Below are 45,466 nucleotides of genomic sequence, written 5' to 3' on the forward strand. Positions count from 1 at the left end.
GGGCGATCCGGGCGTGGCGATATCGGCGGCCATGGTCTGGAAGAAACGCAGGCTGATCCGGTCGCCCGGTTCGAGGCGCGGCAGGTCGCGGGCGTCGCGTGGAATAGTGAGCGTGATCAGACCGCCTTTCCGGTCGCGAAGCAGGACCATGCGTGTCTGGGCATCGACGGTCTCCACCGTGGCGGTGGTGGTCTGGTTGCCCGTGATGACGGCCTGCGCGAAAGCGGGAGAGGAAGGGATCGCACCGCCTGCAACCGCCAGGGAAAGGGCGGCCAGTGCGGGGCGCAGGAAGGGGCCGGTCCAGCGTCCGGCCTTGCGCTGTGTGCTCGAAACCATGGGAGCGTTCTCGTCCTTCTGGGATGGTTGTTCGATCGGAGGCAGGGAAATCCCTCTGCCCTGGGCGTCTCTGCGGCCCCGCCGACAGGCTGCCTCATGTCCGGCCTCATGAAAAGAGCCTCGCTGTACGGCCCCTCCCTGTGATCCTGCTTCCTGCGATACCTCGCCCCCCCCCTTGTCTCGCCCCCCTGATCTCGCCCCCCTGCCGTGCCGTGCCGTGCCCTGGCGGGCGCCCGGATCTCGACAGGAGAGTTGTTTCGGTTCAGGGATGAATTATGAGACGTCTTATCCGGATGCGGGGCGTGCCGCACACGCTTTCAGTCCTTTTTCCGCTCGGTGGCTGCGTCTTTGCCTTGTCAGCCCCCCTGATGGCACAACCGCGTCCCGGTCCCGGGGCGATCGTCCCGGCCGGACAACCGGTGGCGCCCGGTCGGGGCGAGAGAAGGGCGGGTGTCGAGCGTCTGACGGTCCGGGCCTATCCGCAGGGGGGCGCCCATTATGCGGTGAAGGATGCAACACTCGGCCCTCTGGGAAGACGCGACATTCTCGATACGCCGTTTTCCGTCATGACCGTCCCGCACGATGCGATCGTGAACCAGCAGGCGCGCAATGCGAACGATCTGATCGGGTATCTTCCGTCCGCGCAGCTCGAAATGCGTGGCGATCCCAATACCAGCCGCCCCCAGTCCAGGGGGTTCGAGGCGGATGTGATCGCCAATTCCCGCATCGATGGCCTGAACATGGTGATCACCACCCCTTATCCGGCCGAGATGTTCGACTCCCTCCAGGTGCTGAACGGTCTGTCCGGGGCTCTCTACGGCCCGCAGAACCCTGCCGGCACGTTCGATTACAGGCTGCGTCGGCCGGATACGCACCGGCAGGAGCGTCTCGTGGTCGGTGTGGATTCCTCCGGGGCACCGCTCGAATCGCTCGATGCGACCGGCAGGCAAGGAGGGCTGGGCTATCGGGTCACGATGCTCAACCAGTCCGGTCATACGGTCGTGCCGGGTGCCCGTCTGCGTCGCGCTTTGATTTCCGGCGCATTCGACATCGCCCTGACGCGCCGGACCACGCTCCAGATCGATGCGAGCCAGTACAGCTATGCCCAGAAGGGATATCCGGGCGCCTTCTCCTTCGGACCGGGCCTCCATCTGCCCGGGCCGCCGGATCTGAGCGTACGCGGCTACGGGCAGCCTTATGCAGGATTTTCCATGTCGACCGATACCGTGCTCGCGAAGCTTGTGCATCGTTTCGACGAGTCATGGAGCCTGACACTGGGGGGACTCTATCAGAACGCGGCGCGCAACGTTTTTTCGGTCACCAACATCCTGACAGACGATTCGGGAGATTATCGTGCCAGCATCGCGGCGGCCACGACGGCCGATGTGTTTCGCGTGTGGTCCGATCTCGCCTATCTGCGCGGCCGGATCCGCACGGGTCGGTTTCGTCATCGTCTCGTTCTCGGGAGCACCGGCTATACGCTCGATACGTTCAATCCCGTCTCGGGACAGAGTGCCGTGCTCGGCATGGCCCGGATCGGCGCACCGCGCGTTTTCGAAGGCACCCAGCCCTATCATTCCGGGCAATACCAGTCCGCGGCCTATGGAACGCATGCCCTGCTCGCGGGCGATACCGTCGCGCTCACGCGGCGCTGGTCTCTCATGGGGATGGTCGCCTGGAGCTGGATCGACACGACCAGTCGCGCCCGCACGGGCGAGATCACGGCCGATCACGCCTCCGGTCCGACCTTCACGCCGACGGTAAGTCTGCTCTATCGCCCGACCGCACAAGCGAGCCTTTACGCGACATGGGGGCAGGGCATTCAGGCGGGACCGGTCGCACCGGCCTCAAGCCGGAACGCCAATGTCGTTCTCGGGCCGTTGCGCTCGGAGATGTACGAGATCGGAGCGAAATACCGTTTCGGATCGGGTCTGACGCTCGGCATCGCCGGTTTTCGCATGAGCAGGACATTCGCATTTACCGATCCCGTCACGTCCCTTTTCCGCGAGGCGGGCAAACAGCGCAATTACGGTGTGGAGCTGCAGGGAACAGGCGCGCTCCTGCCGGAACTGAGCGTTTTCGGCGGTCTCACCTGGCTCGATGCGCAGATCGGCGAGACGGGATCGGCTCTGACGGCGCACAAGCAGGTCGTGGGCGTTGCGCCCCTGCAGGCCAGTGCGCTGATCGACTATCATCCGCGCTGGTTTCCGCATGGAGCGATGACTGCGCACCTGCATTATGTGGGACGTCGTGCGGCCGATCTGCGCAATGCGAGCTTTGCCGATGGCTTCGTCACGCTCGATCTCGGGCTGCGCTACGGCGTTTCTCTCGGCACGTTTCCGGTCACATTGCGCTTCGGTGCGACCAATGTGACCGATGCGCGATACTGGGCTTCGGTTTACCCGTCTTCGGTCAATGGCAGTGTGTCCGCCTCGGGTTCAGCCGTGGCCGGGTTGCCCCGGAGCTATCACGCGACCGCCGAAATCGCGTTCTGACCGGAGTCTTCGGGGGGCGCCCCGGAGGCCGTCCCGTGTTCGACCCCATGATCAGCCCCGTGAGCTGCCCCGTGAGCGGCTCGGGGGAGCGCGCCGGCTTCCTCGCGTCGTGTCCGGGTTTTCGGCGCTGCGCGCGCGCCGGATCGGGGGGATGCAGCCCCTTCATGCCCCTGCCAGCCATCCACCCGGTCGCTGTTCTGCCTCAGGGCAGCGGCGCCGGTAGCGACGGCGCGCCAGGCGGCATTGGCCAGCGCCTTGCGACTGGGGAAATCTTCCGGGGCGAGGGGGGGATGAAGCAGGATGGTCGCGCGCTTGTTGCGCTGCTTGAGGAACTGCCAGACATGCGGCCCGAGATCCATATCGCCATACCAGGCAAAGACCGGGCGACGCGCACGCGTGACGGGCAGGCCCTCGAGGCGGTCATAGACGAGCGAGATCGGCTGGATGAGCGGGGTCAGACCGGGCGGATAGCGCGGCATATCCTCTTCGGGCAGAGGTCTGTTTTTCGGCAGGCGAGGGAGCTTGGCAATGGCGAAGAAGGTCGACATGAACGGCAGAACCCGCGACCCGTCGGAAGACGTGCCCTCGGGGAAGAGGATGAGATTATCCCCTTCGGCCAGACGGGTGATCATTTCGTCGCGTTCGCGCCCCGTCGTGCTCTTGTTGCGACTGACGAAAATGGTGCGCCCGATTTTCGAGACCAGCCCCATGATGGGCCAGCGCTCGATATCCCCCTTGGCGACGAACACGGAATAGATCTTGGTACCGAGAACCGGAATATCCAGCCAGGACGTATGGTTGGCGATATAGATGACCGGTCTTTCTCCGCGCGCACGGCCCTTCTTCCCACCGACCGTCCCGGCGGCCTTGCCCAGAACCCGGATGTCGAGCGACAGCAGCCGACACAGAACGCCCCAGATCACGCGTGTCCAGCGGATCTTGAGAACGCCCGGGATGGGAAGGAGGAGCGCCTCGAAACCGACGGAGAGAGGAACCCAGACCGTCACGCCGATCAGTCTGAGGGAAGCCATGCCCGCCTCGGCCAGCCGTCCCGCTGCACCCCGACGGATGCGCCTGTCTTCCTCCTCGAGAAGGAGGGGGCGCCCTGTCTCCGCCTTCGGGGAGAGGGAGTGTCGTCGTGAGAGCAGTCCGGTGATCCGGTTGCGGAGGGAAGCGGCACGCATAGGCGATCAATACTGTCATGTGCGGAATGAGACAATCGTCATGACGAATATACGCAAGGACGCACATATCCGTCCCCGGGGTGAGGGTCGCATTGTTCCACGTGGAACACGGCATCCGGGCCGGGCGATCGGGGGCGTACGCAGGAGCGGGACGGATAACGCATTCTTCACGTCGGATTCGTGCATTCGGGATGAGGCGCCGTGCGTAATAGAAAGAACGAGCGCGATTGCGCCCGCAAGAAAAGGAGACAGACATGTCGGACCGGAACGGTTTTCCCAACCTTTCATCAATGCCCTCAGGGCTCAAGCCGAACTGGTTTATCGGAATCGGCGCCGTGCTTGTTCTGCTCGGTATCTTCGCGTTCTTCGATGCGGTTCTTACGACACTGGCTAGTGTGGTCTTCATAGGCTTTTTGCTGATCATGACCGGCATCGCCTATTTTGCGCAGGCCTTTGCCCATCGCTCCGTGCCCGGTGCCCGGTTCTGGATCATGGCACTCATGGGCTTCTGTTACGTCCTTGGCGGGTTTCTTCTCATTCAGGAGCCTGCAACGGGGTCCTTGTTCCTCACGGCCTTTCTGGCAGGCAGTCTCATCGCCTCTGGCATCATGCGCGCGCTATGGGCGTTCGGTCAGCGGGATACGCCGAACTGGTGGACCCTGGTGCTCAGCGCCGTCGTGGCGCTGCTTACAGGAATCTTCATCTTCGTGACACTGCCATGGTCCGGATTGTGGCTTATCGGAACGTTCATCGCGATCGAACTGATCTTCGGCGGTATGTCTGTCTTCTCCTTCGGACTTGCGCTGAAGAACAAGGGAAAATGAGCCGAACGATCCCGGCTGGCCGGTTTCCCCGGATACACCCTCGATCGAGGGGGTATCCGACCGGTTTTGCGGCCGCAAGCGCGTCCTTTATGTGTCGGGCCCGGGACTGCGCCTGAAGCCGGGGCGCGGGGAAGAAGCGAATGCCGGGCTCAGCCCGCGCGCACGGCGCTGGCAAATGCCGAGAGCTGGGCAAGGACTGCAGGCAGGGTCGCTTCGGTCGCCCTGTCCTCCACCAGCGTGTCCGAAAGGGTCGCGATCAGGGCCGAAGCGACCACGGCTGCATCGCCCACGCGCGCCGCGGCTGCGGCCTGCTCGGGTGTGCGAATGCCGAAGCCGATCGCGACAGGAAGCGCGCTGACGGCGCGAATGCGCGGCAAGGCGCGGCCGAGTTCCTCGGTGCTTGCCGTGCGCGTGCCGGTGATGCCGGTGATGCTCACATAATAGATGAAGCCGGAGGCGCCTTGCAGAACGTAGGGCAGGCGTGCGTCGGGCGCATTGGGCGCGACCAGACGGATGATGTCCAGCCCGTTCGCGGTCGCATCCGGTTCGAGGAGATCCGCCTCCTCCTTGGGGAGATCGACGATGATCAGCCCATCCACCCCCGAAGCCGCGGCATCCTTGCAGAACTGCGCCGGCCCGTAGCTGTCGATCGGGTTGAGATAACCCATGAGAATGACCGGCGTTTCCCGATCCTTCTCGCGAAACCGGCGCACCATGCCGAGAACGCCGCAAAGGGTCGCCCCGGCTTTCAGGCCGCGTCGTGCCGCGGCCTGGATGGTGGGGCCGTCTGCCGAGGGATCGGAAAAGGGAACGCCGATCTCGATCAGATCCGCTCCCGCACCCGGCATGGAATCGAGCAGACGCTGCGACGTTTCCAGGTCAGGATCATAAGCCTGGAGATAGGGGATGAGTGCGCCGCGTCCCTCGGCTTTAAGCGCATCGAAACGGGCCTTGATACGACTCACAGGGCAACTCCCAGACGATCGGCAACGGTGAAGATATCCTTGTCTCCCCGGCCCGAGAGATTGAGAATGACAATCTGGTCCGGTGTCATTCCCGGTGCGATCTTCATGACATGAGCGAGGCCGTGGGCGCATTCGAGCGCCGGGATGATGCCTTCGGTGCGTGTCAGAAGCTGGAATGCCTCGAGCGCTTCCGTATCGGTGACACCGACATACTCGGCGCGTCCGATATCGTTGAGCCAGGAATGCTCGGGGCCGATCCCGGGATAGTCGAGCCCTGCGCTGATCGAATGGGCCTCGGCAATCTGTCCGTCTCCGTCCTGCAGGAGATAGGTCCGGTTGCCATGCAGGACGCCGGAGCGACCGCGCGAGATCGAGGCTGCCGTAAAGCCGGAATCCAGCCCGTGTCCGGCCGCCTCGACACCGATCAGCCTGACGGTCGGATCGTCGAGAAAGGGATGGAACAGCCCCATGGCGTTCGACCCGCCGCCGATCGCCGCGACCAGAACGTCGGGGAGGCGCCCTTCTGCCTGCATGATCTGCTCGCGCGTCTCTATGCCGATGACCGACTGGAAGTCGCGCACCATCTCGGGATAGGGATGAGGCCCTGCGACCGTACCGACGAGAAAATAGGTATCGTGCACATTCGCGACCCAGTCGCGCATGGCCTCGTTCATGGCATCCTTGAGCGTGCCCGAGCCTGCGGTGACGGGTCTGACCTCAGCGCCCAGAAGATGCATGCGAAACACGTTGGGCTTCTGCCGCTCGACATCCACGGCACCCATGTAGATGGTGCATTTCAGGCCGAACAAAGCGCAGACCGTGGCTGTCGCGACCCCGTGCTGTCCTGCACCGGTCTCGGCCACGATGCGCGTCTTGCCCATGCGTCTGGCAAGCAGGATCTGGCCCATCACGTTGTTGAGCTTGTGCGATCCGGTGTGATTGAGTTCCTCGCGTTTGAGGTAGATGCGCGCCCCCCCGAGCGTTTCGCTCAGACGTCTCGCATGCCAGAGCGGGCTGGGTCGGCCCACATAATCGCGGAAGTAATAGTCCAGTTCCTCCCTGAATGCGGGATCCGCTTTCGCAGCCTGATAGGCTGCTGTCAGGTCCTGAACCAGCGGCATAAGGGTTTCCGCGACGAACTGGCCGCCGAACGTGCCGAAACGGCCGCGTTCGTCCGGGCCGCTGCGCAGGCTGTTGGGGCGGGAAGGGGCTTCGGAACTCATCTTGATCGTCCTGTCAGGGGCAAGTATCGACACGGCAAGCAGGTTCCTGCGATACCAGAGGGCCGACATGACGTCTATTCCTCTCCCCCGTCCCCATTCCCGGAGGAGAGGGTAAAGATCTGAAAAAAGGATGGGAGTCGATGTTTCTTGCCCACCCGGTAGGGCGACCGGTGTACGAGGTTCTCGCAGCCGAGGATGCGAAAGCGGTCTCCTGGCTCGATCTGGTCGATCCGACCGAAGAGGAAATCAGGCTGGCGGAAGCCGTAACGGGGCTCGTTCTGCCCCGGCGCGACGCGCTGGAGGAGATCGAGAGCTCGTCGAGACATTACCGGCGGGGGGATGTGATCTATCTCTCGACCCCGCTGGTGCGCATGATCGACGGAAGTCTGACGACCTATCCGGTCGGTATCGTGATCGCGCCGAACTGGCTCATCACCCTGCGTTATGCCGCCTATACGGCCATCGAAAGCATGAGCCGCGATCTGGCGGCCAATGACGAGGATTTCGCGCTTTCGGACGTTCAGGAGCTGACGATCCATCTCCTCGAGACGATGGTGAACCGTCTTGCCGATATTCTCGAAAATGCCGGACACACCCTCGATTCGATCTCGCGCGAGGTCTTTGCGCCCAGAGGCTCGCGGGAGCGCGGGCGCACAGCCAATTTGCTGAGACGTATCCTGCGGCGACTGGGCGAAAGCGGGGATCTGGCCTCCTCCATTCGCGAGAGCCTCCTCGGGGTGGACCGGATCGGGATCTATCTCGGCGATGCGTGCTATTTCGAATCCCGTGACGCCCTGCAGACGCGTCTGCGTATTCTGGGGCGCGATGTGGCATCCCTCAACGATTTCGTCGCGCAGATGACGGTGAAGGTACAGTTCCTGCTCGATGCGACGCTCGGTTTTATCAGCATCGACCAGAATGACGGGATGAAACTCCTGACCGTTGTCAGTTTCGTCGGCATTACGCCGACCCTGATTGCCGGGGTCTACGGCATGAATTTCCGAAACATGCCGGAACTCGGATGGCGATACGGCTATTATTATGGACTTGCCCTGATGGGTGCCTCGGTGCTGCTACCCCTTCTCGTTTTCTGGCGCCGCGGCTGGTTTGGAGACCGTTCGACGTGACCCGGCATATCGGCTTGACCTGTCTTGCTTCCCTCGCGCTGGCGGCGCTCACCGTTGCGCCGGTTCCTGCTTGCGCTTCTTCCGCAGCCCCGGGGCCGGGTGAGGCACATGCCCCGATTGCAGGAAACCCTTCCGCCTCGTCCCCGCAGCAGATCGTCGACCGGCTCGTGAAGGAGCCGCTCCGCTTCGAGGGAAGCAGCGTTTTTCCCGTGACGCTGGGGCAGGAAAACGGCTATCGCGGCGAACAGCCCTCCCGCGTGCTCGTCGGATATCATCTCGAGGGTGCGCGTATCGAAGGCGAGTTCGTGGCGCTCGACCGCGATAACAGACCCATCGGCGCGACCACGCTGAGCGGCAGGCTGATCGAGAAGGGAAGCGAACGCAGCATCACCGTGCCGTGCAGGATCGATGTCGCCCTTCCGCATCCGCTTCATCTCGCCGGCGCCTGCGGAGCGAAGAGCCTGTCCGGTCACTACGCGCAACCGATGCCCTCTTTTCCGCTCATGTTCATTCTGCCGGGTCTGAACGGCCGTACGGAGACGGCGGGAGATTACTGGCTCCTTCCCTGGCGGGGGTGATCCCTGCCGCTTGACAGGATGAGCGAGGGATCGCTAGAGTTCCCTCCAAAAGCTGCCGACATCCCTGTTCGGCGGCCTTTCCTCAAAGACTTTCCTGTCTTCGCTCATCGTCGGGTCCGAACGAGACCGCTATCGACCGAGCGTACCCCTGCGACCGATCAGTTGTCACGGGGTCCTTGTGGCCACCGGACCAAGTGATATTACAGCCCATCTAAGGCGCTCTTCATGCATCTTGCTGAACTCAAGAAAAAAACCCCTGCCGATCTGCTGGCCTATGCTGAAGAGCTGCAGATCGAAAACGCGTCCTCGATGCGCAAGCAGGACATCATGTTCGCCATTCTCAAGACCCTGGCGGATAATGAGCAGGCCATCTACGGCGAAGGTACCCTCGAGATCCTGCCCGACGGTTTCGGCTTCCTTCGTTCTCCCGAAGCCAATTATCTCCCCGGCCCTGACGATATCTACATCTCGCCCGCTCAGGTGCGCCGTTTCAGCCTGCGCCCGGGCGATACGGTCGAAGGCCAGATCCGCGCGCCGCGCGACGGCGAGCGGTATTTTTCCCTGCTCAAGGTCAACTCGATCAATTTCGAAGAGCCTGACTCCGTTCGTCAGCGCATCAATTTCGATAATCTGACGCCGCTTTATCCCGAGCGTCGGCTGCGTATGGAAGTCGAGCAGACAGGCGCTCCCGAGCCGCAGCCCACGGGCAAGGGCAAGAAGGACCAGCGCGACTACACTCCGCGCGTGATCGATCTTGTCGCCCCCATCGGCATGGGCCAGCGCGCCCTGATCGTGGCACCGCCCCGCACAGGCAAGACCGTGATGCTCCAGAGCATCGCCTCGTCGATCTCGGCCAATCATCCCGACGTGTTCCTGATCGTTCTGCTGATCGACGAGCGCCCCGAGGAAGTGACCGACATGGCTCGCTCCGTGCGCGGCGAAGTCGTGTCCTCCACCTTCGATGAGCCCGCTACCCGCCACGTGCAGGTAACCGAAATGGTGCTCGAGAAGGCCAAGCGTCTGGTCGAGCACAAGCGTGACGTCGTGATCCTGCTCGACTCGATCACCCGACTGGCCCGCGCCTACAACACCGTCGTTCCTTCGTCCGGCAAGGTGCTGACCGGCGGTGTGGACGCCAATGCCCTGCAGCGCCCCAAGCGCTTCTTCGGCGCGGCGCGCAATATCGAGGAGGGCGGCTCGCTCACCATCATCGCTACGGCCCTCATCGATACGGGCAGCCGTATGGACGAGGTGATCTTCGAAGAGTTCAAGGGTACGGGCAATTCCGAACTCATCCTCGATCGCAAGCTCGCCGACAAGCGCACCTTCCCCGCCATCGATATCACCAAGTCGGGCACACGCAAGGAAGAGCTTCTCGTGGATCGTGCATCCCTCTCGAAGATGTGGGTGCTGCGTCGTATCCTCGCGCCCATGGGTACGATGGATGCCATGGACTTCCTGCTCGACAAGCTGAAATACAGCAAAACGAATCAGGATTTTTTCGACGCCATGAACAACTGATCCGCGCTTCGGATCACGAAAAACCGCCGGAGGCACGAGCTTCCGGCGGTTTTTTTATGAGGATCGCCTCGCAACGGGCGCGTTATCATGGGGCTCTGCCCCAGACCCCGCCAAAGGACGGTCGTCCTCTGGGAACCTGTTTTCCGGATAAAGAGGGATGAAAGGGACGTGCCCCTTTCCGGGGGACGGGGCGGAGCCCCGTAGACCCTGTGCATGCCCTGCTAGAACGTGACCCCTTCGAGGCCGAGAAGATAGCGTTTGTCGTCCAGACCGCCTTCGCCCGAATAGCCGCCCAGATGGGTTTTGCCGAGAACGCGGTGGCAGGGGATCAGGATGGGAATGGGATTATGGGCCATGGCACCACCGATGGAGCGGGCCGAGCCACCGGCTTTTGCGGCGAGGTCTGCATAGCTGATCGTCTGGCCGTAGGGCACGTCGCGCAATGCGGCCCAGACAGCCTTGCGATAGGCTGTGCCCCAGGGGGCGAGGGGCAGGTCGAAACTTTCCGCCTCGCCGTCGAAATAGCGTTCCAGCATGGTATGGGCGCGGGTAAGAAGAGGCGTCTTTTCCTGATCGCGGCCCCATCCCCAGTCGAGAGCGACGATCGCACCTTCGTCTTCGCTGAGGGTCAGGGGACCGAGGGGAGAGTGAAAAGAAAGCTGGGGCATGGAAGGGGTTCACATGGTTGACGCGACGGAAAGCCGGGCGGGACGCAAGGGCGAGGTGATCTTCGCTCTGGCGACGGGTGCCGGGCGGGCGGCGATCGCCATCATGCGCGCAAGTGGCCCCGGTGCTCAAGAGGTGCTTTCTGCCCTGTGCGACGGACGGGTTCCGCCACCGCGCCATGCGGGGCTTCGCGCCTTGCATCACGAGGGCGAGCATCTGGACGACGCGATGGTGCTGTGGTTGCCGGGGCCGCGCTCCTATACGGGGGAGGATGGGTTCGAGCTGCATCTTCATGCGGGACCTGCGGTGATCGATCGCGTGGCCATGGCGCTGACATCTCTCGGCGCGCGTCCGGCTGAGGCGGGCGAGTTCACCCGGCGTGCCGTGCAGGCCGGAAGGCTCGATCTGCTTCAGGCCGAGGCGATTGCCGATCTGGTCGAGGCCGAAAGCGACAGCCAGCGCCAGCAGGCGCTCGCCCAGGCAGATGGCGCGTTGAGCCGCGTTTATGAGGGGTGGAGCGAGTCGCTCAAGACCCTGCTCGCCCATCAGGAAGCTCTGATCGATTTCCCCGATGAGGATCTGCCGGATGAGGTCGAGCAGGCCCTGACGCGCAGGCTCGATATGTTGCGCGATGCCCTGCAGGCGCATCTGTCGGACAGGCGCGGCGAGATCGTGCGCCGCGGGCTGACAGTGGTGATTGCTGGCGCGCCCAATGTGGGGAAGTCGAGCCTGTTGAACCATCTTGCCGGATATGACGCGGCGATCGTGACGCATCGCGCCGGGACGACGCGCGACGTGATCGCCATCGACTGGCTGTTTCAGGGCGTGCGATTGCGTCTGGTCGATACGGCGGGACTGCGGGAGACCGAGGATGAGATCGAGGCCGAGGGTATCAGGCGTGCATTGTTCCACGTGGAACATGCCGATCTTGTGGTGCATGTCATGGCAGGAGAGGGAGAGCCGCCCCTTCGGGCAGACGCCCTGCTGATCGGCAACAAGATCGATGTGAGCCCGCCTCCAGAGGGAACGCTCGGGCTCAGCGTGCATACGGGTGAGGGGATGTCGGCTTTCGAGGCGGCTCTGGCCGGGCGCATCGAGGCGCTCGTTTCCGGAGCCGGGGCGCCCCTCACGCGCGCGCGCCACCGTGCGGGGATCGAGGAGGCCCTTCATCATCTCGACCAGGCACGGACGGCTCCCTGGCCGGAGGTCAGGGGTGAGGCGCTGCGTCTCGCCATGCGGGCGCTGGGGCGCCTGACCGGACAAGTTGATGTCGAGTCGCTTCTGGATGTGATATTCGGACAGTTCTGTATCGGAAAATGAGGCGTGTGTGAGCGAGTTTGATGTTGTCGTCATAGGCGGAGGGCATGCAGGAAGCGAGGCGGCAGCCGCCTCGGCACGCTTTGGCGCGCGTACGCTGCTTCTGACCCAGAAGCCCGGAATGATCGGTGCCATGTCGTGCAACCCGGCCATCGGGGGGATCGGCAAAGGGCATCTGGTGCGCGAGATCGATGCGCTCGACGGGTTGATGGGACGTGCCGCCGATCGGGCGGGGATTCACTTCAAGCTTCTGAATCGCTCGAAAGGCCCGGCCGTGCATGGACCGCGCGTCCAGGCAGACCGGTTTCTCTATCGCAAGGCCATTCAGGCGCTTCTGGCCGAAACGCCGAATCTCTCCATCGAGGCAGGCGAGGCGGCGGATCTCGTGGTGGAGGACAAGCGGGTTGCAGGCGTGGTCTGCGCCGATGGACGCGTGATCCGATGCGGGGCGGTGGTCGTCACCAGCGGCACATTCCTGCGCGGCGTGATCCATATCGGGCACACGCAGGAACAGGCCGGGCGCATCGGCGAGCGACCGGCGGCCCTTCTCGGTGCGCGTCTGGAGGCGCTCGGGCTGCGTATGGGGCGTCTCAAGACGGGGACCCCGGCCCGACTGGCGCGCGCGAGCATCGACTGGGAGTCGCTGCCCGAGGATAAGGGGGATGCGCTCCCCGAGCCTTTCAGCCGCCTCACACAGGGCATCACCACCGAGCAGGTCTCATGTCGGATCACGAGCACCACGCCCGAGACCCATCGGATCATCCGTGACAATCTGGCGCTGTCGGCGCTTTACGGCGGTGCGATTGCCGGAAAGGGGCCACGCTATTGCCCCTCGATCGAAGACAAGATCGTGCGTTTCGCCGAAAAGGACGGGCATCAGATCTTTCTCGAGCCCGAAGGTCTGGCGGGCAATCCTGGCGGGGATCTCGTTTATCCGAACGGGATTTCGACAAGTCTTCCTGCCGATATCCAGGCTCTGATGATTGCCTCGATTCCGGGTCTCGAAAAGGCGCGCATCGTCACGCCGGGTTATGCGGTCGAATATGACTATGTCGATCCCCGCGAGCTTTCGCCGAGCCTTGCGCTGAATGCTCTCGCCGGGTTGTATCTGGCCGGTCAGATCAACGGCACGACCGGTTATGAAGAGGCAGGTGCGCAAGGGCTGCTGGCAGGGTTGAACGCGGCACGTTTCACGGCAGGGAACGCGCCGCTCGTGCTCGGGCGCGATCAGGCCTATCTCGGTGTGATGCTGGACGATCTGACCCTTCAGGGCGTCTCCGAGCCCTATCGCATGTTCACTTCGCGTGCCGAATACCGCCTGAGCCTGCGCGCCGATAATGCCGATCTGCGTCTCACCGGGATCGGTATGGCGATGGGCTGCGTCGGTGCCGAGCGTGCCGCAAGGCTCGATCAGGATCAGGCGGCGATCGCACGCGCCATGGATCGGGCGCGCGAGGCGCTTCATGCGCCGCAGGATCTGGCAGCGCAGGGGGTCGCGGTGTCGCAGGACGGGCGGCGTCGTTCGCTGCTGGATGTGCTGGCGGGTCAGGCCGACGACACTGTCGCGGCGAGGCTGGCGCCCTGGTTCGGGGCCTTGCCTCTGCGTATCCGGCGTCATGTCGAGACGGAGGCGCGCTATGGCGGTTATCTCCAGCGTCAGGAGCGTGAGATCAGACAACTGGCCAATGAGGCGCAGATCGCGCTTCCGCCGGATCTCGATTATGCCCGTATCGGAGGGCTGAGCAGCGAGATGAAGGAGCGTCTGTCTCTCGCAAGGCCGGAGAATTTCGCGGCGGCCCAGCGTGTGCCGGGCGTGACGCCTGCCGCCATGATCGCCTTGCTGGCGCATGTGAGGGCCGCAGCATGAAAGCGGTTTCACGTGAAACACGCGAGCGGCTCGAGATTTTTGCGGCACTTCTCGAAAAATGGAACGCGCGCATCAATCTGGTCAGTCCGCGTGACATGCCGCATCTGTGGGAGCGTCATATCGGGGATTCGTTGCGTCTCGTGCCGTTCATCCCCAGAGGGGCGAGGGTGATCGATCTCGGCTCCGGCGGCGGGTTCCCTGCACTCATGATCGGCATTGCCTGCGATGCCGAGATGGTGATGGTCGAGTCCGACCAGCGCAAATGTGCGTTTCTGCGTGAAGCGGCGCGTGCCTGTGGCGTCAGGGCGCAGGTGGTGCCCAAACGCATCGAGCAGGCCGGGGTACCGCCTGCGGCCTTCGTGACAGCGCGTGCTCTGGCATCGCTCCCGCAATTGCTCGAATGGAGTGCGCCTTTTCTGCTGCCGGAGGGAAAAGCCCTGTTTCTCAAGGGAAAAAATCTGTCCGACGAGTTGACCGAAACCGAGCGGTGCTGGCACATGCAGCACAGAATTCTGGACAATCGCGCCGCCTCGGGGGGCGCCATCATCGAGATAAGCGATATCAAACGTGTCGAATAACGACACGGGCAAGAAGGCCCGTATCCTCGCCGTCACCAACCAGAAGGGGGGTGTCGGCAAAACCACCACAGCGATCAATCTGGCAGCCGCGCTGGCCATTACGCAGCGCGTTCTGCTGGTCGATCTCGATCCTCAGGGCAATGCATCGACCGGTCTCGGTGTCGATTACAATGCCCGCCAGATCGGCAGCTATGCCGCCCTGATGCAGGAGGCGCCGCCCGAAAAACTTCCGCGTCCGACCGGAACATCGAATCTCGATATCATCGTGGCGAATACCGATCTGGCCGGGGCGGAACTCGAGCTGATCGGCAGCGACCGGCGCGAATTCCGCATCCGGGACGCGCTCGAGGCGCTTTCGGGGCGCTACGATGTCATTCTCATCGATTGTCCGCCGAGTCTGGGGCTGCTGACCCTCAACGCGCTTGTGGCGGCGGATGGCGTTCTCATCCCGCTTCAATGCGAGTTCTTTGCGCTCGAGGGAATCAGCCAGATCGTTCGCACCGTCGATCGCGTTCGTCGTGCGTTCAACGCCGATCTTCATGTGGAGGGGATCATCCTCACCATGTACGATCGTCGGAACAATCTCTCGGAGCTCGTTGCGGCCGATGCGAGAAGCTTTTTCGGAGATCAGGTTCTCGAGACGCTGATCCCGCGCAATATCAAGATTTCCGAAGCGCAAAGCCACGGCTACTCGGTTCTGGACTACGACCGCCGGAGCAGCGGCGCGCAGGCTTACATGGCCCTCGCGCAGGAAATTGCCGCAAGGCTCGGTATCGTGCAGCAGCAGAAGGCATCGTCATGAGCAAGAAACCGACGGCGCGTCTCGGGCGCGGACTCGCCGCTCTTCTGGGAGACCAGGCCGTCGAGTTGCCGCGCGCTGGCGGTCAGTCGCCGGAACCGGCCCATCTTCCGGCAACGCTGGGTGTCGATCTTCTGGCGCCCGGGCCGTTCCAGCCGCGCGTGGATATGGATGAGGGACGGCTTTCGGAACTGGCCGATTCCATAAGAAGCCGCGGTGTCCTGCAACCCATTCTCGTGCGCCCCGACCCGGCGGAGCCGGGAAGATATCAGATCATCGCCGGTGAGCGGCGCTGGCGTGCGGCCCAGCGAGCCGGGCTGCACGAAGTGCCGGTGCATGTCCGTCTGCTGGACGATGCGGATGCGATGGCTGCAGCGCTCGTCGAGAACCTGCAGCGCGCCGATCTGAATGCGATCGAAGAGGCAGAGGGCCTGCAGCGCCTGCTGACCGATTATGCGCTGACGCAGGAGGAGCTGGCCGGGGCAGTCGGGAAATCCCGCCCGCATGTCGGCAATATCCTGCGCCTGCTCAATCTTCCCGAGGCGGTCAGGCAGAAGGTGCGCGACGGTCTTCTGAGCGCCGGTCATGCGAGGGCGCTTCTCGCCCATCCCGATCCGGCCTCTGCGGCCGATATCGTGATCGCGCGCGGTCTGAACGTGCGTCAGACCGAGGCCCTTGCCCGACAGGTTCCGGCCGGAAAACAGGAAGAGACCAAACCCCCGCGCGATAATGAACTCGTGCGGCTCGAGCGCGATCTGGCGTCGCGGCTGGGTCTGCGGGTCAAGATCGAGTTCAACGGGAAAGGGGGCTCGCTGCGTCTCGACTACAGAAGTCTGGACCAGTTCGATGCCCTGATGCGCCTTCTGTCTCCCGAGAATCCCGACTGATGATTGCTTATGCGGAACGATGCATTTTTTCTCTTGATGCGTCTTCCGCCCCCTGTTAGAAGCCCACTCACCGGAGCGGGGCTATGGGCACATAGCTCAGTTGGTAGAGCAGCTGACTCTTAATCAGCGGGTCCAAGGTTCGAGCCCTTGTGTGCCCACCATTGCCCCGCCGGTACTTCCCCTGTGATCTGGATCCGCTCCTTTCCCATGTTGCGATGGGGGATGAGAGTATTGTAACGCTCAGGATACGTTCCTGGCCTTTATTTTGACACCGATCCGGCTATTTATCTGTCGCACGGTTGTTCCATCCCTGATGGCGTTCTGTTTCAGGGCTCTTCACACAGGTATTCAGCCTCCTGGAATGGTGATAGGGAGAGCCGATCGATTTTGTCTGGATGGATATGAATGCTGCGGCCTGGTTCGAGTTTCAGTCGACGGTGCAAGATTATTGTGTCTTGCCTGAATCTTTCCGTGCTTTGCGCGTGCAGTGCCCTTCCCGATAGCGGTCCGACCGAGCGACAGTTCCAGAAGGGACAGAAGGACGCGCAGGCCAGGGGATTCGATTTTGCGATTCTGCCGCTGCATCTCCCGATGGTCGACCGGATCAACGATACGGTTGCCGCACAGACGGCCCTGCCTCCCATCGTCGCGAGCCGGAGAGAGAACGATCTCATCGGGCCGGGCGATGTCCTTCAGGTCACGGTTTATGAGATCGGCAATGCCCTGTTCTCGGGTGCCTCGGCGAATGCGAGCGGGTCCACCTCGATCGGCATGATGGCCGGTGGCATGAGCGGCAGCGCCGGAAGCGCGGCGAGCACGCTCATGTCGGGCAACGCGATGGACAGCAAGCTCTCCTCGAGTGGCGGGGCTGCGACGCCGACCTCCCTGCCGCCCGTGACGGTCGATTCGAGCGGCTCGATCTATCTGCCTTTCATCGGCAAGGTTCATGTGGCGGGGCGGAATCGCGAGCAGGTCGGCGCGCTCATCAAGTCGCTTCTGGCGCGGAAATCGCAGTTCCCCGATGTCGTGGTGCATGTCGTGCAGGACAACAGCAATTTTGCCGTCATCTATGGTGACGTCAAAATGACCGGGAAATTCCCGCTGACATCGCATCATGAGCGTATTCTCGATGCGGTCGCCACCGCTCAGGGGACGATGCATCCGCCCAATGACGAGATCGTGACGCTGACGCGCGCTGGCACGAACTACACTTTCCCGATGCGCGATATCGACGGCGATAACCGGCGCAATATCGTGCTCCAGCCGGACGATACGCTGAAGCTCGTCTATAATCCCCTGACGTTCACCGTTTTCGGAGCGGCGAACAAGGTGTCGGAGATCCCGTTCGAGCAGCCGACGCTGACGCTCGCCCAGGCGCTGTCGCGGGCGGCGGGTCTTGCCGATTATCGTGCCGATCCGAACGCAGTCTATCTCATGCGCTACGAGAACAACGAAGTCCTCCGCCGCCTCGGCGTGAAGACCTCTCCGGTGCGGATGACGACGCCTGTGGTCTACAAGATCGACATGATGGATCCGGCGAGCTATTTCGTGGCCCAGCGCTTCGAGATGAAGAACAAGGATCTCATCTATGTCGCGAATTCGCGCAGCAACAAGTTCTACAAGTTCTTCGGGCTGATCAGCACCATCATCCAGCCGGGCATCACTGCCGGCTACATGGCGAAGTAGTGGCGCATACCATGTCCTTCCTGCAGCGGTTATATCCTCGTACGACCAAGGCGAAGCTCTTTTACGGCACGGTGATCGCACCGACATTCGTCACGGCGCTCTATCTCTATCTGGTGGCGAGCCCGCAATATATCTCCGAGACGCATTTCCTCGTGCGCGGCTCCCAGAATCACAGCCTGCCTTCCCTCGCCAACGTGATGGAAGGGAGTCTGGGAGGCGGCGCATCCGAAAACACCTATGCCGTGCAGGATTACATGGTGTCGCGCGACGCGATGGATCTCCTGCGCCGCGAACTGCATCTCGAGCAGATCTACAACCGGAAAGGGGCCGACTTCATCGCCCGGTATCCGGCCTTCTTCCTCCACAAGACGATGGAGAGCTTCTACTGGTACTACAAGCGCCACATAAAGGTGGTGCTCGATGCCGATACGTCGCTTTCGGTCCTTCGTGTCAGGTCCTTCTCGGCCGAGGATTCGCAGAAGATCGCGAATGCCCTGCTCCAGGCCTCCGAAAAGCTGGTCAACGAGATGAACGCGCGCCAGCGTGAAAATCTGATCGGCGCGGCGCAGAAGGAAGTCAACGACACGCTGCACAAGATACAGGAACTGCAGAAGCAGCTGGCTGCCTATCAGAACCGGAACAGCCTGATCGATCCGCAGAAGCAGTCTGTTTCCCTGATCTCGACCGAATATGCCCTGCAGACCATGCTGTCTTCCACGCAGATGCATCTGCAGCAGGTGCAGAAGACCTCTCCAGACAGCCCTTCGACCGGTGTGCTCAAAAACCAGATCGACATTCTGAAGGAGCAGCTCGCGGCAGTGCGCTCGCAGATCACGGGCGCCAGTAATTCGCTCGTGCCCAAGCTCATGGATTTCGACACGCTGACGATCCGCCGTCAGCTTCTCGAGAAGATCCTCGCATCCGAGGTCGCGTCGCTGGAATCCGCGAAGGCCCAGGCGGACAGGCAGATGATCTTCCTTGAGGAAGTCACGCAGCCCAATCTGCCGGATTACGCCGAATATCCGCCGAATATCGAGGTTCTGCTCATCGTTTTCGCGACGCTGGGCATGGTGTTTCTCATGATCAGCCTTCTGGTATCCGGTGCCAGAGAGCATTCAGCGAACTGACGCGATTCCATGTTGCGATGTATCGATCTCGTCAAGGACTATCACCTCGAACGCGGTGGTAGTCGCCGGATTCTGGACCATGTCAATCTGACGGTCCAGAGGGGCGAGAAACTCGGGATACTGGGGCATAACGGTGCCGGTAAATCCACGCTTCTGAGACTGATCGGCGGCGTCGAGCTGCCGACCGGCGGCAGGATCGAGCGCGACATGTCCATTTCCTGGCCGCTGGGTTTTTCAGGAGCGTTCCAGGGCAGTCTGAGCGGTCTCGACAATCTCCGTTTCATCTGCCGCATCTATGACAAGGATTATGCCTCGACCCGCGCCTATGTGGACGAATTCGCCGCGCTCGGCGATCAGCTGCGCGATCCGGTCAAGACCTACTCATCCGGTATGCGCGCCCGTCTGGCTTTCGCGCTCTCTCTCGTCATCGACTTCGATTGCTATCTCATCGACGAGGTGATCATGGTGGGCGATGCGCGCTTCATCGACAAATGCAATTACGAGCTCATGGAGAAGAAATCCTCGCGTGGCCTCATCCTTGTGTCGCACAGCATGGACTATATCCGTCAGGTCTGCGATCGCTGCGTCATCATCCAGAACGGACGCGTGATCGATACGGAGAGCGTCGAGCAGGGGATCGAGCTGTACCGGAACGATTGTCTCGCCTAGAGCAAGACGTCTGCACTCGTGACCGGTCGGCTTTGCGCAGACGCGCCATGCGGGCGTGACGTGTGTCCCGGGCACCAGGGATCTTCTGTTTTTCGGGAGAATGTGGCTGGGGTGGGAGGGATCGAACCTCCGCATGGCGGAATCAAAATCCGCTGCCTTACCGCTTGGCTACACCCCATTGCGCTGAAGGGCTTTTAGTCTGCCTCCCCGCGCGCGTAAAGCCATTATGTTTCGAGTTCGAGGGGCTGATCGGCGATGCCCGCATGACGGGTCGCCTCCTCCATGATGCGCTCGGCCGAAGGCTTGAGCACACCGAAGCGTTCCGCCCGGTCCAGCGCCTGATCGAGCGCGGCCATGGTCTGGGCGAGATCGGCGCTTTCGTCCTTTTCCCAGGCCCGCAGGGCGAAGCCCCACACGCCGACGAGCCCGTGCAGGCGCATGGCGCCCCCGAAACCGGAACAGGACACCCCGGCGATCTGTGCCATCCATCGCATCGTATCGAGCGTGGCGGCGCCGAGAATGACCGCAAGTGCGGGTTCGCCCGGCAATGCGGCCAGAACGGCCCGGATCCCGTCCCGATATTGCTGGAAGACGTCGAAGCGGCGCATGAACAGGTCGAAGATGCGATCGCGCACCGATCCTCCCAGACCGTCATCGCGGAATGCGGATTCGTCTGCGAGACGGCCCAGCCGGAACAGGAGCGAATGACGGAACGGATACCGGCTGCGGACTTCATCGACGGGCAGGCCGGCGCGATGCGCCGCCTCCACCAGAGAGAGCTGGGGCCAGCCTTTCTCCGCGGCCAGGGCGAAACCCGCCTCGAGAAGGGCCAGATCGAAATCTTCCCGGTCGTATTCCGTCATGAATGTGTCCCTGCCTTTCCTCGCGGGATAATAACGAAGAGGCGGCATGTGACAATCGCAAGACCGAGTTTTCCGGTCAGGAGGCCATCTCCCGGGCGCGCGCCATGGCCTGGTTCACGGCCTTTTCGAGCAATGCGGGAAGCCCGTCGGGCGCCATGAGCACATCCAGCGCCTTCGCCGTGACGCCGTTCGGGCTCGTGACGTTGCGTCTGAGCGTCTCGCTGCTCTCTTCCGAGGCAGCGAGCAGCGCGCCCGATCCCGATACCGTACCCCGCGCCAGAAGGCGCGCGGTTTCCGGAGGCAACCCGACCCGGAGCGCTTCCTTCTCCAGAAGCTCGGCCAGAAGAAACACATAGGCCGGGCCGCAGCCGGAGATGGGCGTCAGCGCCTCGAGCTGTTCTTCGGTCTCGACCCAGGCGACTGCGCCCACGGTCGAGAGCAGCGTCGTGCATACGGCACGGGCCTCGGCATCCAGCCCTTCGCCGCACAGACCCGTGACGCCCTGACCGATCGCCGCCGGGGTGTTGGGCATGGCGCGGACCAGATGCGTGCGTGCGCCGCCGCAGGCCGCACGGAGGCTTTCCATGGTGCGTGCGGCCAGCATCGAGATCAGGATCGTATCGTCCAGCCAGGGGCGCAGGGAGGAAAGCGCGTCTTCCATCCCGGCGGGTTTGACGGCCAGAATGACGATATCCGGACGAAAATCATGCGGGATGTCTCTTGCATCGCGCACGACCCGATGGGGGGCAGGAGGAGCGTCGCAGCGACGATCGAGGATGATGGACGGGGCCAGACCGTGTTCCAGCCAGCCCTGCCAGAGGGCGCCGCCCATCTTGCCGCATCCGACGAGGAGCAGGGAAGGGAGGGTCATGCTTCCCCCATGCAGTCGAGCATGGCGGCCTCGAGCGATTCCGTCGGGGATTTGCCGCTCCAGAGCGTGAACTGGAAGGCCGGATAGAAGCGTTCGCATTCCGTGATGGCGATATCGATCATGTCTTCCATGCTTTCTGCGGCCAGGGTCGTGGCGCCGCGCAACAGGACGGAATGCCGGAAAACCGGCGTCCCGGTTTCGAGGTCGAGGCTGAAATGGCCGATCCAGAGACGCTCATTGGCCAGCGCGATCAGCTCGTACAGGGCCTTGCGCCGTGCGGCGGGCGCGCGGAGGTCGAAGGTGCAGGTGAAATTCATGGCCGCGATCTCGCGTGACCACGAAAAATAGAGCCCGTAATCGCACCATTTCCCGGGTGCCTCGGCCGCCATCTCGCAATCTGTGCGACGATCGAATGCCCAGTCATGGCCGCAGACGATCTGCTCCATGACATCGAGCGGATTGGTATCCTGCGAAGAGGAGGAGGAGAGGGATAGAGCAGGCATTCGGGACTCCCTAGGCCGGTGACGGATGTCGCACAGGGATCATCCGTCGTGATGTCTGCAGGGATAGGGAGAGTCTGGGCCCGAAGTCCGCGACTCGTCCTATCACGGTCACGTTAGGGATGCCCGGCTTCCGTTGCAAGAAGTCCGGGCCCCTCAGGGGATCACCCTTCGGTGGAGGGTGTCGTCAGCGCCTTTTCCAGATCGGACAGCCGCTCCTCCATGGCGCGGAGTCGCTGGTCGGCGTCCTCCTGGGCCGAACGGGCACGGGCGGCCAGTTCGCGGGCCACATCGAGTTCGTCCCGGCGGACGAGATCGAGCGAGGCCAGAACCTCGTCGATCCGGGTGCGCACCATGGCATGCAGTTCCTCGCGCAGACCGGTCAGTGCGGAGAAGGCTCCGCCGGCAACGCCAGCAAGATCATCGAAGAAACGGGGCCGGTCTGACATGGCAAGGTCCTTAAAGTTCTGTCCTGGGCGCCCGGCCGGAGAGGGTCGGGCAGGTTGCATCGCCTCCGTGCCGTCAGCCCGGAGGGAGATCCCCAGACTGATGCCCGCGCCTGAAAGCTGCAACGCCGTAACCGGAGAGCGGATGCCGGGTCGGGCTTCCGGTCGCGCTTTTCTCCGGTCGGTGTGGCTTGGAGGTTGCGATTGGCCGTCTTATACAGGTTCCATGATGATCGTCACCGGCGGAGCCGGATTTATTGGTTCGTGTCTGGTCTCCGCGCTCAAGGCGCGCGGCGAGACCGTGGTCGTGGTCGATCGCCTGCGCGACCAGGGCAAGTGGCGCAATCTTGCCAGGCACCCTCCCGATCGCCTGATCGCGCCCGATCAGCTTCCCGGCTTTCTGGCGACGATGCCCCCGGTCCGGGCGATCTTCCACATGGGCGCGATCAGCAGCACGACGGCCAGGGATGGCGATCATGTCTGGCGCACCAATGTGGATCTCTCAGAAACCCTGCTGGACTGGTGCGCCGATCACGGCGTGCCGTTTTTCTATGCATCCTCGGCTGCGACCTATGGAGGGGCCGATCGTCCGGAACTCTTCTCGGACGCGCCCGAGCTCCTCCCCGATCTGAGGCCGCTCAATCTGTACGGCTGGTCGAAGCATGTCTTCGATCAGCATCTTCTGGCGCGGGAGAAGGCGGGCCGTCCGATGCCGCCTCACTGGGCCGGTCTCAAGTTCTTCAACGTCTACGGTCCCAACGAATATCACAAGGGCGGCATGATCTCGGTCGTCAAGGTGAAATATGACGAGGTCATGAGCGGCGCGCCCGCGCGACTCTTCCGCTCCGATCGCCCCGGTCTTGCCGACGGCGCCCAGGCGCGCGATTTCATCTGGGTGGGCGATCTGATCGGGATCATGCTCTGGCTGCTCGAGCATCCGGAGGTCAGCGGGATCTTCAATTGCGGCACGGGGGCCGCGCGCAGCTATCTCGATCTGGCCCATGCGGTATGCGATGCCGCAGGCGTGCCGCGTCGCGTGAGTTTCGTCGACATGCCCGAGGCTTTGCGCGGTCAGTACCAGTCCTATACCTGTGCCGATATGAGCCGCCTGCGTGCCGCGGGATACGATCGGCCTTTCACCACGCTGGAAGACGGCATCGCACGGTATGTGCATGACTATCTCTCGACGCCGGATCCCTATCTGTAAAAGGTCCCCATGGACGCCCATCCGATCATCCTGCCCCGGTTCGACCCGATTGCCGTCCAGATCGGACCGCTCGCGATCCACTGGTATGCGCTCGCCTATATCCTCTCGATCCTGATCGGCTGGAAGATCGCCATCCGCCTCTGTGCGCTCCGGCCCCAGGCCGCCACGCGCGTGCAGGTCGACGATTTCGCCTTCTGGGCCATGCTTGGCGTCGTGCTCGGCGGGCGGCTCGGTTATATCCTTTTCTACAAGCCCGGCTTCTATCTGACCCATCCTCTCGCCATCGTGGAAGTCTGGCAGGGCGGGATGTCGTTTCATGGCGGGGCGCTGGGCGTCATCCTCGCTCTGGCCTTTTTCTCCTGGCGCAACCGGCTCAGCTTCCTTGCCTTTTCCGATCGCATCACGGTGATCGTACCGCTCGGACTCGGTCTGGGCCGGTGCGCCAATTTCATCAATGGAGAACTCTGGGGGCGACCGGCACCGGAAGGGCTGCCCTGGGCCATGGTCTTTCCGACAGGGGGGCCTGTGGCGCGTCATCCGTCGCAACTCTACGAAGCCCTGACCGAGGGGCTGCTTCTGCTCACCGTCATGCTTGTCGCGGCCAGTCGCCAATGGGTGCGGGAGCGCTACGGCTTTCTCGCCGGGCTGTTCCTGTTCGGCTATGCGCTGGCGCGCAGTTTCTGCGAGCTGTTCCGCGAACCCGATTCCTTCATCGGCTTTCTGCCTCTCGGCCTGACCATGGGGCAGGTTCTGTGCATGCCGATGGCGCTGGCCGGGATCTGGCTGATGGCATTCGGAATGAAGCATCCTCATCCCGCAGCGAAGGAGGTGCCGCATGTCTGACACGCCGCCCCGGGGCTGGGTGCTCGGCGCCGAGTCGCTCTCTTTCGTGCCTCATGGCTTTTTCACACGAAGGGGAGGCGTTTCTCCTGCGCCGTTCGATTCACTCAACTGCTCGCTTGCCTCGCCGGACAGGGCGGAGAACGTGGCGGAGAATCGCGGTCGGGTCGCAGCCTGTCTCGGCGTCGCGTCCGAACGCCTCATGGGGCTGACCCAGACCCATTCCGCCACGGTGATATCCCTCACGCATGACACGCATCCCTGGCGTCCCGGGCAGGGGCCGCAGGCCGATGCCCTCGTAACCGACCGGGACGATCTGGCGCTGGGCGTGATCACCGCCGATTGCGGACCCGTCCTGTTCGCGAGCCCCGACGGGCGTATCGTCGGGGCGGCTCATGCCGGATGGCGCGGTGCGGCGGGGGGCGTTCTCGAGGCGACGGTCACGGCGATGGCGGATCTGGGCGCATCCGATCTCGTCGCCTGCGTCGGGCCGTGCATCCGTCAGCCGCGCTACGAGGTCGGAGCGGAGATGCGCGCCGAAGTGCTGGACCGCACGCCCGGGGCGGAGGGATATTTCCTGCGGGCCCCGCGCATGGGGCATTATCTGTTCGATCTTCCGGGGTACTGCCTCTACAGGCTGCGTCGCGCCGGACTGCGCCGGGTTTCTGCGCTCGGCCTCGACACCTGCGCCGATCCGCAGCGCTTCTTCAGTCACAGGCGGCGGGTACTGGCCGGAGGCGGAATGATCGGTCATCAGATTTCCGCCATTCGCGCCCGCCCGACCCGCTGAGCGATCGTTTTGAGTCGTCGATTCATGAAACACTCTGCCCCGTCGAACATTCCCCGGACCCGCTTGCGGCACCGCCTGCCTGTCCTGGCGATCGGCGCGCTTCTTCTTTCGGGCTGCGTCGACATGCCGCACCCGTTCGGCGATCCCGGACCCGAGGGGCGGCGTCTTGCGCTGAACACGCCCCCGCCGCGTATGGATGTGCCGACCCCGCCGGATTCACTGCTCGAAAATGAAGCCTCGGCGCTCTGGGCGCGGCATATCGTTCATGCGCTCGTGACCGAATCGGTGCCGGCCGTGGCGCAGCCCGTACGCAAGGGCGACTGGTGGCTGCGCCTCTCTGCAACGATGGAAGGCGAGCAGGTCATTCCGCATTATGTCGTCATGACTCCGTCGGGCGAGGCGCGCGGTCACTGGGATGCCCCCCCGGTTCCGGCCCAGGTCTGGGCCGCGGGCAGGGACGAGGTCCTGGCGACCCAGGCGTCGGAAGCCGCGCCGAAGATCAGCTCCGTCCTGACGGGGATACAGGCCGCCATGATGCAGGCCGATCCGCAGAGTCTGAAACGCCGTCCGGCGAAAGTGTATTTCAAGGGAGTCAGAGGGGCACCCGGAGACGGAAACGTCACGCTGGCCCGTGCCTTCGCCGCGGCCTTTCCCGACGCGCATGACAAGATCCAGGAACAGGCCGAAGGGGCGGATTACCGGGTGGAGGGAGTCGTGACACTGACCGATGGCCCGGCCGGAACCACGGGCCACCCCATGCAGCATATCGAAATCGTCTGGCACACCCTGACCGCCGGAGGGAAGGAGGCGGGGGCGGCAACACAGCTCCATGACATTCCCGCGCATTCGCTCGATGGCGCATGGGGAGACGTCGCCATGGCCGCCGCTTCCGAAGCAGCGGGCGCCGTGCATCAGATCATCACCAATTATTCGGGGCGCGCGCACAAGCCGCTGCCGCCGGAGGCGGGGGGCGACGGCGCAAAAGGCGGGGCTGCGGCCCGGCAGGGCTGAGGCGTCGGGCATCTTTCGGTGTCGGACGCCCGTATGTTCCTTCAGCCTATGGTCACGACCTTGGTCAGGTGGCGAGGCGCCAGCGTGTCGAGATTCCTGCTGCGCGCGACATATTCGCCCAGCAATTGCAGAACGGGCAGGCAGACCAGAGGCCCGGTACCCGGCTCTCCCCCGACAGGGAGGCTGATCGTGCCGGGACCACCCAGACCGAGCACTTTCGCACCCTTGGCCAGCAGATCGTGCGCCAGCAGGCTTTCCTCTTCCAGCGTGTCCTGATGATACATCATGATCACCAGAGAGCGCTCGTCGATCAGGCTGATCGGCCCGTGACGATATTCCAGAGGATGATGCGCCTCGCTCTGGCTCAGGCTCATTTCCTGCATTTTCAGCGCGCCTTCCCGCGCCACACCGTAGAATGCCCCCCCCCCGAGGAACACGAAATGCGTGCGGCCCTCAATCAGCCCGGCGAGATGGGGATCGGCCCGGTCGAGCAGGGTCCGGGCCGCCGCCGTCGTGGGCTGCCCGACCGTCATGCCCGCATAGCGCATTCCCAGAAGCAGCATGAGACTGGCAGAAGCCGTCATGACGATACCCTCTTCGGGATGGGTATCGGTCTCGATCAGCCTGTCCGCTGCGGCACATAGCGCGCTTTGCGGTGCGCAGGTGATGGCGACAACCGGATGTCCCGCCTCGCGGCTCGTCCGCGCGGCCGCGACCGTTTCAGTCGACTCGCCGCTGCGGGAGAGGGCGACGATCTCGACGGGCAGCCCGGCAGGGACGTAGTCGTGCGGGCGGCGGGTCCACTCGTTACCCGGAACCGGGCGGCTGGCCCTGCCATGGGCATTGAGAAAGACCGCGATCGAATCGGCGATATGAACCGAGGTTCCGCAGCCGACCACCACCTGAACGTGGTCGGGCCGGGGGGCAATCCTGCAATCGGGCGCCCGATCCCATAGCGGAAACTGTTCGCGTATGCCGCGCTCCGTAGCGTTCATGGGGTTCGTTTTCCTTTCAGTCGAACTCTGTCCTGCCTCCGGGGCATCTCCGCTATCCGGCTCCCGGCCCTGCGTTTGCGATGCAGGCTGGCGCGGTTCACGGAAGCGTTGGCGCCGGGGCATGGCCTGTGACGATCGTACGATGAAGTCCTGCACGCTCGAGACGTTCGTACCAGGGCTCGATAATGCCTTCATCGGTGATCACATGGGTCAGCTCGGAGAGGGCGGCGACACGATAGGTCGCATGTCTGCCGAACTTGCTGCTGTCGATCAGCAAATGGCGTTCACCGGCATGGCGGATCATGGCTGCATTCATGCTGGCTTCCTCGCAATCCTGTGTTGCGAGGCTCGCATCGTCCTGAACTGCACTCGTGCCCAGAAAAAGCTGGTCGAACCAGAGACCTTCGATCGCACGTTCGGCGAGCGGACCGACGACGCTCCTGTTTTCGGCCCTGACGCGCCCGGCAATCTGGGAAAGCTGGATGGAAGGAGTGTTCATCAGGGCCTGAACGATGGCGATGCTGTTGGTAAAGACGCTGAGCGGAAGAGGATCCAGACTCAGGCGAAGCGCCAGTTGCAGCACGGTGGTTCCGGAATCGAGGAAGATCGCGCAATGCGGACGAAGCGCGGCATAAGCGGCATCCGCGATGGCCCGTTTGACCGCCAGCCCCTGCGTTTCGCGTGCCTCGAAGCCGATTTCCAGCGCGCCTGCATGGGCGATTTCCGCGCCCCCATGGGTGCGACGGATATAGCCGAGCTCCTCGAGCTTCTGCAGATCCCGTCTCATGGTCACCACCGAGGTGTCGACCAGTTTCGCGAGATCGTTCACCCCGGTCAGACCGTGGCGGTAGAGATGATGGCGGATCCGGGTCAGGCGGTCGGGCTGCATGGTCTCTCCGTCACGGAATGCGACGAACAGGATGGCACCGATCCGTCACATCCTCAATACGATCACATACGATCATAAAACAAGAGCGCTCCTGTCCGGGGGTGAAGGATTTCTCTCCCGGAAATCGCTCCCGGGCTTCTGAAGATAGGGGCGTAATATGCGAAAGACTGTGGGATAGAAAGGCAGATCCGGGGAATAAGGCAGCTTTCCGGGCTATCGATCGTTTATGATCGTTTTGTTGTTGCAATGTAAAAGCGATGATGACTTAATCGCCACGCAACCTCATGCCGAGTGACAGACATGCGTCAGCCTCTCTCCCGTTACCGGTCTTCCCGTATTCGTCTTGCTCCTCTGGCAGGCATCCTGATGGGAGCGGCCCTGCATGACGGCATCGGATTGGCACTGGCGGAGCGCGTCGGGCCGAAGCCCCGTATCGCGCAGGACAAGCCGTCCGCCCCGGGCAGGACGGTCAGGACGGGCGAGATGATGCCCCGGGAAAAACGGGCGCGGGGGATCTCTCCCGGAGTCGAGCGTATCCGTGTGAAGGGCGGCACGGGCACGGCCACCGGCGTTACCAACACCACGCCGGGCGGGGGGCTGCTGGCCCGGGAAACGGCACCACAGGCCGTCCAGACCGTGACCCGCGATTTCATTGCGAAGCAATCCCCGACGAGCAACGCGCTCTCGCTCATCCAGTATGTGCCCGGCGTGACCCTCTCCAGTGCCGATGCGTTCGGCCAGTCGAACCAGAGCAGTTTCTATATGAGGGGGATGAGCCAGACTTCGGTCGGCTATACGCTCAACGGTATTCCGGCCGCCGACACGTCGAATTACGTTCCCTATACCTCCCAGGCCACGGATACGGAAAATATCCAGAAACTCTCGGTCGAGCAGGGCGTCGCCGATATTGCCTTGCCGGTCTATAATGCGGTGGCCGGTTCCATCCGTCAGACCATGACCGATCCGACCCCTCATCGGGGCGGTCTGGTCTCGCTGACTTATGGCAATCATCAGGCGGCGCGGGAATTCGTGAGACTCGATAGCGGCGAAATCGGCCATAGCGGCATCCGGAGTTTTGCGTCCTACTCCTACGGGACGCATGCCATGTGGCTCGGGCCGGGGCGGGCGCGTCGCTCGCATATCGACTCGATGGCGCTCAGGACATGGGGTCAGGGCAGCTCGGCCCGGGTCTTTCTGACCTATAATCAGGCCAGCGAGCCCTATCTGAAAAGCATCACCATGCGGAGCTGGAAGACGCTCGGCCGTTCCGCTGCGTATTACGACCCGACCTACACACCGGGGAATTACAATTACTACCGCGTGAACGCGCAGGAGACGCATTCCCTTCTCATGGGGGCGCCTCTCGTTTTCGCACTGGGGCGCACTCTGACTCTCACGACGTCGCCTTATTACACGCACATCCAGGGGGCCTTCAATAACGGCCAGACCCAGGCGGTCGATGGCTATAACGGGACCGCGCCCGTGGGGCCTCTCGCCCTGCGGGGCGTCGAGAATGGGGAAGGGGCCGTCATGGCGGTCGATTACTCGAACCAGCAGGCGGGCGGCGTGAATTCCGTTCTGAGCTGGACATCGGGACATAACGAATTGCGTGCGGGCTATTGGTATAATTATTACGACCAGACCGAAATCGCGCCTCTGAGTGCCATCGGCCCTACCGGCGAGGGCGAGAATTTCTGGGGGAAATACCCGATACGGGGAATCGACGGCTCGGTTCTGATGCAGTTCAATGTCCATCTGATCCAGCAGCTGAACGCATTGTTCCTGTCCGACACGTACAGGCTGTTTCACGACAGGGTCACGCTCAATGCCGGCTTCAAATACGTCATGCTGTCCTACAGCTCGACCAATCTGATTCCCGGCGACCGGTATCGTTACGGGCGCAGCGATACGCAGCCTTTGCCCCAGATTTCGGCCTCATGGCAGATAACGCCCGACGACCAGATCTATCTGGACGGGGCAACGGCGTTCAAGGAGCCGCAGGGCATTCTGGTCTATGCCACCTACTGGGACGGCTCGTCGCCCTATCCGGCCCGGGCAGGATCGACAAATCTCAAGGCGCAATATTCGATCTCGGAAGAGATCGGCTACCGGCACAGGGGGCTCGTCACGCTTTCGGCGTCCTTTTTCAACTACAATTCGACCAACCGTCAGAGTTCGATCTCGAGCTATGTCGGCGGCCGGCTTCTGGCGCGTTACGTCAATGCGGGCGGTCAGACGTCGCGCGGGTTCCAGAGTGCCCTGGGTCTGCGCCCGTGGCACGGCTTCAGTCCCTATCTCTCGTTCCAGTATCTGCATGTCACGACCGACAACAACCTGCCGCGCGGTACGGATTACATACGCAGTGCAGGCAAGATCGCCCCATACAGCCCCAGATATACCGTCAATGCAGGCTTGTCCTACGATGACGGGCATTTCTTCGCGAACGGGTATGTGAGCTATGTGAGCGCGCAATACGCGACCTACATGAATGACGAGAAAATGCCCGGCTACGCTCTGGGCAACGTCACCGCCGGATATCGCTTCGACAGCGTCTGGCGGGTCAGGCATCCGCAGATCCAGGTCAACGCCATGAACGTGACCGACCGCAAATATCTCTCCGCAGGCAATGGCGGGCTCAACGCCAGAACCACGACGGGCGTTTTCGGCTCCACCATTGCCGGAACTGCACCCACCTATATCGTCGGAGGCGGATTCGGGCTGGTCTTTTCTCTTGCTTCGGGATTCTGATCCATGGTCCTGCTACTTCATGCCGCGCGTATCGTCGTCTGTCTTGGACTGATCCTGGGGGGGAGCTCCCTTTCCCGTGCAGCCGGTGCCGATGAGCGGGCGGTTCTCTCGCCTTCGGCCACGCAGGATGCGCCATCCGGCGAAGGGCGGCGTTTCGGTAACGACGCGATCGGGCTTGTCCGGTCGGAGCGGGACGGCCATCTGCGCGGGCTGACGATCGAGGATGCCGTGCATGGCAGAGCCTTCGTGCTGCGCGATCTCTTTACCCTCGTGCTCAGAGACGGTGACCGGATCGGCAGCCATGATCTGAAACTCGTCGCTCCTCCCGAAATCGGGAGGATTCCGGCCAGACCGGAAGCCGCCCGCGGTGCGGAGCGGCTGGCGGGTATGGCCCTCGTTGCGAAGCTTGCCGATCCGGCAGGGCGTTTCACGCTGATCTGGCGCATGGAGCAGCGCACAGGCATGCCCTATCTGCGCGAGAGCATCGCCATCGCCCCTGTCGGCAAGCCGCTGGCGCTGGATCATGTGGCGATGTTCGAGGTCGATACGGATGAGGGCGAGGTCGTGGGCGATGTGAAAGGCGCCCCCATCCTGATCGGAGACACCTATTTCGGTATCGAGAGTCCGCTCGCGGAGACACTGGTATTCAACGGACGGACACGCATGACGCTGGATCAGGCCCTGCCGGTCCGGCCCGGTCATACGCTCGCGCTTTCTGCCGTGGCGGGGGTTGTGCGGCATGGGCAGGGAAGACGGGATTTCCAGATCTATCTGGAGCATGAGCGCAGCCACCCTTACAGACCGTTCCTTACCTATAACTCCTGGTACGATATCGGCTACTTCACCCCGTACACGCAGAAAGACGCCGAATCGCGAATCCGGCAGGTCGGTGACGCTCTGGTGCGCCGATATGGGGTGAAGCTCGATTCCTTCCTGTTCGACGATGGCTGGGACGATCGCAGCGGATTCTGGCGCTTCAGCAAGGATTTCCCGCAGGGTTTCAGGCCGCTCATGTCCCTGGCCGGGGCCTATGGTGCGGCGCCGGGCGTCTGGTTGTCTCCCTGGGGAGGATACTCCACGCCCAAGAAGGCGCGCGTGGCCAACGGGGCGAAAGCCGGGCTCGAAACGCGCGATGGCGGGTTCGATCTCTCTGCACCGCGTTATTACCGTGCCTTTCACGAGGCCGTGCTCGCTCTCATGCAGAAGGATGGCATCAACCAGTTCAAGTTCGACGGCACCGGCAATGCCGATCATGTGGCACCGGGCAGCGTGTTCAACAGCGATTTCGACGCGGCGATCCATCTTATCGACGACATTTATGCCGTACGGCCCGACATGTTCGTCAACCTCACCACGGGCACCTATCCCTCGCCCTTCTGGCTCCGCCACGCAGACTCGATCTGGCGCGGAGGAGAGGACGACATGCTGCGCGGGGTCGGTACGCGACGCCAGCAATGGATCACCTATCGCGATTCCGAAACCTACCGGAACATCGTGGTGCGCTCTCCTTTCTTCCCGCTCAATTCCCTCATGCTGCACGGCATCATCTACGCGCAGAAAAACCAGCGGCTGAACGACGATCCGGGTCATGATTTCCCCGATGAGGTTCACAGCTTTTTTGCCTCCGGTGCGGATGAGCAGGAACTCTATGTCACGCCCGCCTTGCTCAGGCCTGACGACTGGCGGGTCCTTGCCGAGTCTGCAAAATGGGCACGCGCCAATGCGGACATCCTGCGCGACTCCCATTGGGTTGGCGGGGATCCCGGCCGTCTGGAACCTTATGGCTGGGCAGGCTGGAGCCCTGCGAAATCCCTGCTCACCCTGCGAAACCCCGACCGGGTGCAACGCCATATCCTGATCGAGGCGGGGCGTGCGCTCGAATTGCCGACGGGGGAGCGTGCGCGTTTCACGGTGCGCCGTCTGTGGGGTAGCTCTTCCGTGCCGGGAGAGATCGAAGCCAGCCGGCCTGTCGTGATCGCGCTGGCGCCGTTCGAGGTCATGACACTCGAGCTCGCCCCCCGGGATAGCCCCGCTGGAAACACGTCTCCCGGAAACCGGCCCTGAAAGGCGGTTTTGCGGCGAGTCTGTCCTGAAAAGGCGCGATCCGGTTCCGGTCGGCATGGATCCGGTCGGTATGGTTCCGGTCGGCGCCTTCCGGGCGGGCGGTTGAGGGGCGGACGATCCGGCTCGACCGGAGCGATTCCCGGCAGCGTGCCGGCAAGCCCGGCCCGGATGAACAAGGCGGTCACGGCTGCGTAAAAAACGCTTTGTCGACTGGAGCGAGTCTCCATGAGTTAATGACAGCGTGACGCGGCGTTGTTAGAAGGCCGCGTTTGCTGCCGCCCCGGACCGGAGTCGTTTCCCGATGAAGATCGTCGCCTGTAACAGTAACCTGCCTCTGGCGCGTGCCGTCGCTCAGGAACTGCGTCTCCCGCTGTGCAAGGTATCGGTGCGGCGCTTCGCCGATGCGGAGGTCTTCGTCGAAATCCAGGAAAACGTGCGCGGTGAGGACGTTTTCGTTATCCAGAGCACGTGCTCGCCGACGAACGACAATCTCATGGAACTGCTGATCATGCTCGATGCGCTGCGTCGCGGATCGGCGCGCCGGGTGACGGCGGTCATGCCCTATTTCGGCTATGCGCGGCAGGATCGCAAATCCGGCCCGCGTACGCCCATCAGCGCCAAGCTGGTCGCCAATCTTCTGGTCGAAGCCGGCGCCAACCGCATTCTGACCATGGATCTGCACGCCATGCAGATCCAGGGCTTCTTCGATATTCCCGTCGATAATCTCTATGCGGCGCCGCTTTTCAAGCGCGATATCAATGCCCGTCATCCCGATGAAGACCTGATGATCGTCTCCCCGGATGTGGGGGGTGTCGTTCGTGCCCGCCAGCTCGCCCAGCGTCTCAATACCGATCTCGCCATCATCGACAAGCGTCGCGAGCGTGCGGGGGTCTCGGAAGTGATGAACGTGATCGGCGATGTCACCGGACGCTACTGCATTCTCGTCGACGATATCATCGATAGTGGCGGGTCGCTCTGCAATGCGGCGGAGGCGCTCATGAAGCACGGTGCTGCCGGAGTGGAGGCCTATGTCACCCATGGCGTCCTGACCGGACAGGCGGTCGAGCGGGTGCGGATGTCTCCGCTCGGGATGCTGACCCTGACCGATAGCATTCCTGCGACCGGGGCCATGGATGAATCGCCCAATATCCGTCAGATCAGCACGGCAAATCTTCTGGCGCGCGCCATGAGTGCCGTTGCCGATGAAAGCTCCGTCTCCTCGCTCTTCGACTAAGGACCGTCTCCCATGCTGCTTCGTCGCCCCTTCTGGTATCTGCGTCACGGTCAGACGGACTGGAACGCCCAGAATCTCTCCCAGGGCCGAACGGATATTCCGCTGAATGCGACCGGTCGCGAACAGGCCGTCAAGGCGGGCGCGTCTCTCGCGCGTCACTGGCGCGACGGCGCATCGCCGATCGCCCGTATCGTTTCCTCGCCGCTGTCGCGTGCCTACGACACCGCTGTGGCGGCCCAGGAAGCGATCGCGGCGTCGAGCGGCGTGACCCTGCCGCTCTCCACCGATCGCGATCTCGAGGAGGTCTGTTTCGGCGTCATGGAGGGGGAACCCATGGGCGACTGGTACGATCCCTGGATCGAGGGCGGGTTCACCCCGGAAGGATGCGAGACCTTTGCCGGTCTGAAATCCCGTGCGTCTTCTGCCGTCAACCGCGCGCTGGAACAGGACGGCATACCCATGATCGTCGCGCATGGTGCGTTGTTTCGCGCCCTGCGTGCCGCCATGAGCCTGCCGATCAATGTCCGCCTGGCCAACGCCGTGCCGCTCTATTGCGACCCGACGGATAATGGCTGGGTGCTGACCGCTTACGAGTGAGGGAGGCGGGGCGCTCCCCCGGGGCGCTCCCCTGCCTCCCGGTGTCATTGCGGGCAAATCGCCCGCCGACTCCCGAAGATCATTGCCTTGCACCCTCATTTCCGCTAAGGCGCGCCTTCACTCAGGCACCCCTGGAGGCCGTGAGTGCAATGAATCTGGGAGAATACCGTGACAAATATGACGTCCCTCGAAGTCTCTACGCGCGCGAAGGCTGGTAAGGGGGCAGCGCGCGCAACGAGACGTGCCGGTCTGGTGCCGGGTGTTGTGTATGGTGGCAAGCAGGAGCCTTCGCTGATCCAGATTGATCCGCGCATCATCCACAAGGAAATGGTCCGTGGCGGCTGGCGTTCGCGCCTGTACGAACTGCCGCTCGAAAGCGGTACCGTGCGCGCCCTGCTGCGTGAAGTGCAGCTGCATCCCGTGACCGATGCGCCGATCCATGTCGACTTCCAGCGCCTCGCGCCGGGCGAGAAGGTCCATGTGACCGTCTCCATCCACGTGACGGGCGAAGACAAGGCCCCGGGCATCAAGCGCGGCGGCGTGCTGAACCTGGTCCGTCACACGGTGGACGTCATGGCCGATGTCGATCACATCCCGTCCAGCTTCACGGTCGATCTGAGCCAGCTCGACATCCACGACAACGTGCGCTGGGACGACCTGACCGGCACCGAGAACGTGACGCCGGTTCTGCAGCTGCCGAACTTCGTCATCGCCACCATCGCACCGCCGACGGTCGATGCCGAGATGGAAGCAGAAGCCGCTGCGAAGGCCGCTGCTGAAGCCGCCGCCGCTCCTGCGAAGAAGAAGTAAGACCGCTCGGGGTGGCCGCAATGCTACTCTGGACCGGGCTCGGTAACCCCGAGCCCGGCATGCGCAGGCAGCGCCACAATATCGGTTTCATGGCTGTCGAGCGTATTGCCGAATACTACCGGTTTTCTCCCTGGCGCGCGCGCTTCAAGGGAGAGACGGCCGAGGGCAGCATCGAGGGACAGAAAGTCCTTCTGCTCAAGCCCATGACCTACATGAATCTGTCCGGCGAGAGCGTGCAGCAGGCTGCGCGGTTCTTCAGGATTCCGGTATCCGACATCACGGCGTTTCATGACGAACTCGATCTTGCTTTCTGCAAGGTGCGGGTCAAGCGCGGTGGCGGTGCGGCGGGCCATAACGGTCTGCGCTCCATGGACCGTATGCTGGGCGACCAGAATTATCAGCGCGTACGCCTCGGCATCGGGCATCCCGGTCACAAGGACCGTGTGACCGGCCATGTGCTGGGCGATTTCGCCAAGGCCGAACAGACAGAACTCGAAGCGCTTCTCGATGCCGTGGCTGCGGCGTCGCCCCTGCTGGCCAAGGGGGAACCGGAAGCGACAATGACAAAAATCGCCATGCTGTGCGGGGAGAAACGCTGATGGGTTTCAATTGTGGCATCGTGGGGCTCCCCAATGTGGGCAAGTCCACCCTGTTCAACGCATTGACCGAAACGGCGGCAGCTCAGGCAGCGAATTATCCCTTCTGCACGATCGAGCCCAATGTCGGCCGCGTGGCCGTGCCTGACGCGCGTCTCGACAATCTGGCGCGCATCGGCAAGTCGCAGAAAATCCTGCCGACCAGCCTCGAATTCGTCGATATCGCCGGTCTCGTGCGCGGCGCATCGCGTGGTGAGGGTCTGGGTAACCAGTTCCTTGCCAATATCCGCGAGGTGGATGCCATCATCCATGTCCTGCGCTGCTTCGAGGATGACGACATCACCCATGTCGAAGGCGGCGTGGACCCCGTGCGCGATGCCGAAATCATCGAGACCGAACTGATGCTGGCCGATCTCGACTCGCTCGAGAAACGACAGACCGCATTGCAGAAGCGCGCCCGTGGCAACGATCGCGAGGCGCAGCAGCAGCTCGCGATCATGGACCCGATCATGGCGGCCCTGCGCGACGGCAAGTCTGCCCGCACCGCCGTGCCCGAAGGTGAGGAAGAGACTGCACGGCGTCTGCAGCTCATGACCACCAAGCCAGTGCTTTATGTCTGCAATGTGGAAGAAGGCTCGGCAGCGACCGGCAACAGCCATTCCGAATCCGTGCGCAAGCGCGCCGAGGCCGAAGGCGCTGCCGTGGTGGTGGTCTCTGCCGCCATCGAAGCCGAAGTCAGCCAGCTGCCGCAGGAAGAGCGTGCCGAGTTTCTCGAGGGGCTGGGACTGAACAATTCGGGCCTCGATCGCGTCATCGCCGCCGGATACGGACTTCTGGGCCTGAGCACCTATTTCACGGTCGGCCCGAAAGAGACGCGCGCCTGGACCATTACCAGAGGCACAAAGGCGCCCCAGGCGGCTGCCGTCATCCATAACGATTTCGAGCGCGGCTTCATTGCCTGCGAAACCGTGGCCTATGACGATTACATTGCCTGTGGCGGCGAATCCGGTGCCAAGGAAGCGGGCAAGCTGCGTATCGAAGGCAAGGACTATGTGGTGCAGGATGGCGATGTCCTGCTCTTCCGTTTCAACGTCTGATCTCTTCCGGGTTCCTTCGCACCCCTTGACCCTGTCATTCCGGCGGACATGATGGGTCTCCCTTCAACGGAGGCGCATCATGGATATTCTGGTCGCGTGCGATTCCTTCAAGGAAAGCCTGTCTGCCGAGGCTGTCGTGCAGCAGATCGTCGGCGGGTTTTCGGAGATTTTCCCTGAAGCGCGCTATCACGGGTTTCCCATGGCCGACGGGGGCGAGGGAACCGCCCGGATCGTTGCGCGCGTAACGGGAGGCACGCTCGAGACGCGCCGTGTATGCGGGCCTCTGGGCGTGGAATGCGAAGCGCATTTCGGCCTCCTGCCCGACCGGAAAACGGCCGTGATCGAGCTGGCAGAGGCCGCCGGACTTGCGCAGCTCCCGCCCGAATCCCGCTCCCCCCTCTTTGCCACGACCTATGGCGTCGGGCAGCTCATGCAGGCCGCACTGGATATGGGGTGTCGGCATCTTGTGCTCGCCCTGGGAGGCAGCGCGACCTGCGACGGGGGCGCCGGTATGCTCCAGGCGCTCGGCGTTTCCCTGAAGGACCGCGACGGGTCGGAGCTCCCTCCCGGAGGGGGCGCCCTTTCCCGCCTCGCGACACTCGATTCGTCTTCGATCGATCCGCGTCTGCTCTCGAGCCGGATCGAGATCCTGTGCGATGTCGAGGCGCCTCTTCTCGGGCCGACCGGTGCGGTGGCGCTGTTCGGCCCGCAGAAAGGGGCGACACCGGAGATGCTCCCCCTGCTCGAGGACGGGCTGTCGCGTCTGGCTTCCCTGCTCGGACAAAGCTGTTGCGAAGATCTGGGTGCACGACCGGGAATGGGGGCTGCCGGTGGGGCCGCGCTCGGCCTCGTGGCGCTTTGTGGCGCAGCGCTCGTGCCCGGCGCACGTCATATCGCCGGATTGCTCGGTCTGGACAGGCTGATGCCGCAGGTCGATCTGGTCGTTACCGGAGAAGGGCGGCTGGATTCGCAGACGATTCGCGGCAAGGCGCCCAGTGCGATCGCGGATCTCGCCCGCACATACGGCAAGCCCGTTTTCGCCTTTGCGGGTACGCTCGGGCACGATCACGCCGTTTTGCACGATGCGGGATTCGATGCCGTTTTCAGCTGCCTCGCCCGCCCCTGCACCCTGCAGGAGGCTCTGGACGAGGCCGCTGCCAATCTGAGGCGCGCGGCGCGCAATGTCGCGGCGACTCTGTCTGTCGGGCGCTCTTTCCAAGAAAACCAGGGATGATACATAGCTTCGGGCGTCTTTCTTCCGGACAGGCCGCGCCCGATGCGGCCCGGGAGGGGGAAGGCGCAGCGAAGACAGGAGAAGGCATGTTGGAAACCGCCGCGACCGTGTCCGATTTCAGGGCCCTGACCGAACCCGCGCGCAAGGCCGCCCGCATTCTTGCCATCGCTCCGGCGAGCCAGCGCAACGATGCCTTGCGTGCCGCAGCCGGATCGCTGCGTCTGCGTGCCGCCGATATTCTCGTTGCCAATGCCCGCGACGTCGCGGCGTCCCGTGCATCTGCGGCTTTCATCGATCGTCTGACCCTTACCCCCGCCCGGATCGAGGCGATGGCCAGGGGGCTCGAGGCGATTGCGCTTCTTCCCGATCCTGTCGGACGCATATTGTCCGAGTGGACGCGGCCGAACGGGCTTGCGATCCGACGCGTCGCGACACCGCTCGGGGTGATCGGCATGATCTATGAAAGTCGGCCCAATGTCGGGGCCGACGCAGCCGGGCTGTGCATCAAATCCGGCAACGCCGTCATCCTGCGCGGTGGGTCGGAGAGTCATCACTCCGCCCGGTGCATCCAGGAATCGATCCGGATCGGGCTGGAGCAGGCCGGTCTGCCCGGAGCCTGCGTCCAGAATGTTCCCGATACGGACAGGGCCCATGTCTCCGCGATGCTCGGCGCTGCCGGGGAGATCGACATGATCATCCCGCGTGGGGGCAAGTCGCTCGTCGAGCGCGTGCAGCGCGAGGCAAGGGTTCCGGTACTCGCGCATGCCGACGGGCTGTGTCACACCTACGTGCACGAGAAGGCGGATTTCGCCATGGCCCGTGCAATTGTGGCCAATGCCAAGATGCGCCGTCCCGGTATCTGTGGCGCGACAGAGACCCTTCTGATCGACCGGCATATCGCTCCGGACCTTCTGCCGCTTCTCATCCAGGACCTGCACTCTCTCGGATGTGCGGTCATGGGAGACGATACGGCGCGGGGCATCGTGCCCGATCTCGAACCGGCGACGTCGGATCATTTCGCGACCGAGTGGCTCGATGCCCGTCTCTGCGTCGCTGTGGTCGAGGGGGTGGATGAAGCGCTGGCCCATATCGCGCGCTATGGCAGCGGACATACGGAAGCGATCGTCACCGGGGATGCGGCCGCTGCAGAGCGTTTCCTGAACGGCACCGACAGTGCTGTGGTGATGTGGAACGCCTCGACGCAGTTCTGCGATGGCGGGGAGTTCGGCTTCGGGGCCGAGATCGGCATCGCGACCGGCAAGATCCATGCGCGTGGCCCTGTCGGTCTCGAGCAGCTGACCACATTCCGCTACGAGGTGCGCGGCACCGGTCAGACCCGCCCCTGACGTGTCGCAGATCCCGAAATACGGCGACGGGCGGTCGATCTCGGTGGGATTGCTGGGGGGGTCCTTCAACCCGGCACATGCCGGACATCTCCAGCTGGCGCGCTATGCCCTGACGCATCTCCGTCTCGATCAGGTCTGGCTCATGGTTTCGCCGGGAAACCCCCTCAAATCCCGGGCCGGAATGGCCCCTTTTCCTGACCGGCTCGCGACAGCCCGTGCTCTTGCCGACGGTCGTCGCATCATCGCAACCGATATCGAGGCGCGGCTCGGGAAACGCTATACGGTCGAGACCGTCTCGCTTCTGCGCCTGCGTTTTCCCCGGGTGCGATTCGTCTGGCTGATGGGCGCGGACGGGCTGGCTTCGCTCACGCGCTGGCGGCGCTGGCGCGATCTCGCATTGATCGTCCCCATGGCGATCGTGCCGCGACCGGGCAGCAACCGGACCGCCCTGAGCGGTCAGGCGACCCACGCCCTGCGCCATTTGCGGGTACCCGCGAGACAGGGGCCGGTTCTCTCGCGCAGGAAAGGTGGTGTCTGGGCTTTTCTTCCGGCGCCGCAAAACGGTATATCAGCGACAGCGTTACGGGATTCCGGACATTATCCTCCCGCGCTTTCTCGAACCAATTGACCGGAGTGTCGAGCCATCGCCAGAAAACCGTCCGACGAGACGACCCCCACTGCCCGTCGCAGCGTCGCGGCCGAGCGTGAGATCCAGCCCGCCCCCGGCGAAGCTGCCGCTTCCCTAAAAGCCGCAGGCACGCCGCGCAAGAAAGCCGCCGCCGCAGGTCCGCGCAAGACGCGTGCCCCGCAACGCGAAGGCGCCGCGCGTGAGCTGGTCGAGAAAGCCCTTGCGGTGGTGACCGCGAGCCTGGACGAGGACAAGGCCGAGGATATCGTCACCCTCGATCTGCGCGGTCGGGCGAGCTTCGCCGATCACATGGTCATCGCGACCGGTATCGCGGATCGGCAGATTGCCGCCATGGCATCGCATGTCGAAGACAAGCTCAACGAGATCGGGATCAAGCGTATCACCATCGAGGGGGCGAACGGGACGGACTGGGTGCTTCTCGATACGGGCGATATCGTGGTCCATCTCTTCAAGCCCGAGAGCCGGGCTCTGTATGCGCTCGAACGCATGTGGGGCAAGGATCTCGACGATGCCGCGCTGGACGGGGCGGATACGACGGATCTCTGATCGGCGTGATCAGGATCGTTTCTGTCGGGCGTATGAAGAGAGGGCCGGAGCGCGATCTGTTCGACCGTTATGTCGAACGCACCCGGCCCCGGGTCGAGCTGCTCGAGATCGCCGAATCCCGCGGGAGTGCGTCCGAAATCAGGCGCAAGGATGCATCGGCCATTCTTTCGGCCTGTCCCGGGAGTGCCTTCGTCGTCGCGCTCGATGAGGGGGGCGATACGCCCGACAGCCAGAGTTTTTCCGCAAGTCTCGAGACCTGGCTCGCCTCCGGTCGTCAGGTCACGTTCGTGATCGGCGGGGCCGAAGGGCTCGAATCCTCGGTCATGGCACGCGCCGATGCGCGCCTCTCCTTCGGGAGGATGACCTGGCCGCACATGCTGGTCCGCGTCCTTCTGGCAGAGCAGCTTTATCGAGCCCGTGCCATCAGCGCCGGACATCCGTATCACCGCGCCGCGCGGCCATAAAAAAACGTCCCGGAACTCTTCGGGACGTTTTCCATTTCTATCAGGATGATGGCGATTTCAGCGCAGGTTCCGGTTCGGCCCTTCGATCCCGAATGCATCGTCCGGTGCCTCGGCGACCTCGGTCGTGCTCGCGGGATGACGGAGCGTTGCATAATCGGCGTGGCTGCCGGCATCGGAAACGGCATGTCCAGCGTGGCTCGCCGGCGTGTTGTTGGCCATCATGACGCCGTCATCGGGACGGGCATAGATGAAACCGTATGTGGGATAGATGCTGCCGAAGCTGTCCGGGTTCCCGTTCAGAGCGACTCGCACCGCCGACCAGTCGTTATGCGGCGAAACGTCGATCACGCGCACGTTCTTCGCGACGCCGTTCTGCGCCCAGTGAGACTGATCGATGACGATAGTCCGGTCGTTCTCGATGGCGCGCACCACTGCGACATGACCGTAGGGCATACGGCGAATGGCGCGGAAATTCAGAACGGAGCCGGGCTCGGGAGCCGAGCCGCGCGCATAGACGCCTTTCGCATTTGCCCACCAGTCGCGGGCATTGCCGTGAAGAACGACCTCGGAAGCGGCTTTGGCATAGGCCACGCACTGGATGACATGACCGGTATGACGATGATGTCGCGGCGTGAAACGGGTGGCGTGGATCGATGCACCATGCCTGGTGCGATGATGCGTTCCGTGGGAAGCGACCTTGTGATGCGCGGTTCTGTGCCGCGCCTGCGCCTCGGATGCGCCGAAACTGGACCCGATCAGGACAGAAAGAAGAGTCAGAGACGAAAAGAAGGGCCTGCGGAGGCGTTTAAGGCAACTTTTCTGTCCCACGATCATTGATTCCACGTCCGCCAGTTAGGTGTTGCAACTAGGTAACTATGTTCGACCTAGCTTGGCAAGGCGTGTAGAGCGGACTAATGGCAAATTTATGAACTTTCTCCCCTTCAGCTGGTGATCGAAGGGGAAAAGTTCAAGACGTATTATTTCGTCGTGATCAGCATGATCTCCACAAGCATCCGGGGATCGGCGAGAACTGCCTCTACACAGGCGCGGGCCGGGGCGCCGTCTTTCGGCAGCCAGGCGGTCCACTGCTCGTTCAGCGCATCGCGATCGGCCATGTTCTTGAGCCAGATCTGTGCCTGGAGAATCCGGGTATTATCCGTGCCGTGCTGCTCGAGAAGCGCGTCGAGCTGCGCAAGGACATCGGCCGTCTGCGTCTTGAAATCGGCATCGAGATTGCGGGCGACGACACCCTGCGTGAAAACGAATCCGTGATATTCGACGGCCTTCGACATGACGGGATTCGGTTCGGTACGAATGATTCGGCTCATGGGAGGTCTCCTTGCGGGGCAGATGCCATGGCGGTCTTTCCCACCATGGCGGTTTCTCCGATTCTGGTCCGAGTGTCCCGCTGCGGTCAATCCTCTTCGCTTGCCCCCCCTTCGCTTGCCCCCCCTTCGCTTGCCCTCTTCGCGCGCCCCCGTCGCTTGCCTGTCATTGCCCGGCACGGTATCGCGCCTTCTGGACCCGCTGCCGGACAGGATCCGAGTCCGGCAGAAGAAGGAGGAGGAGCGCACGTGCACGCCAGAACCGTCAAGGTTACCCCCCTGCGTCAGAACTGTACCGTGCTCGAATGCCGCGATACGGGTCACGCTCTCGTGGTCGATCCGGGAGGAGACGTTCCGGAGCTGCTTGGGACGCTCGAAGGGCTCGAGGTCGACGGCATCCTGCTGACGCATGGTCATTTCGATCATGTCGGCGGGGCGGAGGCCCTGCGCGATGCCCTGTCCCGCCGTCAGGGAAAGCGCGTTCCGCTCATCGGGCCGGATCGCCGCGATGCCTTCCTGCTCGGATCGGTCGTCGAACAGGCCGAGGCGTTCGGCCTCTCCGGGCTCGAAAATGCCCACCCCGACCGGTTCGTCTCCGACGGAGAAACGCTCGATTTCCCGATGGCGCGCATCTCCGTTGCGCATTGCCCGGGGCATACGCCGGGCCATGTCGTGTTCATCGCGCATGAGCATCGTATTGCGGTGGTGGGCGATACCCTGTTCCGGGGTGTTGTTGGCCGCACCGATTTCGCCTATGGCGACCATAAGGCGCTCGTCGAGGGGATCAGGCGTTGCCTTCTCTCCCTGGACGACGATTTCATCGTATTGCCGGGCCATGGCCTCCCGTCGACAATCGGAGAGGAACGGCGGAGCAATCCTTTTTTGACCTGATCACCTTTTGGCCTGATCACCGTTTGATCTGATCACCGGGGAAAGCGACCATGAAAACGCATCTGCGTACGATTCTGCTCACGACCGGGATTGCCTCCTTGCTGTGTGCCGCTCCGGCGGGGGCGGATACGCCGCCGGAACCGTCCAAGGCTGCTCCGGCAGCGTCGACATCGGCCAGGGCGATGGAGAAGACATCCCTGACGATCACGGACCGGCAAGGTCACGATCATCGTTTCACGGTGGAAATCGCGCGCACGCCGAAAGACAGGGCCGCAGGCCTGACCCATCGGGAGACCGTGCCCGAGGGAACGGGCATGCTGTTCCTGTTCAATCCGCCGGAGGCTGCCGAGATGTGGATGCGCGATACGCCGGTCTCGCTCGACATGCTCTTCATCGGCCCGGACGGTCGGATTCAGGCCATTGCGGAGAAAACGGTTCCCTATAGCGAAGCCCGCACAGGGGGGCAGGGCAGATCGTCCGCCGTTCTCGAGCTGGCCGGAGGCAGTACGGAGAAAGCCGGGATTGTGGTTGGAGACAAGGTGACTTCAGACGCTCTCGCCCCGGCACGCCACGTGCAATGAAGGTTTTCGTGACCGGGGTGGCCGGTTTTGTCGGTTATCATGTCGCAGGGCAGCTCCTCGCCGGCGGGCATCAGGTCGTGGGGTTAGATTCGCTCAACGACTACTACAGCGTGAGATTGAAGACCGATCGGCTCGCCCGTCTGACGACGGAAGCCGGTTTTTCGTTCCACAAGGGCGATCTGAGCTGTCGGACCACGGTCGATGGCGTCTTGCAGGCGCATCCCGATATCACCCACGTCGTTCATCTCGCCGCTCAGGCAGGTGTCCGTCACTCGCTGGCCGATCCCTGCGCCTATATCACCGCCAATATCACCGGACATGTCGTTCTTCTCGAGGCCGTCAGGCATCTGGAAGGATTGCGGCACATTGTCTATGCCTCTTCCTCTTCCGTCTACGGGCTGAATGAAGTCATGCCGTTTCGCGAGAGCGACGCGGTCGATCGGCCCGGCTCCTTCTACGCGGTGACCAAGCGCGCCGGCGAACTGACGGCACATGCCTATGCGCATCTCTACGGCTTGCGGCAGACGGGGCTGCGTTTCTTCACCGCCTACGGTCCATGGGGCAGGCCGGATATGGCCTATTATACGTTCGCCCGCTCGATCATGAACGGAACCCCGCTCACGCTTTATGCCGGAGCAGGGCTGGCGCGCGATTTCACCTATATCGACGATATCGTATCGGGCGTGCTCGCTGCTCTGGGCAACGAACCCGAACCCGGGGACTCGCGCATCTTCAATCTGGGCTGCGATGCGCCCACGCCGGTGCGTCGACTGGTTTCCCTCCTCGAGGAGGCTCTCGGCCGAAAGGCGCTCATCGAAGAGAGGAACCGGCCGCTTTCCGACGTGGAAGCGACCTGGTCTTCTCACGAGGCCATCACGGATCTCACGGGATGGCGGCCCGAGGTTCCGATCGAGGAGGGGATAGGGCGCTTCGTGGCGTGGTTCCGGGCGTACGAAGCGGGTCTCGCCGATTCCTGACCATAAGTTTCATTTTTTTGAAATTATGTGTTGACGGTATGGGATG

The 45,466-nt window shown here is 63.1% G+C and carries 45 protein-coding genes and 2 tRNA genes (1 of these 47 running past the window's edge); 33 read left to right on the plus strand and 14 right to left on the minus strand.

The window, feature by feature from the left end; genetic code table 11:
* Positions 1 to 336 carry the 5' portion of a preprotein translocase subunit YajC gene (locus SSA02_RS09840; RefSeq protein ID WP_246103818.1) on the minus strand. Its footprint begins 351 nt before the window's first position, so only the first 336 of its 687 coding nucleotides appear in the window; its start codon is at positions 334 to 336; its stop codon lies off the left edge, out of view.
* A gap of 275 nt (positions 337 to 611) precedes the next feature.
* Here SSA02_RS09840 and SSA02_RS09845 point away from each other — a divergent pair, with 275 nt between their 5' ends.
* Positions 612 to 2,831, plus strand: a complete 2,220-nt coding sequence (locus SSA02_RS09845) for a TonB-dependent receptor (protein ID WP_147093879.1) — start codon at positions 612 to 614, stop codon at positions 2,829 to 2,831.
* On the opposite strand, the gene SSA02_RS09850 is transcribed toward SSA02_RS09845, so the two are convergent.
* Entirely contained in the window at positions 2,804 to 4,015 is a 1,212-nt protein-coding gene (locus SSA02_RS09850) for a lysophospholipid acyltransferase family protein (RefSeq protein ID WP_147093880.1), read from the minus strand. The two genes, SSA02_RS09845 and SSA02_RS09850, sit on opposite strands and share 28 nt — an antisense overlap.
* Positions 4,016 to 4,269: 254 nt before the next feature.
* Here SSA02_RS09850 and SSA02_RS09855 point away from each other — a divergent pair, with 254 nt between their 5' ends.
* On the plus strand, positions 4,270 to 4,839 hold the full coding sequence (locus SSA02_RS09855; protein WP_147093881.1) for an HdeD family acid-resistance protein: 570 nt from the start codon (positions 4,270 to 4,272) through the stop codon (positions 4,837 to 4,839).
* 149 nt (positions 4,840 to 4,988) lie between these two features.
* Here the strand turns inward: SSA02_RS09855 and trpA are convergent, their stop codons facing one another.
* Both trpA and trpB read right to left on the minus strand, forming a co-directional pair.
* The gene (gene trpA, locus SSA02_RS09860) at positions 4,989 to 5,804 is read right to left on the minus strand and encodes a tryptophan synthase subunit alpha (RefSeq protein WP_147093882.1); all 816 of its coding nucleotides are present in this window, start codon (positions 5,802 to 5,804) and stop codon (positions 4,989 to 4,991) included.
* A complete protein-coding gene (gene trpB, locus SSA02_RS09865; RefSeq protein WP_147093958.1) occupies positions 5,801 to 7,027 on the minus strand; it encodes a tryptophan synthase subunit beta in 1,227 nt (408 codons plus the stop codon). The genes trpA and trpB overlap by 4 nt, the downstream gene beginning before the upstream one ends.
* 140 nt (positions 7,028 to 7,167) lie before the next feature.
* On the opposite strand from trpB, the gene SSA02_RS09870 reads away from it, so the two are divergent.
* The 3 genes from SSA02_RS09870 (at position 7,168) to rho (ending at position 10,253) form a co-directional block, all read left to right on the plus strand.
* Positions 7,168 to 8,154 carry a magnesium transporter CorA family protein gene (locus SSA02_RS09870; RefSeq protein ID WP_147093883.1) on the plus strand — a complete coding sequence of 329 codons (987 nt, stop codon included), beginning with the start codon at positions 7,168 to 7,170 and terminating at the stop codon, positions 8,152 to 8,154.
* Positions 8,151 to 8,732, plus strand: a complete 582-nt coding sequence (locus tag SSA02_RS09875; protein WP_147093884.1) for a hypothetical protein — start codon at positions 8,151 to 8,153, stop codon at positions 8,730 to 8,732. The genes SSA02_RS09870 and SSA02_RS09875 overlap by 4 nt, the downstream gene beginning before the upstream one ends.
* A 225-nt stretch (positions 8,733 to 8,957) precedes the next feature.
* Entirely contained in the window at positions 8,958 to 10,253 is a 1,296-nt protein-coding gene (rho, locus tag SSA02_RS09880; RefSeq protein ID WP_147093885.1) for a transcription termination factor Rho, read from the plus strand.
* A 221-nt stretch (positions 10,254 to 10,474) separates the two neighbouring features.
* On the opposite strand, the gene SSA02_RS09885 is transcribed toward rho, so the two are convergent.
* Positions 10,475 to 10,921 carry a methylated-DNA--[protein]-cysteine S-methyltransferase gene (locus SSA02_RS09885; RefSeq protein ID WP_147093886.1) on the minus strand — a complete coding sequence of 149 codons (447 nt, stop codon included), beginning with the start codon at positions 10,919 to 10,921 and terminating at the stop codon, positions 10,475 to 10,477.
* Positions 10,922 to 10,934: 13 nt separating this feature from the next.
* On the opposite strand from SSA02_RS09885, the gene mnmE reads away from it, so the two are divergent.
* The 9 genes from mnmE (at position 10,935) to SSA02_RS09930 (ending at position 19,849) form a co-directional block, all read left to right on the plus strand.
* Positions 10,935 to 12,239 (plus strand): tRNA uridine-5-carboxymethylaminomethyl(34) synthesis GTPase MnmE, encoded by a 1,305-nt coding sequence (mnmE, locus tag SSA02_RS09890; RefSeq protein ID WP_186807756.1) that lies wholly within the window; start codon positions 10,935 to 10,937, stop codon positions 12,237 to 12,239.
* Positions 12,240 to 12,246: 7 nt separating this feature from the next.
* Entirely contained in the window at positions 12,247 to 14,103 is a 1,857-nt protein-coding gene (gene mnmG, locus SSA02_RS09895) for a tRNA uridine-5-carboxymethylaminomethyl(34) synthesis enzyme MnmG (protein WP_147093888.1), read from the plus strand.
* Entirely contained in the window at positions 14,100 to 14,681 is a 582-nt protein-coding gene (rsmG, locus tag SSA02_RS09900; protein WP_147093889.1) for a 16S rRNA (guanine(527)-N(7))-methyltransferase RsmG, read from the plus strand. Before mnmG ends, rsmG begins: the two co-directional genes overlap by 4 nt.
* The gene (locus SSA02_RS09905) at positions 14,671 to 15,483 is read left to right on the plus strand and encodes a ParA family protein (protein WP_147093890.1); all 813 of its coding nucleotides are present in this window, start codon (positions 14,671 to 14,673) and stop codon (positions 15,481 to 15,483) included. The genes rsmG and SSA02_RS09905 overlap by 11 nt, the downstream gene beginning before the upstream one ends.
* On the plus strand, positions 15,480 to 16,367 hold the full coding sequence (locus tag SSA02_RS09910) for a ParB/RepB/Spo0J family partition protein (protein ID WP_147093891.1): 888 nt from the start codon (positions 15,480 to 15,482) through the stop codon (positions 16,365 to 16,367). Before SSA02_RS09905 ends, SSA02_RS09910 begins: the two co-directional genes overlap by 4 nt.
* 85 nt (positions 16,368 to 16,452) lie before the next feature.
* Positions 16,453 to 16,528: transfer RNA gene (locus SSA02_RS09915), tRNA-Lys, on the plus strand.
* A 289-nt stretch (positions 16,529 to 16,817) separates the two neighbouring features.
* Positions 16,818 to 18,053 carry a polysaccharide biosynthesis/export family protein gene (locus SSA02_RS09920; protein ID WP_186807757.1) on the plus strand — a complete coding sequence of 412 codons (1,236 nt, stop codon included), beginning with the start codon at positions 16,818 to 16,820 and terminating at the stop codon, positions 18,051 to 18,053.
* An 11-nt stretch (positions 18,054 to 18,064) separates the two neighbouring features.
* A complete protein-coding gene (locus SSA02_RS09925; RefSeq protein ID WP_147093892.1) occupies positions 18,065 to 19,180 on the plus strand; it encodes a capsule biosynthesis protein in 1,116 nt (371 codons plus the stop codon).
* A gap of 9 nt (positions 19,181 to 19,189) precedes the next feature.
* Entirely contained in the window at positions 19,190 to 19,849 is a 660-nt protein-coding gene (locus tag SSA02_RS09930; protein WP_147093893.1) for an ABC transporter ATP-binding protein, read from the plus strand.
* A gap of 103 nt (positions 19,850 to 19,952) precedes the next feature.
* Here SSA02_RS09930 and SSA02_RS09935 read toward each other — a convergent pair.
* The 5 genes from SSA02_RS09935 to SSA02_RS09955 all read right to left on the minus strand — a co-directional run bounded on the left by SSA02_RS09935 (position 19,953) and on the right by SSA02_RS09955 (position 22,532).
* Positions 19,953 to 20,027 (minus strand) — tRNA-Gln (locus tag SSA02_RS09935).
* A 46-nt stretch (positions 20,028 to 20,073) separates the two neighbouring features.
* Entirely contained in the window at positions 20,074 to 20,712 is a 639-nt protein-coding gene (locus SSA02_RS09940; RefSeq protein ID WP_246103819.1) for a TetR family transcriptional regulator, read from the minus strand.
* 76 nt (positions 20,713 to 20,788) lie between these two features.
* On the minus strand, positions 20,789 to 21,583 hold the full coding sequence (proC, locus tag SSA02_RS09945; RefSeq protein ID WP_147093895.1) for a pyrroline-5-carboxylate reductase: 795 nt from the start codon (positions 21,581 to 21,583) through the stop codon (positions 20,789 to 20,791).
* Positions 21,580 to 22,086: a type III secretion system chaperone family protein gene (locus SSA02_RS09950; protein WP_147093896.1), complete on the minus strand. Its 507-nt coding sequence runs from the start codon at positions 22,084 to 22,086 to the stop codon at positions 21,580 to 21,582. Before SSA02_RS09950 ends, proC begins: the two co-directional genes overlap by 4 nt.
* Before the next feature lie 161 nt (positions 22,087 to 22,247).
* Complete coding sequence (locus tag SSA02_RS09955) at positions 22,248 to 22,532, minus strand: accessory factor UbiK family protein (protein ID WP_147093897.1); 285 nt, start codon at positions 22,530 to 22,532, stop codon at positions 22,248 to 22,250.
* Between the two features lie 223 nt (positions 22,533 to 22,755).
* On the opposite strand from SSA02_RS09955, the gene rfaD reads away from it, so the two are divergent.
* From rfaD to SSA02_RS09975, 4 genes are read left to right on the plus strand one after another with little or no spacing between them, the layout of a single operon-like run.
* Positions 22,756 to 23,736 carry an ADP-glyceromanno-heptose 6-epimerase gene (gene rfaD, locus SSA02_RS09960; RefSeq protein WP_147093898.1) on the plus strand — a complete coding sequence of 327 codons (981 nt, stop codon included), beginning with the start codon at positions 22,756 to 22,758 and terminating at the stop codon, positions 23,734 to 23,736.
* Between the two features lie 9 nt (positions 23,737 to 23,745).
* Complete coding sequence (gene lgt / locus SSA02_RS09965; RefSeq protein WP_147093899.1) at positions 23,746 to 24,579, plus strand: prolipoprotein diacylglyceryl transferase; 834 nt, start codon at positions 23,746 to 23,748, stop codon at positions 24,577 to 24,579.
* Complete coding sequence (gene pgeF, locus SSA02_RS09970; RefSeq protein ID WP_147093900.1) at positions 24,572 to 25,366, plus strand: peptidoglycan editing factor PgeF; 795 nt, start codon at positions 24,572 to 24,574, stop codon at positions 25,364 to 25,366. The genes lgt and pgeF overlap by 8 nt, the downstream gene beginning before the upstream one ends.
* 24 nt (positions 25,367 to 25,390) lie before the next feature.
* Positions 25,391 to 26,377 (plus strand): hypothetical protein, encoded by a 987-nt coding sequence (locus tag SSA02_RS09975; protein WP_246103821.1) that lies wholly within the window; start codon positions 25,391 to 25,393, stop codon positions 26,375 to 26,377.
* A gap of 41 nt (positions 26,378 to 26,418) precedes the next feature.
* Here the strand turns inward: SSA02_RS09975 and SSA02_RS09980 are convergent, their stop codons facing one another.
* Both SSA02_RS09980 and SSA02_RS09985 read right to left on the minus strand, forming a co-directional pair.
* Complete coding sequence (locus SSA02_RS09980; RefSeq protein ID WP_147093901.1) at positions 26,419 to 27,372, minus strand: SIS domain-containing protein; 954 nt, start codon at positions 27,370 to 27,372, stop codon at positions 26,419 to 26,421.
* A 97-nt stretch (positions 27,373 to 27,469) separates the two neighbouring features.
* The gene (locus SSA02_RS09985) at positions 27,470 to 28,261 is read right to left on the minus strand and encodes a DeoR/GlpR family DNA-binding transcription regulator (protein WP_147093902.1); all 792 of its coding nucleotides are present in this window, start codon (positions 28,259 to 28,261) and stop codon (positions 27,470 to 27,472) included.
* A 300-nt stretch (positions 28,262 to 28,561) separates the two neighbouring features.
* On the opposite strand from SSA02_RS09985, the gene SSA02_RS09990 reads away from it, so the two are divergent.
* From SSA02_RS09990 to SSA02_RS10045, 12 genes are all read left to right on the plus strand, one after another.
* Positions 28,562 to 31,009, plus strand: coding sequence for a TonB-dependent receptor (locus tag SSA02_RS09990; protein WP_147093903.1), 2,448 nt, complete (start codon positions 28,562 to 28,564; stop codon positions 31,007 to 31,009).
* A gap of 3 nt (positions 31,010 to 31,012) precedes the next feature.
* On the plus strand, positions 31,013 to 33,073 hold the full coding sequence (locus SSA02_RS09995) for an alpha-galactosidase (protein WP_147093904.1): 2,061 nt from the start codon (positions 31,013 to 31,015) through the stop codon (positions 33,071 to 33,073).
* Positions 33,074 to 33,374: 301 nt separating this feature from the next.
* Complete coding sequence (locus SSA02_RS10000; RefSeq protein ID WP_147093905.1) at positions 33,375 to 34,307, plus strand: ribose-phosphate pyrophosphokinase; 933 nt, start codon at positions 33,375 to 33,377, stop codon at positions 34,305 to 34,307.
* A gap of 12 nt (positions 34,308 to 34,319) precedes the next feature.
* The gene (locus tag SSA02_RS10005; protein WP_147093906.1) at positions 34,320 to 34,904 is read left to right on the plus strand and encodes a histidine phosphatase family protein; all 585 of its coding nucleotides are present in this window, start codon (positions 34,320 to 34,322) and stop codon (positions 34,902 to 34,904) included.
* A gap of 168 nt (positions 34,905 to 35,072) precedes the next feature.
* Positions 35,073 to 35,714, plus strand: a complete 642-nt coding sequence (locus SSA02_RS10010) for a 50S ribosomal protein L25/general stress protein Ctc (RefSeq protein ID WP_147093907.1) — start codon at positions 35,073 to 35,075, stop codon at positions 35,712 to 35,714.
* Between the two features lie 20 nt (positions 35,715 to 35,734).
* On the plus strand, positions 35,735 to 36,313 hold the full coding sequence (pth, locus tag SSA02_RS10015; protein ID WP_147093908.1) for an aminoacyl-tRNA hydrolase: 579 nt from the start codon (positions 35,735 to 35,737) through the stop codon (positions 36,311 to 36,313).
* Complete coding sequence (ychF, locus tag SSA02_RS10020) at positions 36,313 to 37,407, plus strand: redox-regulated ATPase YchF (RefSeq protein ID WP_147093909.1); 1,095 nt, start codon at positions 36,313 to 36,315, stop codon at positions 37,405 to 37,407. Before pth ends, ychF begins: the two co-directional genes overlap by 1 nt.
* A 79-nt stretch (positions 37,408 to 37,486) precedes the next feature.
* Positions 37,487 to 38,641 (plus strand): glycerate kinase, encoded by a 1,155-nt coding sequence (locus tag SSA02_RS10025; protein WP_147093910.1) that lies wholly within the window; start codon positions 37,487 to 37,489, stop codon positions 38,639 to 38,641.
* Between the two features lie 86 nt (positions 38,642 to 38,727).
* Complete coding sequence (locus tag SSA02_RS10030) at positions 38,728 to 39,987, plus strand: glutamate-5-semialdehyde dehydrogenase (protein WP_147093961.1); 1,260 nt, start codon at positions 38,728 to 38,730, stop codon at positions 39,985 to 39,987.
* Position 39,988: 1 nt separating this feature from the next.
* Positions 39,989 to 40,615 (plus strand): nicotinate-nucleotide adenylyltransferase, encoded by a 627-nt coding sequence (locus SSA02_RS10035; protein ID WP_147093911.1) that lies wholly within the window; start codon positions 39,989 to 39,991, stop codon positions 40,613 to 40,615.
* An 81-nt stretch (positions 40,616 to 40,696) separates the two neighbouring features.
* Entirely contained in the window at positions 40,697 to 41,182 is a 486-nt protein-coding gene (gene rsfS / locus SSA02_RS10040) for a ribosome silencing factor (protein WP_147093912.1), read from the plus strand.
* Between the two features lie 8 nt (positions 41,183 to 41,190).
* Positions 41,191 to 41,646, plus strand: a complete 456-nt coding sequence (locus tag SSA02_RS10045; RefSeq protein WP_186807761.1) for a 23S rRNA (pseudouridine(1915)-N(3))-methyltransferase RlmH — start codon at positions 41,191 to 41,193, stop codon at positions 41,644 to 41,646.
* 57 nt (positions 41,647 to 41,703) lie between these two features.
* Here the strand turns inward: SSA02_RS10045 and SSA02_RS10050 are convergent, their stop codons facing one another.
* Together SSA02_RS10050 and SSA02_RS10055 are read right to left on the minus strand one after the other, a co-directional pair.
* Positions 41,704 to 42,480, minus strand: coding sequence for a CHAP domain-containing protein (locus SSA02_RS10050; protein ID WP_147093962.1), 777 nt, complete (start codon positions 42,478 to 42,480; stop codon positions 41,704 to 41,706).
* A gap of 143 nt (positions 42,481 to 42,623) precedes the next feature.
* Positions 42,624 to 42,974 (minus strand): RidA family protein, encoded by a 351-nt coding sequence (locus SSA02_RS10055; RefSeq protein ID WP_147093914.1) that lies wholly within the window; start codon positions 42,972 to 42,974, stop codon positions 42,624 to 42,626.
* A 246-nt stretch (positions 42,975 to 43,220) separates the two neighbouring features.
* Between SSA02_RS10055 and SSA02_RS10060 the strand changes: the two genes are divergently transcribed.
* From SSA02_RS10060 to SSA02_RS10070, 3 genes are read left to right on the plus strand one after another with little or no spacing between them, the layout of a single operon-like run.
* Entirely contained in the window at positions 43,221 to 43,862 is a 642-nt protein-coding gene (locus SSA02_RS10060) for an MBL fold metallo-hydrolase (protein ID WP_246103825.1), read from the plus strand.
* Between the two features lie 50 nt (positions 43,863 to 43,912).
* A complete protein-coding gene (locus SSA02_RS10065) occupies positions 43,913 to 44,443 on the plus strand; it encodes a DUF192 domain-containing protein (protein ID WP_147093915.1) in 531 nt (176 codons plus the stop codon).
* Positions 44,440 to 45,420, plus strand: a complete 981-nt coding sequence (locus SSA02_RS10070; RefSeq protein WP_147093916.1) for an NAD-dependent epimerase/dehydratase family protein — start codon at positions 44,440 to 44,442, stop codon at positions 45,418 to 45,420. The genes SSA02_RS10065 and SSA02_RS10070 overlap by 4 nt, the downstream gene beginning before the upstream one ends.
* Positions 45,421 to 45,466: the final 46 nt, after the last annotated feature.

Origin of the sequence: Swaminathania salitolerans (genome assembly GCF_007988945.1) — a bacterium.
In the GTDB taxonomy this organism is placed as follows: domain Bacteria; phylum Pseudomonadota; class Alphaproteobacteria; order Acetobacterales; family Acetobacteraceae; genus Swaminathania; species Swaminathania salitolerans.

Bases quoted from the DNA above. Each gene is read 5' to 3' on its own strand.
- SSA02_RS09845 (WP_147093879.1), top strand. From the start codon at position 612: ATGAGACGTCTTATCCGGATGCGGGGCGTGCCGCACACGCTTTCAGTC.
- SSA02_RS09850 (WP_147093880.1), bottom strand. From the start codon at position 4,015: ATGCGTGCCGCTTCCCTCCGCAACCGGATCACCGGACTGCTCTCACGA.
- SSA02_RS09855 (WP_147093881.1), top strand. From the start codon at position 4,270: ATGTCGGACCGGAACGGTTTTCCCAACCTTTCATCAATGCCCTCAGGG.
- trpB (WP_147093958.1), bottom strand. From the start codon at position 7,027: ATGAGTTCCGAAGCCCCTTCCCGCCCCAACAGCCTGCGCAGCGGCCCG.
- SSA02_RS09870 (WP_147093883.1), top strand. From the start codon at position 7,168: ATGTTTCTTGCCCACCCGGTAGGGCGACCGGTGTACGAGGTTCTCGCA.
- rho (WP_147093885.1), top strand. From the start codon at position 8,958: ATGCATCTTGCTGAACTCAAGAAAAAAACCCCTGCCGATCTGCTGGCC.
- SSA02_RS09885 (WP_147093886.1), bottom strand. From the start codon at position 10,921: ATGCCCCAGCTTTCTTTTCACTCTCCCCTCGGTCCCCTGACCCTCAGC.
- mnmE (WP_186807756.1), top strand. From the start codon at position 10,935: ATGGTTGACGCGACGGAAAGCCGGGCGGGACGCAAGGGCGAGGTGATC.
- rsmG (WP_147093889.1), top strand. From the start codon at position 14,100: ATGAAAGCGGTTTCACGTGAAACACGCGAGCGGCTCGAGATTTTTGCG.
- SSA02_RS09910 (WP_147093891.1), top strand. From the start codon at position 15,480: ATGAGCAAGAAACCGACGGCGCGTCTCGGGCGCGGACTCGCCGCTCTT.
- SSA02_RS09925 (WP_147093892.1), top strand. From the start codon at position 18,065: ATGTCCTTCCTGCAGCGGTTATATCCTCGTACGACCAAGGCGAAGCTC.
- SSA02_RS09930 (WP_147093893.1), top strand. From the start codon at position 19,190: ATGTTGCGATGTATCGATCTCGTCAAGGACTATCACCTCGAACGCGGT.
- SSA02_RS09940 (WP_246103819.1), bottom strand. From the start codon at position 20,712: ATGACGGAATACGACCGGGAAGATTTCGATCTGGCCCTTCTCGAGGCG.
- proC (WP_147093895.1), bottom strand. From the start codon at position 21,583: ATGACCCTCCCTTCCCTGCTCCTCGTCGGATGCGGCAAGATGGGCGGC.
- SSA02_RS09950 (WP_147093896.1), bottom strand. From the start codon at position 22,086: ATGCCTGCTCTATCCCTCTCCTCCTCCTCTTCGCAGGATACCAATCCG.
- SSA02_RS09955 (WP_147093897.1), bottom strand. From the start codon at position 22,532: ATGTCAGACCGGCCCCGTTTCTTCGATGATCTTGCTGGCGTTGCCGGC.
- rfaD (WP_147093898.1), top strand. From the start codon at position 22,756: ATGATGATCGTCACCGGCGGAGCCGGATTTATTGGTTCGTGTCTGGTC.
- lgt (WP_147093899.1), top strand. From the start codon at position 23,746: ATGGACGCCCATCCGATCATCCTGCCCCGGTTCGACCCGATTGCCGTC.
- pgeF (WP_147093900.1), top strand. From the start codon at position 24,572: ATGTCTGACACGCCGCCCCGGGGCTGGGTGCTCGGCGCCGAGTCGCTC.
- SSA02_RS09975 (WP_246103821.1), top strand. From the start codon at position 25,391: ATGAAACACTCTGCCCCGTCGAACATTCCCCGGACCCGCTTGCGGCAC.
- SSA02_RS09980 (WP_147093901.1), bottom strand. From the start codon at position 27,372: ATGAACGCTACGGAGCGCGGCATACGCGAACAGTTTCCGCTATGGGAT.
- SSA02_RS09985 (WP_147093902.1), bottom strand. From the start codon at position 28,261: ATGCAGCCCGACCGCCTGACCCGGATCCGCCATCATCTCTACCGCCAC.
- SSA02_RS09990 (WP_147093903.1), top strand. From the start codon at position 28,562: ATGCGTCAGCCTCTCTCCCGTTACCGGTCTTCCCGTATTCGTCTTGCT.
- SSA02_RS09995 (WP_147093904.1), top strand. From the start codon at position 31,013: ATGGTCCTGCTACTTCATGCCGCGCGTATCGTCGTCTGTCTTGGACTG.
- SSA02_RS10000 (WP_147093905.1), top strand. From the start codon at position 33,375: ATGAAGATCGTCGCCTGTAACAGTAACCTGCCTCTGGCGCGTGCCGTC.
- SSA02_RS10005 (WP_147093906.1), top strand. From the start codon at position 34,320: ATGCTGCTTCGTCGCCCCTTCTGGTATCTGCGTCACGGTCAGACGGAC.
- pth (WP_147093908.1), top strand. From the start codon at position 35,735: ATGCTACTCTGGACCGGGCTCGGTAACCCCGAGCCCGGCATGCGCAGG.
- ychF (WP_147093909.1), top strand. From the start codon at position 36,313: ATGGGTTTCAATTGTGGCATCGTGGGGCTCCCCAATGTGGGCAAGTCC.
- SSA02_RS10025 (WP_147093910.1), top strand. From the start codon at position 37,487: ATGGATATTCTGGTCGCGTGCGATTCCTTCAAGGAAAGCCTGTCTGCC.
- SSA02_RS10030 (WP_147093961.1), top strand. From the start codon at position 38,728: ATGTTGGAAACCGCCGCGACCGTGTCCGATTTCAGGGCCCTGACCGAA.
- SSA02_RS10050 (WP_147093962.1), bottom strand. From the start codon at position 42,480: ATGATCGTGGGACAGAAAAGTTGCCTTAAACGCCTCCGCAGGCCCTTC.
- SSA02_RS10055 (WP_147093914.1), bottom strand. From the start codon at position 42,974: ATGAGCCGAATCATTCGTACCGAACCGAATCCCGTCATGTCGAAGGCC.
- SSA02_RS10065 (WP_147093915.1), top strand. From the start codon at position 43,913: ATGAAAACGCATCTGCGTACGATTCTGCTCACGACCGGGATTGCCTCC.
- SSA02_RS10070 (WP_147093916.1), top strand. From the start codon at position 44,440: ATGAAGGTTTTCGTGACCGGGGTGGCCGGTTTTGTCGGTTATCATGTC.